Below are 57,671 nucleotides of genomic sequence, written 5' to 3'. Positions count from 1 at the left end.
GATATGGCGGTTGAAACGGGTGGTAACGTTGAAGGTTCTAAAGAAGGCGAAACTGTTGTAACTGAAAATGGTGTGAAAATTTTGGGTATTCCAAATATTCCTGGCACTGTTGCAACTGAAGCATCTGCATTGTATGCACGTAACGTATTTAACTTCCTTGAAACATTGTTCGATAAAGATAAAAACTTTGCGATCAATCAAGAAGATGAAATCCAAAAAGCGTTACTTGTGACACATGGCGGTCAAGTACTGCTCAAGCGTGGTTAAGGAGATTTCTCATGGTTGAAACGATTACAATTTTCGTCCTTGCCATCTTCGTAGGTTATTACGTTGTTTGGGGCGTAACGCCTGCGTTACATACACCACTGATGGCTGTAACGAATGCTTTGTCTTCAATTATTGTTGTTGGTGCAATGATTCAAACAGTTGGCTTGCCTTTCCTTGGTGTTGAAGGTTCTGTACATTTTCAGACGATTAACCCGATTAGCATTTTAGGCGCAATCGCTGTATTCCTTGCAAGCATTAACATTTTTGGTGGTTTTGCTGTAACAGCTCGTATGCTGGAAATGTTTAAACCAAAGCAAAAGAAAAAAGAGGGCTAAGCGATGGAATTTATTCGAGATTATGCGGATTGGTTCTACCTAGTAGGTGCTGTCCTCTTTATCCTAACTTTACGTGGTTTATCTGGGCCTAAGACTGCAATTGCTGGTAGTCGTTACGGTATGATTGCGATGGCAATTGCTGTATTGACCACATTCTTCGTTGCTGAAGGTCCGGTAGTATGGATGATCGGTGTTGCAATGGCTGCTGGTGCAGTAATTGGTATCGCTAAAGCGCGTGCAGTTCCTATGACGCAAATGCCTGAAATGGTTGCATTAATGCACTCATTGGTTGGTTTGTCTGCGGTATTGATTGCGATCGCAACTGTATTAAAAGCTGCGCATTTTGATCAGTACGATGCAGGTCAACTTGCATTAGTGAATGATGCAATGTTAGCGCAAGGTTATTCTGCATTTGTTGGCTTTAGTAGTACCTATCGCTTTGAATTATTTGTAGGTTGTTTTATTGGTGCAATTACTTTTACTGCATCAGTATTTGCTTACGGTAAATTGGCTGCGAAAAAATGGGCTAAAACAATCTCTGGCGCATGGGTAAAACCTGTTCAAGCTGCATTATTTCTTGCAATGCTTGTATTTGGTGGTATCTACTTCGCGACTGATAGCTTAACTGCGTTCTACGTGATGACACTATTTGCACTTGCATTTGGTTGGATGTGGATTGCACCAGTAGGTGGTGGTGATATGCCGGTTGTGGTATCACTCTTGAACTCATTCTCTGGTTGGGCTGCAGCAGGTATTGGTTTCACACTTGAAAACAACATGTTGATCGTTGCGGGTTCACTTGTAGGTTCTTCTGGTGCGATTCTGTCTTACATTATGTGTAAAGCAATGAACCGTTCGATCATCAACGTATTGTTTGGTGGTGCGATGGGCGGTGCTGCAGTTGCTGCTGATAAAGGTGAGCAAGTTCAACGTAACTATCGTTCAGGTTCTGCGGATGATGCTGGCTTCTTGATGTCAAATGCTGATAGCGTTGTGATTGTACCGGGTTACGGTATGGCGCAAGGCCGTGCACAAAATGCGGTAAAAGAGCTGTGTGAAATCTTAAAAGAGCAAGGTGTGAAAGTACGTTTTGCGATTCACCCAGTTGCTGGTCGTATGCCTGGTCACATGAACGTATTGTTAGCTGAAGCTGATGTTGCATATGAAGACATTTTAGAAATGGATGAAATCAACTCTGACTTCCCAGCAACTGACGTTGTACTTGTAATCGGTGCAAATGACGTTGTAAACCCGGCTGCGAAAGATGATCCAAGCTCACCAATTTATGGTATGCCGATCCTTGAAGCACACAAAGCTCGTACGATCATGGTGATCAAGCGTTCTATGGCAACAGGTTATGCTGGTCTAGACAACGACTTGTTCTACAATGAAAAAACTATGATGGTTTTTGGTGATGCGAAAAAAGTGGTTGAAGATATGACAAAAGCAATCAATGGTGGTGGTCACTAATCTGACCTCATCAGGATTGTAAAAGCCACCTTCGGGTGGCTTTTTTGATTGAGTAGAAATGTTTGCTGAGTTATCTTTAACGCTATAACTTATAAGTTGTTTGAGTATTAAATGAATTCGGAACAATTACAGCTATTTATTAATCAGCTTTATTGGTGCGATGGATATCAACGTGAAGCAGCTTTAAGGCGATTGAATGGTTGTTTTGAATCAACTTTATTTCCTCACTTATTACGAAAATTAAGTGATTATGTACCAATTAACCGAAAGCTTGCAGCTCAGCATTTGTTGATATGGGTTGAACGGCCAGAAGGTGTTGATTTATGTATCGAATATTTTTTGGATGTGTATGCAATCCAAAAAAGGATTCGCATTGTGGGGGAGGTTGAGGATGTATTGGTTGATAAGGTTGCACAGAATTTAGATAAAGTAAAATCTATTTTGCTATTTAAGCAGGGAAAATTAAGCCGAGCATTATTTGATTATGCGAAGAAGAATCAGTTATTCACGGATATAGAATTACTTGAAATCTCTAAATTAGCTCATGATCAGCGGATTCGATTAAATTGGATTAACTCCATAGTTCAGCAAGAAGCATCTTGTCTTAAACAAGAGTTTATACAAACCAGATATTTTGATGTCAAGAAAGTGATTTTGTATAAATTGTTTGAGATGGGAGAGTTAGATATCAAGCTATTGCTGGCTGCCTTTAATAGTTCATGTTTATCAATTATGGATTTTTCTATTTTTGCATTAAAAAAACAAAATTTTGATTTTTATAATTATTTCTATGAAATGAGACTTTTAGTACTTCCAAATGAAAAAGTTAAATCTTGTTTATTGCAAATGGTTTTGTTGAAATGGGATAAGCGGGATTTTAATTTTTTTATAGATAAACTGGGAGATGAATCTAGCCTATTTATGATTTTATATAAAGCATTAAAATCAGGTTATTTACTATCAAGTGAAGTTGTTGATTTACTTTATCGAAAACAAGTTAAGTTACCATTTTATTTATTAGGAAAGTTTGTTGGACTGGGGGGATTCCAACCTCAAGAAGTTGATGAACTCTATCATTTGAGTAACGACCCAATTAGTTTAACTCAGCGTTTGAATATATATGGAAGTTTATCTTTTTGGGATAAATTAGAATATTTAACAATCCTTTGGAGATATTGTTCTATACAGGAAGAAAAGGATACTTTAAAAGAGAGAGTTGAAGATTTGCTAAATTTAGTAAAGTATCAATACTATGCACCTGTTTGGACAAAAGATAATAAGGATAAAGGGGTAATATTATTCGAGGCTATGGGTAATGAATACAAATTGATGCCTCATTATCATGAGGAATATCAGCAACTGAAAAGATTAATTTTTAAATAGTTTCAGAAAATTTGTTGACGCTGATTTTAGGTGTAACATAGAAGCCACCGTTAGGTGGCTTTTTATTTTGCTTATTTTAGATGCTTTTCTACAAGATCCATAGATTGGGCATAAAGGTCACGGGCAAGTTGCTGATTTTTAGCATGCGGTGATTTCCAGTCTGGCATGTGTGCGCTGACATATTCGCCATTACGGTCGGTCCAGCTATCTCCAATCGCCATTTGAGTAATCAGCTTTGCGGGTACAGAGGTTGGTACTAAACCGATTTTCATAACTTCATAAACAGGTTTCGGCAGTTCTCTATAGATATCAGATGCAACACCGCCAGGGTGCAATGCATTATTGGTAATGCTAGTGCCGGCCATTTGCTCAGCTAGTGCATTGCTGAATAGGAGATTGGCAAGTTTAGATTGACCATAATAAAACAAAGGATTGTAAAAACCTTCAGCGCGAAATTTATTAGGCTTAATTGACCCTGCCCAATGCGCAATGGATGCGAGATGGATAATTCGTGCTTGGGGTGCTTGTTTTAGTACAGGGAGTAGTTTTTGGGTAAATAGAAAATGTCCGAGGTAGTTCACCCCAAATTGCTGTTCAAAGCCATCGTGAGTGAGCTGTTTGGTTTTGGAAAAAAGCCCAGCATTATTGATTAATATATCTAGATTGCCGTAACGATCTGCAATTTCATCTGCTGCTTTACGTGTATTTTCGAGGCTATTTAAATCAAGTGATACTACGTCAACTTGACCTTGGTTTAACGCACGTAATCTGTCTTGTGCTTCTTTAGCCTTTTGCGGGTTGCGACAAGCTAAAATGATATGTTGATCTTGTTTAATCAGTTGTTTAGCGGTCGCAAAACCGATCCCTGTGTTAGCACCAGTAATTAGAATTTTCACTTCGTTTACTCCAGTTATGACTTTTTATCGATTGAGTTTAAAGCGATTCTATAATGTCTTAAATATGACAATTTGTCATGTCAAATTTAAGTCTGGCATTTGGCGGTAACTAAAAGATGAAAGAACTTCTTTATTGAGGTTACACCAAGTTAGTCAAAGTAAGTATTCTGAGGTAATTCTCGCTTCAATTCAAAAAAATGGTGAATTTGTGCTTCGGTGACGCGAGCTGTGGAAATTGGTGGTAATTCATCTCTACCAAAGAAACCTACTTCAGAGGTTTCAATACTTGGCTTGGCTTTGCCGCCTATTAGCTCGCACCAAAAAAAAGCTTTATAGACGTGTAGAAACATTGTTGGGTGGGGGTGTTTTCTACGATCAGTTAGCGCGAGCAATTTGACCGCTCTTACTTCCAATCCTGTTTCTTCAAGAACCTCTTTTTCAGCACTCTCTGCTGCGGAGTATCCAACGTCTGCCCAACCTCCGGGAACGGACCATAAGCCATCCTGCGTTTCTCTTGCTAATAAAAGTTTGTTGTCTTTAAAGACAACAGCCCGCACATCAATTTTTGGCGTTGCATAGCCAATATCTTGGAGTACATTTGGAATGAAGTGTGTGGTATCAATTTCTTTTAAATTAATTAGTGTGCGAACGTGGTTAAGGAGTTGTTGGTAGCGTTCTTTATCATAAATGTCTTTACTATAGTATAGACCTGACTGAGCTAGGCAAGTAATCTTGTTGAGTGTCTCAATCCATTCTGCTGAATCTTTCATCTTATTTTAAGCGTAATTCATCATAATTAAATACTAGCATTTTTACTGTATTTTACAATGCGTGGTAGATAAGTCCAAACTACATCAACTTGTTAAACTTGAATTTTGAAAAAATATTGTAAGTAACATGCATCATAAAAAAAGCGATCTTTAATAGATCGCTTTTTTGTGTATCAGGGATTAGGCAACAGATTCAGGTGTACGCCATAAACTTTCAAGGTCATAAAACTTACGAGCAGTAGGTAACATGACGTGAACTACAACGTGACCTAAGTCAATTAAGATCCATTCGGCATCTCGCTCACCTTCGACACCAATCGGACGAAAACCTGCTTTACGTGCTTCATCAGCAACATTGTCAGCAAGGGCTTTGACATGACGAGTTGAAGTACCGCTAGCAATTACGATTGCATCAGCGACATTGCTAATAGAACTTACATCAAGTTCTAAAATATCTTTGGCTTTTACATCAGTGAGGGCTTCATGTACCACTTTTAAGCAAGCGTGTACATCTTTGTTTGATGTTGTGATTTTTAGGTCGTGAGAATTAGAAGCGCTGGGCGATGGTTCTAAATTCATAGAGGGTATATTTTCCTGACAATTGCTCATCTTCAAATATACCGTTTTTAACAAAAAAACTCAAATTTTAGCCGTAACAGTTTATGTATTCACATCATTGGAAAAATACTTCTGTTTCCATGCAAATGATTGATCTGAATGCTCTTTTGGTCTGTATTCAGCCGCAATTATTCCTTGATAATCACTTTGTAATAACCAGTCAAAGATTTGTTTATAGGGGATATTTCCAGTATCAGGCTCATGACGACTCGGACAATCCGCAAATTGGATGTGTCCAATTTGATGAATATTTTCTTGTAACCCCGCCAACACATCTTCGCCCATCATTGCCATGTGGTAACAATCATATTGCATTTTCAACGCTGGGTGATTCACTGCTTCTAGCATTTCTTGACCTTGAGCAATGTTCTGAATTAAAAAACGTGGCATATCTGTGCCATTAATCATTTCAAAGACAGGCTCAATATGATGTTCAGTCAACATATGACAAGCCAGTTTTAAGTTGCTGGCAAGTGTATTTAAGCATGGCAATAAATCTGCATCCAAAGGTTGTTTGCCAGCCAAGATATTGATACGCGGAACATTTAATGCGGTTGCATAACTGATTGCAAGCTCAAGCGCTTGGTGAAATGTGGTTTCTAAACCAGGCACACCTGCTAAGCCATTACCCCCTTGCATTAGATCACCTGCAGGTGCATTGATCAGGCAAAGTGATAGGTTGTATTGGTTAAGTTGTGCTTGTATATCAAATATTTCAAGTTCATAAGGGAATTGGATTTCGACATGTTGAAATCCGTGTGCGTGTGCCAATGCAAAACGTTCGATGAGTGGCACTTCTGTAAAAATCATCGATAAATTGACTGCAAGATGGCTCATATCAAACTCCATGAAGCATTAATTATTATTCTATAAGTTTGATGATAGTGGCTAAATCCTTCTCAGCAAAGCCATTTTGTTGGTGCGCTTGTAACTGTGCTAAGGCTTTTTGTGCAACAGGTATCTTTAGGTTAAAACTTTGCGCGAGTTGTAACGCATTGTTTAAGTCTTTAGATAATGTTTGGACTTTCCATTGCACAGGTTCAAACACATGGGTTGCCATACGCGGTGCAAGAATCTGAAAGGGTTTGGAGTCTGCAAAACCACCTGCAAGCGCAGGGGCGAGCAAACGGGTATCTACACCTGCTTGCTCTGCAAGTGCAACTGCTTCCGCAATCAGCGTACTGTTGGCGGCAACAATCAACTGATTGCAAATCTTCGTTGCTTGTCCTGTACCAGATTCGCCCATTCGGGTAACACGCTGGGAGAGTACTGAGTAGATTGGTTCGAGCTGCTGAATTGTTTCGGCATCGCCACCTGCAAAAATTACTAAAGTACCTTGCTCTGCACCTGTGGTTCCACCAGATACTGGGGAGTCAATCCATGTAACGTGTTGTTGTTGTGCTGTAGTTGCAAGTTGGTGTGTTGCTTCAACAGATAAACTCGAAAAGTCGACAATGATTTGTTGAGCTTTTAGGTGAGGCTGGAGCTGGTTAAAAACACTTTGAACGGCTTGATCATCCGCTAAACAGGTTAGAATGACAGGATATTTGCCAATTTGTTCTAAAGTTAAGGCGGTTGCACCTTGTTGAATCAATGCTTCACATGCAAGTGGGCTACGATTCCAAACAGCAACTGCGTAGCCTGCTTGAAGCAGTCGGGCTGCCATACGTGTGCCCATTAAACCCATACCTAAGAAAGCGATGGGAGTTCTTTGATCAAGTATCATGTTTATAGCCTGTGCTGTTTTTGAGTATATTTGCGGGAGCGTGCTGAATGCCCCCACTCATAAGCTTCTCAACGTCTATTTATATTGTCTTGGTAAAAACTCAATTTCAGGGTTCTTATCTTTCTTACGAGCAAGTGCACTGTTCTTGCCTAATAGTAGTTTGAGTTGCCAAAGTTTTTCTAAACGCAGAGCCTTTTCTGGTTGATGCTCCATCGCGTCTAAAACACGTTTTGCTGCCATCAATGCATCTGGTGAGCGTTGCAACATCTCTTGAGCGATGACATTGGCTTTGGCGAGAGGATCTGTATCCAAGTGTGTCACTAAGCCGATTTCTTTGGCATATTCTGCATCAAAAATGCGCGCAGTGAGAGTAAGTTCTTTGGCTAGATCAACCCCAATAAGCCCTTTGAGTGAACGTGTTAAGCCCATGTCTGGAACAAGTCCCCAACGACTTTCCATAATCGACATTTGTGTTTTGGGTGCTGCGATCCGGATGTCTGCCGCAAGCGCAAGTTGCATGCCTGCACCGAAGCAATATCCTTCAATCGCTGCAATAACCGGGATAGGTAGGTTTTGCCAAATCAGAAAAGCTTTTTGGAATAGGCTTTGTCCTGGTTTGATCAGCTCCCATGCCGCAAATGCGGTGTTTTTAGGGTTGTTTAGGTCGGATAAGTCGATACCAGCACTGAATACTTGTGCTTCACCCGTCAAAATGACACAGCGGATAGAGCGATCCTTTTCAATTTTTTTAGCTGTTGAGACCAACTCTTTGAGTAAGGCAAAACTCATCGCATTGCGTTTGTCTGGACGATTTAATGAGACTGTTGCGATTCCATTGTTTTTTTCAACGCGTAAAAGTGCCATTGGTCATACTCTTATTGTGTTTGATGCTTGGCAGCATAGCATGAGTTGTCACCGTGAAGCATGACACGACAGTCATCTTAGCTGTCGTGTCCGTTCAAAACTAAATTTGCTGCATGTCTGACTTGTTCAATTGCGGCATTAAGCTCATTGAAGCGATGATTAGTTTCCCGAATAAACACATCATCCGCCTTGCGTCGTTCTTTGCGTAGAGTAGAAATAAATTGTTCAAACTCACCTGCAACACGTTGCAATGTTGGCGTGCCTACATAACGCGTCGCGCCATAGAGACGATGTAAAACATGCTCGAGTTGTGGGAAGTCTTCCATTTCAATAAGTTGCTGCATTTCATTTAGTTCGGTATCAAAGCTATCTACCAACATACCTAGCAAATCTTGCGCTAAATCTTCTTTGTTGGCAGCGAGTTGAATGCTTTGTTGCCAATTTAAAATTTGTGGATCAATTGACTCAATTGGACGTTTAGTCTCCGTGTTGGTTGGCTGTGAACTAAAATTATTTTTAGTCCACTGGGTTAGGATCTGAATGATTTGCTCCATTTGAATTGGCTTGGTTACATAATCATTCATACCCACTTTGAGCAACTTTTGTTTTTCATCTGCTAAAGCATGTGCAGTCAATGCAATAATTGGAAGTTGCATGCCTGTATCGAGTGTTGATTCGAGTGAGCGAATGGCACGCGTGGTATCAATACCAGACATTACAGGCATTTGAATATCCATAAATACCAGATCAAATGGTGGTAATTTCTGTTCAATTCGCTCCTGAATCAGATCAATCGCTTTTTGTCCACTTAATGCTTTGGTGGTGGTTACATTGAGTTCACCCAGTAATGCTTCTAAGACAATCAGATTCGGTAAATGATCATCGACAGCCAATACATGCAGCCCTTGGCCATTAAAGTCTTCAGGCTCTTGTTCGAAAATTGGCTGATTCGCTAAGAGTTGGATGAGTTCACGGCGACTTAATGGTTGATAGATTGGGCGAGCACGATATTCGTTGAGCATATTTGGATCAAGGCTCATTTGATAACCATACACCGCTAAATTGCCATGATAACGTTGGCGAATTTCTTTTAATAAGGCTTCAGTATCACCACTATGGTCCACAATCAACCACGTATTTTCTTGTTGATTTAAATGGTTGAGGCGGCTAAATAAATCTAAAATTGACTGTGTTTCAATATGTGCAACATGATAGTTTTCGAGATAGAGGCGCAATACACTTGCTGTTGCTGGATGCGCTAAATAAGACACCACTTGCAGATGATCAAAACGAGGATGTTCAACAAAAGCATCTTCTTCTTCAACTTTGAATGCAGCAGTAAACCAGAAGGTTGAACCTTTTTCGGTAGGCGCACGTTCTTGATTATCTTCAAAGCCGATTTGACCACGCATTAGATGTACTAATTGTTTGGAGATCGCTAAACCAAGTCCAGTGCCACCAAATTGACGCGTAACAGAAGCATCGCCTTGTGAGAAAGATTCAAATAATTTCTTGCGATCTGTACCACTTAAGCCAATTCCACTGTCTTGTACGCTGAAATGTAATAAACACTGACCGATGTCATCATCTTCCATGCGAACACGCACAATAATTTCACCATCAGGGGTGAACTTGATTGCGTTGGAAATGAGATTGGTCAGGATTTGTTTAAAGCGTAATGCATCACCCACCACATGCTGCGGGATATTTTCTGCATAGTAAAATGCCATGTTAATGTGTTTTTGAGCTGCCAAAGGTGACAACATATCCATCACATCAAAAATGGCTTCTTCGAGATCAAAGGGGGCAGTTTCGAGCTCAAGCTTACCAGCATCAATTTTAGAAAAGTCGAGTACATCATTAATTAATGCCAATAAATGAGCAGAGGACTTTCGAATCGTTTGCAGATAGAGGTTTTGTTCGTTGCTTAAATTTTGTTGGCGCAATAATAAATGGATAAAACCATCGATACTGTTGAGCGGCGTACGTAATTCATGGCTGATATTGGCCAAGAAAACAGATTTAGATTGGTTGGATGAGATAGCTTGGTCGCGTGCTTGGCGATAAGTAATATTTTGAACTTCTAAGGTATCTAAGGTGCGACGTAGATCTTCTTCAGTTTGTTCAGTATGTTCTTTAAGCTCTAAAAAGCTAAAATGAAGTCGTTTAACGACATTGGCAATATCGCGTTGTAGTAAGCGTAATTCACCTGTGCTGTTAACCACAATATGTTGATCTAAGGTGTCTGCATTCAAACGTTGCATTTGCATACGAATTTCATACAGTGGGGCCAACCAGCGACGAGAAAAAACATTCAAACAAAACAAAAGTATAAGTAAGGTAATTAAGCCTGTTGCGACCAGTGATAGTAAGATTTTATAGCGAGCAAGTTCGAGTGGATGATTATTCAACTCGATCATCAGCCATACTGAATTTGGATTTTCACTGTCCAGTTTTGAACCGTAAATACTATTACTATTGTGAGAAATAGGACCAAAAAAATCACTGTTTTTTGGGAAGTTGGGCCAGTAACGTGTGTTTTGATAACCAATGGTTAAATAAGTCTGTCCTTTATTGTCAATTAAAACTGCACGTTGTAGATTTTTCTCGTCAAACATTTTTTGAAAGAGATTTTGTGCACGATCATATTGATCTGGCTGTTCTTCGACTAAGTGGAGTAATTCATTTGCTGTTTGATGATAACGAGCCAAAATCGCTGATGCTTCTGCATTTTGTTGTTGTTTTGCGGCATTGGTTGTTTCGGATAAAACCCATAAAATGCCTACACCTGTCAGCACTGCAATGGGAACGAGAATTAAAGCAATGAGCTGCCCATACGCATGATTGAGCCGTAAACGTTTAGAGATAGTTTTGTTGAGATTTGACATAGTTGGGTCAGACTTATCATTCTGCAAAATATCTTAGCATGCTTTAAACAGGCTAGCATTTATCTACTAAGAAAAAGCCGAGTGAAAAGATGCAGTCTTGTGTTTTTTTTCATACAATAGATGCCACCTTGATATCGGTGTCGATCATGACCAATACGCAACCAGATTTTTTAGCAGATGAATTTTTACTAGATGAATATGTGGGTAAAACACCTTTAGTGCGTTTACAGCGTTTAGCAAGTCATACTCAAGCTACGATATTGGCAAAGTTGGAGGGTAATAATCCCGCGGGTTCAGTAAAAGATCGTCCTGCTTATAACATGATTGTTCAAGCAGAAAAGCGTGGTCAGATTAAACCAGGTGATACTTTAATTGAAGCAACCAGTGGCAATACAGGGATTGCTTTGGCAATGGTTTCGGCAATGCGTGGTTATAAAATGAAGCTGATCATGCCGAACAATATGAGCCAAGAGCGTAAAGATGCAATGTCTGCCTATGGTGCTGAGCTAATTGAAGTTACCCAGCAACAAGGTATGGAAGGAGCTAGAGACTTGGCTTTACAAATGCAGGCTGAAGGTCAGGGGTATGTTCTGAATCAGTTTGGCAACCCAGATAACGTTGAAGCACATTATCTCACTACAGGACCTGAAATCTGGAAGAAAACGGGTGGGAAAATTACCCATTTTGTTAGTGCGATGGGGACCACAGGCACGATTATGGGCGTGTCAAAATATTTGAAAGAACAAAATCCAGATATTCAAATCGTAGGTTTACAGCCTTCTGATGGTTCAAGTATTGCAGGAATTCGTCGTTGGCCAGAAGCATATTTACCAACAATTTTTGATCGAAGCCGAGTGGATCGTATTATTGATATCCCACAGATTGAGGCAGAGCGTACCATGCGTAAATTGGCGCGTACGGAAGGGATTAGTGCGGGAACATCTTCAGGAGGAGCGGTTTGGGCTTCAATTAAAATCGCTGAAGAAAATCCAGGTGCTGTAATCGTCTGTATCATCTGTGATCGTGGAGATCGTTACTTATCAACCGGTCTATTCTCAGTACAAGATTAAAATCTCCTTCAGCCACCTCTTGTGAAAATGAGGTTGGGAGGGATTTAGGGAGATTTCAAGATTAGCTTACGTTTTCCAATTTTGGTTTTTGATATTGAGACCCTGACCGATTTAAAGGCAGGTGCTCATCTTTATCACTTGGATTTGCCTGAAGCAGATGTCGAACAGGCGTTGACCAAGATTCGTCGTCAAGAATCGGGGATCGATTTTCAACGATTACCTTTGCACGAAATTGTATGCATTTCTGGTTTGTGGATCGATGAAAAAGGCATTCGTTTATTTTCATTTAGCCAAGAACAAAATACAGAAGCTGAAATGTTGTCAAAATTTTTATCAATTTTTGATAAAAAGCAGCCAACCCTTGTGAGCTGGAATGGCTCTCAGTTTGATTTACCTGTCATTTTATTTCGTGCGATGTATCATGGGCTGTCTGCACCGAGTTTGTTTGATCAAGGTGAAATTGATAACCAAAAACGATTTAATAACTATCAAAACCGATATCATCATCGACATGTTGACTTGATGGATGTGATGGCCATGTTTAATGGTCGAAATTTCCAGAAATTGGACGATATTGCTTGCTTACTCGGTTTCCCAGGAAAACGTGGTGAGTCAGGTTATCATGTACCAGAATATGTGCGGACTAAACAATGGCTAAAATTAACCAGCTATTGTGAAGGAGATGTATTGAATACGTGGTTAGTGTATTTACGGTGGTTATTGCTGAAAGGTCAATTAAATCAGCAAGATCACCAACAGTTAATTCAGTCAACTATTGATTATTTACAAACGCAAACGCAACAATCAGATTTTATGCGGGTATGGCAACAAACATCGCAATATACTGTATTTACCGCACCAACGTTTGCATCAAAAAATTAGGTTTATCTTTTGAAACATAAAGCGAAACAGCGTCCAGCCCAGCAACCAATTTATACCTTTAAAGTGGAAGCATTTTCACATGAAGGGCGTGGCATTGCGCACTATGGAACTCATCCTGACCATCCAAAGGAGAAGCAGGGTAAAAAAGTGTTTATTCGTAATGCTTTGGTTGGAGAAACGGTTCGAGCGAAGATCACGCATCAAACGACTCGCTTGGAAGAAGCAGAAATGTTGACGCTGGAAAGCGAAGCAGCTATAGGGCGTGTAGACCCCATTTGTCCGCATTTTGGGGTATGCGGTGGTTGTAGTTTGCAACATATTCATCCTGATGAACAAATCGCGCTAAAGCAAAATGTGCTGCAGTCACATCTACAGCATTTCGCAGGGTTACAACCTGAACAATGGTTAACTCCAATTCGCTCTAGCAAAGTAGATTATCGTCGTCGTGCTCGCATAGGTGTGCGTTATATTCCGCGACAGGATCGTTTGGTGATGGGTTTTAGAGAGCATCATAGTAATCATTTAACAACCATCCAACAGTGTAAGGTATTGGATCAAACTTTATCTGATGCATTGCCTGCACTGCGAAAGTGTCTTGAAACTTTGAGTGCCAAAGCGCAGATTGGTCATGTTGAGTTGGCGATGGGAGACACTGAAGTTGCATTATTAATTCGCCATTTAGCTGAATTAAATGAGTCGGATGTCAACCATTTGCGTCAATTTGCGTTACAAAGACAGTGGCAATTGTATTTACAGCCGAAAGGTGCTGATAGTGTACATCGTGTCGATGATACACAGGCACCGATGCGATTACATTACCATCTAAAGCATTTTGATATTCAATTTGCATTTTCCCCATTGGACTTTACACAAGTCAATGGTGATGTGAACGCGCAGATGATTCAGTTGGCATGTGAATTGCTTCAGTTGGAGGAGGGGGAGCGTGTGCTTGATCTATTTTGTGGACTAGGCAACTTTTCTCTACCTTTAGCGCGATGTGTAGGAGATACTGGTCAAGTGGTGGGTGTTGAAGCGAGTGAAGAAATGGTGCGGCGCGCAACAGAAAATGCAAAAGCAAACTCATTGAGTCAAGCGATCTTCTTTTCACAAGATTTAACAAAAGACTTTTCGCATCATCCTTGGGCGAAACAAGGATTTGATGCATTATTAATTGATCCTCCTAGATCAGGTGCTTTTGAGGTGATGCAATATGTACCGAACTTCGGAGCAAATAGAATCGTTTATGTTTCATGTAATCCTTCAACACTGGCAAGGGATGCAGGTGTGTTGGCACAACATGGCTATCAGCTTAAGAAAGCTGCAGTGATGGATATGTTTACCCATACTGAGCATGTTGAATCTATTGCCTTATTTGAAAAAAATGAGTTTGATAAAATTTAAGAGATAAACGATTAGAATATGAGTTACATATCCAGAGGAGAATGGTATGGTCACAGTACGTGAACAGTTACCTGGGCGACTCCAAGAGTTGTCTGAGGAAGCGACTGTAGAACATGCCGCTGAAGCACAAAGCAGTCTAGTATCTTGGCTAGAGCGAGTGCGTGATATCTTGGATGGGGCTGAGCTGAAGCAGCTACAACGCGTTGCGGAGCTTACCTTAGCAAAAGAGTTAGAGAGCACGGTTAATCATCATACCAATACCTTTGGAATAGGTATTGGTATGGCGGATATTTTAGCGCACTTACATGTAGATGAAGATACGTTGTCAGCGGCAGTATTATATCGAAGTGTACGTGAAGGACTGATCACCTTAGAGGATATTCAGCGAGAGTTTGGCGAGCAAGTTTTGAGTCTTGTAAAAGGCACACTTGCTATGGGTAAACTGTCTGAATTGATAGAAAAAAATAAGCGTTTAGAAGATCATTTTAACAACAACCAGCGTGAGCATCTAAATGGCATTTATAAAATGCTGATTTCTGTGACGGAAGATGTTCGCGTGGTGCTAATTAAACTGGCCGAGCGGACTTATGCTTTACGTGAGTTGGCGACGGCCAGCAAAGAGCGTCAAGAGCGTGTTGCACGTGAGATTCTAACAATTTATTCACCACTTGCTCATCGGTTAGGGATTGCACAATTAAAGTGGGAGTTAGAGGATTTAGCCTTTCGCTATTTAGCACCAGAACGATATAAAGAAATTGCTTCTTTGCTCAATGAGAAACGTTTAGAGCGTGAGCAATATATTCAGTTCGTGATTGATAAACTTAAAACTGAATTGGATGCATACAATATACAAGCTGAAATCACGGGACGAGTAAAACACATTTATTCGATTTATCGAAAAATGAAAAGTAAAAATCTCAGCTTTGATCAGCTTTATGATATTCGTGCGGTACGAGTACTGTTGAAAACAGTGCCTGATTGTTACCATGCATTGGGTATTGTGCATCAGATTTGGCGCCATATCCCCAATCAGTTTGATGATTATATTACCAATCCAAAAGCCAATGGTTATCGATCTTTGCATACGGCGGTGATTGCTGAGAATAAATCACTTGAAGTTCAAATTCGTACTTTTGAGATGCATGAAGAAGCTGAGTTAGGTGTGTGTTCTCACTTCAACTATAAAGAAGGCGCGAAAAATACGGATCATTCTTTTAATGATCGATTGCATTCACTCCGCGCTGTACTTGAGCATTATCAGGAACGTACTGAAACTACGCCACATGCTGAAGATGATGAGTCGAATGGTATTGATCAAATTCAAGATTTTGAAAATTTTGAAAAGATTTATGTGTTCAGCCGTGATGGGGATATTAAAGAGTTACCACGTGGTTCGACTGTGCTTGACTTTGCTTATCACGTACATACTGAAGTTGGAAACAAATGCTATGCCGCACGTGTAAACCAACGTTATGTACCACTGACTTATACCTTAAAAACAGGTGAGCAAGTTGAGATCTTAACCAAAAAAGATCGTGAACCTAATCGCGATTGGTTGGTTAACTCTTTAGGCTATATTAAAACGGCTCGTGCACGGGATAAATTGCGTCATTGGTTTAGACAGCAAGATCGTAGCAAGAACGTGGAAGTGGGGCGTGAGTTGCTCAATAAAGAGCTTGCTCGTCTAGCGATTCATCCAAAAAGTATTGATTTAAATGATTATTCATCTCATTTTAATCTGAAGTCAGGTGATGATATTTTAGTTGCACTGGTGAGTGGTGATATCAGTCTGCATGCGTTGATGAATCAAGTAAATCGTCAAATGCATTTGGATCAAGATGAGCCAGAGTTGGTATTAAAACCAGCATTAAATCCTCGTGCAAGCCATACTTTATCGGCACATGGTATCTTGATTGATGGTTTGGATAATGTGGAATTGCATATTGCGCAGTGTTGTCAGCCTGTGCATGGTGAATCGATTGGTGGCTATATCACTTTAAATCGAGGGGTGAGTATCCATAAAGTAGCTTGTCCAGATTATATACGTATGACAACACAAGAGCCTGAACGTGCTGTCGAAGCAGATTGGGAAATGCAACCAACACGTGGGCAAAGTGTCCAGATTGTGGTGGAAGCTTATGATCGTCGTGGTTTACTCAAAGATCTCACGCAAGTGATTTTCTCAGATCAAATTAATATTCGTCAGGTCAATACGATTTCTGAGGCAGATGGGATTGCCAATATGAAGTTGTTGATTGAAGTGAAAGGTTTGGCACAACTGTCTCGTTTGCTGGCTCGTTTAGAACAACAACCTGGCATTATTAGTGCGAGACGTTTAGTACAAGGTAGTTAATTACATTTAGAATAAAACCCGCTTTTTGAACTGGCTACTTTCATGGGGGATAGTTCAATAGGCGGGTTTTATTGTTTTAATTACAAGGCATCATCATAAAACTAAAATGGATTTAACTGTAATTTTTAGATTTTGCACTTTTTGCTTTTTTGGAATGTTGCAATATTCTCGATATTTGCTTGGGCTTTCGCTTTAAGAGACTCTTGAACAGTCAAATTATTCGTATCAGATGTATCTTCTTCGCCCGCAAGATTATTTGCGATTTGGCTCGCTTTAGCTGTTTTTTCAGAGTTACCACCGAAAGCAGTTAATGCGCCACTTGCAAGACCAGCCCATTTGCTTACTGCCTTGTTTGGGGATTGAGCATTTGCATTGATATTTGCGATATTTTTCTCAGCACTTGCTAACTCACGTTTTGCATTTGATTGTTCAACAGCAAGTGTTGCACAATCCATCGCTTTTAATTCAGCAGTTGAAAATGGTTTACCCTCGGTTGCTGCAAAAGTAGAGAAAGAAAACGTTGCAGCAGCAGTTAAAACTAATAATTTTTTCATATTATAAACACTTTAAAAGATTTTGGATTTAAGTTGCTATTTTTTGTAGCAGGCGGATTCTATTTAAAATGAGTTTTAAAGTCACTATTTTTTTTAATATTTTAAAGACTTGTCTGTCTATTGTTTTTGTGGTATTTGGTTGGGTTTTATTTTTAATCTTATTTTATTTTTAATTTGTTGATTTATAATTGTTTTTTATTTTTGATTTTATTGTTTTGTGCGCTATTTTTGATTTTTTGTTGATTAATGTGATGGTTTTATTTTTGATGGTTTTTATATTTACGTGAAAAGTGAATTAATATGTGAATATTTTTTTGGGCTTTATATTATTTAAAATATAAAGCGCTTTTCTTTTTTACGCTTGTTTGGATAATAATATATTAGTGATTCGATTTAAAAACTGTGGGCTAATACGTGATAATTGATACATTAGTTTGGTTTTAATGCCAATAGGAGTGTGGGTAGGAATAAGGAAGTGATTTCTTTGTTGTGTTAAAGCTAAAACCTGTTGTGCAACATCTGCTGGGGTTAGATCTACACCGATATTTTGAATACTCCCAGCATCCATATTTTTTACCATACTGGTTTGTACAAATAATGGCATAACATCGAGCACACGAATATTATATTTTTGCCATTCCACATCCAGAGCTTCAGTTAAACCACGCACGGCAAACTTACTGGCAGAGTATGAGGCTAGATCGGCTTGTCCATAAATAGCCGAAGCAGAAGAGAGGTTGATGACCCGGGCAAAACTTGCTTTTTGTAAATAATTTAAAGCCGCGTGGCAACCATTAAGAACACCTTTTACATTGATATCAATTGTGCGGTGATGAGAGAGGATGGTTGTATTTTCAAAAGCACCAGAATATAAGATTCCAGCATTGTTAATTAGAATATTGAGTTCGCCTGCCCAGTTTTGAAATTCCTGTAATGCGATTTGCCATTGTGGATAATCGCTAACATCTAAATAACCAGCTTTCGTATTTGCCCCCAGTTCCGTAGCTAAAGCTTGCGCTAGTTCTAAGTTGATATCGTAGATGCCTACTTTATAGCCTTTTTGATGAAAAAGGCGGGCAATTTCGGCACCTATGCCTTGAGCTGCACCACTAATAAAAACACTATGTTGCATTGCTTTTCCTTACTTTATATTGATACTTTTTGGACCAGCGTATATTAGACAGAAGCTGGTTAAAACTGCAACAGCGTAAGGGGTGAGGAGATAATCATGGAAAAGCTATTAGAAATCATGCGGGAGCTAAGACAAAAATGTCCATGGGATCAACAACAAACACCTGAGAGCTTAACTCGTTATGCGATTGAAGAGGCTTATGAGGTTGAAGCTGCGATTCGAATCGGTGATTTGGATGAAATTCGTCAAGAGCTTGGAGATCTACTGTTGCAAGTGGTTTTTCAATCACAAATGTTCAGTGAGCAAGGTGCTTTTGATTTTCATGATGTGGTTGATGCAATTAGTGAGAAACTGATTCGACGTCATCCGCATGTATTTCAAGCTGAGCAATATCAAAATCTAAATCCTGAACAGGTAAGCGAGCTATGGAAACAAATTAAACAGCAAGAGAAACAGGGTAAACCAAGATCTCGATTAGATGAGGTAAAGCATGCACCTGCTTTAGTTCAAGCGAATGAAATCCAAAAAAAAGCAGCACAGCTCGGTTTTGATTTTGAAACTGTAGACGATGCTTATGGAAAATTAGAAGAAGAGTTACTCGAATTACAACAGGCAATAGCAGCAGAAAAAACCGATGAAATAAAAGAAGAATTTGGAGATTGTCTATTTTCTTTGATCAATGTAGGTCGTAAACTTGGGCTGTCGAGTGAAACGGCATTACTGGCGACAATTCATAAATTTAGAAGTCGCTTTGCCTATATCGAACAACAAGCACATCGACAACAGAAAGACTTGCAAGAAATGAGCTTGGTAGAAATGGACCAGCTATGGGAGCAAGCAAAAAGAGATTTAAAACTTGAGGGGACATCTGATGAATTTGCCGCAACTCAGCAGCAAAACTAACTTTTTATTGTTGCTTACTTTATGGTTTGGGTTAGTTTCATCTTTAAATGCAAAACAATTTGATCAGTCTTATGCGCAGTGGAAAATACAGCAACAGAAATACGATCAACAGTTGGCAAAACAAGACGATCAATATTATCTATCTAGACCAACGCAACAACAAAGTTTTAAACAGGTTTCATCTTCTGTAAATATTTCAAGCGATAAAATTAGCTTAAATCATGCGAACTTGCAGCAGTTGCAAAGTTTGAGTGGTGTAGGAGAGAAAAAGGCTCAAGCGATTATTGAATATCGACAAAAAAATGGTGCATTTAAAGCATTAGATGAGTTGGTAAATGTTAAAGGAATTGGGCCGAAACTCCTTGAAAAGAATAGAGCAAGGCTTGTTTTATAAGTTGAAGAGCATGTCCGTGATGCAAAAAATGAACATTGATCTATTGAAACTTCAGCAGAATAAATTGCCCTTTGTGTGTGTTAGAGCTATGATTAGCGACAAATTGTTATTTACGTCCTGACGTAGGAGACAGTGTCTTTTGCAAACTTTGCGTGCGTCAAAATGTGGTTTGTCCACAACTCAACTCCCTTCCTCAATATTAGATGTGATTGATAGTCTGACTAAAGCAGGCTATGAAGCGTATATTGTAGGTGGTGGTGTTCGCGATATGATGTTAGGTCTTAATCCAAAGGATTTTGACGCGGTGACTAATGCTACCCCAGCCCAAGTGAAAGAGGTGTTTGGACGACGTTGTCGTATTATTGGACGACGTTTTGAGTTAGCTCATGTGTATTCTGGTCGTGAACTGATCGAAGTTGCGACTTTTCGTGCTCCTCCGAAAAAAGCAGTCACCAGTGCTTCTGGTATGATTCTTCGTGACAATAATTGGGGAACAATCGAGCAGGATTTTGCTCGCCGAGACTTTTCGATTAATACTTTGTATTATCAACCCCGTAAAGGTGTCGTGTTAGATTTCTGCCATGCGGTTGAGGATATTAAAACTCGCACTCTGCGGTTTTTAGGTGAACCAGCTCAACGCTTTGAGGAAGATCCTGTACGCATGTTGCGTGCATTACGCTTTGCAGCGAAACTAAATTTTCAAATCGATCAATCCATTCTTGATGTCTTTGATGTTGAGATGACGCAGTTGTTGCGCGATGTTTCTCCACATCGTCTTTATGATGAGTCACAAAAGCTCTTTACGATGGGGCATCTCACTCGCGTGTTGCCCATGTTGATCGAGTTTGGTGTTTGGAAACAGTTGTTTGCGGAAATTCCTCCAAATATTACACCGTTTATTGAACGCGCTGCGCGAAATACTGATCAACGAATTCAAATTGGTAAAACGATTAACCCAGCATTTTTTTATGCCGTGCTGTTATGGAAGCCTTTTTTAGAGCGTTGTGATTTTTATCTTAATAAAGGTGTGGTGCCAGCAGAAGCTCGAGCTCAAGCAGGTTTAGATGTGCTTAAACGTCAAGCAACTCGTACGATTATTCCTCGTTTTGCAGAGACTTTTATTCGTGAAGTATGGGAGATGCAAAGTCGTTTGCTCAATCCAAAACCACAACAAATAGAAGCTTTGGCAGGGCATGCACGTTTCCGTGCAGGATTTGATTTCTTGTTACTGCGTGAGAAATCTGGAGATACGAGCACTGAAGGTATGGGCATTTGGTGGGAAAATTACCAAGAAATGACCACCGACCAAAAAGAAGTGGCGATTCGTCAATATAATCGTCAACGTAGTAAGACACGTCGTAAAGTTACCGATGTGGATGAACAGAAGCTCACTGAGATTGAGCCGTTGGTCGATGTTCCAGAACCAAGAAATCGCCGTGCAAAGAAAGAGCGCTTTAGAGCCGATGATTCGGCAAATCGTTTTCTCGAAAAGGCGACCATTGATTCAGGTCAAATTAGTGCTGATCATCCGATTCATAAGCGTAAGCGGGTACAACGTGATTTAAGCCAAGTGGTTTTTGGGCCTACACAATGACAATTCGCGCTTTTATTGGACTTGGTAGTAACTTAGGGGATTCTCAGCAAATTCTAACTGAGGCGGTTGCGAAACTTTCTACTTTAGGGGCTATTCAAGTTTCTCGACTTTATCAAAGCCCACCAATGGGTCCTCAAGATCAACCCAACTTTTTAAATGCTGTAGTCCAATTGGATACAGTGCTTGAACCTTTAGTCTTGTTAGATTATTTACAACAATTTGAACAAGAGGCAGGGCGAGTGCGCTTGCGACGTTGGGGAGAAAGAACATTAGATCTTGATTTACTTCTGTATGGTCAAGAACAGATCAAAAATGAGCGTTTAACTGTACCGCATATTGGTATTTTGGAGCGTGATTTTGTGGTTATTCCCTTATTAGATTTAGATGCTCATTTACAGTTAAATGGTCATTCGTTAAAAAATTTAGAACTAGTGCAGCAAGCAAACTTGACTGTAATAGCAGACCAGTCTTGGGCAAATGCTTAAGACTGTTTCGTTCTGGAAATGCCTGTAGAGGACATCATCATGATTAGTCTAAGTGACTTAAGAAAGTTTAAAGCCGAAGGACGCAAGTTTTCATGTCTAACTTGCTATGATGCAAGTATGGCGAAAGCGATGGAATTGGCTGAAATTGATACGATTTTAATCGGTGATTCTCTAGGAATGGCGATTCAAGGTAGGGACTCAACGCTTCCTGTTACGGTTGAAGACATGGCCTATCATACTGCGGCAGTCCGTCGTGGAAACGCGCATGCCCTCATTATGACTGATTTACCATTTATGAGTTATGCAACGCTTGAAGATGGTTTAAAAAGTGCGAGAACTGTTATGCAGGTTGGTGCACAGATGGTCAAAATCGAAGGTGGAGCTTGGCTCAGTGACTTGGTTACCGTACTCACTCGTAATGGTATTCCTGTATGTGTTCATTTGGGTTTAACACCGCAGTCGGTACACGTGTTTGGTGGTTATAAATTACAAGCAAGAACACGTGAAGCTGCCGATCAATTAATTGCAGATTGTCAAGCTGTGGTTGATGCGGGGGCGGCAGTGTTATTGTTAGAATGCGTTCCTGCTCAGTTGGGTAAAGAAATCGCAGAATTGTTCCCAAATACGCCAGTGATTGGAATCGGTGCGGGTAATGAAACTGATGGGCAAGTATTGGTTGCCCAAGATATGCTAGGACTCACTTTTGGTCGAGTTGCGCGTTTTGTACGCAACTTTATGAAAGAGCAGTCTGGTGAAACAGCAATTTTAGATGCATTTAAAGCATATCACGCTGCTGTTCAGGATCAATCTTTCCCAGCCAAAGAACATACTTTCCAAGTTGAGCTTTAATTCATGAAAACTGAAACAACAATACAAGGCTTGACCGCATCACTTGCATCAGCACGTAGCAGTAAAAAAATGATTGGCTTTGTGCCGACGATGGGGAATTTGCATGAAGGTCATTTGACCTTGGTTCGTGCTGCAAAAAAGATTTGTGACGTCGTGGTGGTAAGTATTTTTGTCAATCCAATTCAGTTTGGTGTTGGTGAAGATTTTGATAGCTACCCACGTACATTAGAACAAGATAGTCGTTTGCTGGCTGAAGTAGGTTGCGATATTATTTTTGCACCTTCTGTTGAACAAATGTATGGAACGCAACCACGCTTGACCAATATTAGTGTGGGACAGATTACGGATGACTTATGTGGAAAGTCACGTCCTGGCCATTTTGATGGTGTTGCAGTTGTTGTTACTAAATTATTTAACATTGTGCAACCTGACTATGCCTTTTTTGGTCAAAAGGATTATCAACAATTGGCGGTGATCCGTCAGTTGGTACAAGATTTAAATATTCCACTAGAAGTGATTGGTGTGCCGATTGTTCGAGCTGAAGATGGATTAGCTTTAAGTTCTCGAAATGGTTATTTAACACCTGAGCAGCGTGCAATCGCACCTAAAATCTACCAATTGTTAAAGCAAGCGGAACAACAATTGCGTCAAGGTGAAATGCTAGAACAAGTGTTAGCAAATATCTCAACAGAATTGACACAAGCTGGCTTTGTTGTGGATTATGTGGAGGCTCGTCAAACCAATTTACAACCGATTGCGCAGTTTGATCAAGATTTGGTTCTGTTTGTTGCTGCAAAATTGGGTTCTACACGTTTGATTGATAATTTACAAATAAACTTTAAAACTTAGAAATTCAAAATAAAAAGGGCAACATGCCATGAAGCGTATTCTTATCGTCACGGGACAGTCTGGTTCAGGAAAATCCTCGGCTTTACAAGTGCTTGAGGATTTAGGCTACTATTGTATAGATAACTTACCCTTGGCGTTGTTGCCTGAAATTGTAGCGAAACTTGATCATGAAAATAATCTTGAGCAATTAGCTTTAGGAGTCGATATTCGAAGCACTCGTGCTGATATGCAAGAGTTTGATCATGTGTTTGAGCAATTAAAAAGACATGGTTCGGTGGATGTTATTTATTTAACCACGCAAGACCAAGATCTAGTGGCACGTTTTAGTGCATCTAGACGGCCGCATCCCTTGGCAAGTCGTTTTAATAGCTTGTTGCAGTGTATACAGGAAGAAAAGCAATTGCTTATTCCGATACAGTTTCGCTCCACAGTTCATATTGATACGACAGATAAAAGTGTTCATGATTTGAAGCATATTTTATTGTCTAAACTAGGACAGTCAGATAACTTAATCGTGATTTTACAATCCTTTGGTTATAAGCATGGCATTCCATTGGATGCTGATTATGTATTTGATGTACGTCATTTGCCAAATCCGCATTGGGATTTGGAGTTGCGTCGTTTTTCGGGTTTAGATGAACCCGTACGTCAGTTCTTAGAAAGCAGTCAGCAAACCAATGAAATGTTTGCTGATATCTATGCTTTTTTGGAAAAATGGCTCCCTGCTTTTGCAGAAGGGCATCGTCATTATATGACCATTTCTGTGGGGTGTACTGGCGGACAACATCGTTCAGTTTATATTGTGGATAGACTCAAGCAAGCCCTTGAGGCAAAATGGGCTGTCCAAATCTTACATAGAGAAATGAAGCACTGGTCATGATAGACACAACAATTGATGTAATTAATAAACTTGGCTTACATGCACGCGCATCAGGTAAACTGATAGAGGTGACGACCAAATTCCGCTCTTCAATCCAGATTGGAAAAGGCGATAAGTTGGTTGATGCAAAAAATATTATGTCATTGTTGATGTTGGGTGCAGGTAAGGGCACGACATTAAGGTTAGTGATTGATGGTGCTGATGAAGATAAAGCACTGGAAGAAATTCAAACGCTGTTCGCAGCAAAATTTTATGAGGCAGAGTAATAGTGGCACGTGGTACTCAACGTTATACTGATGAGGATTTTGAATCATTAGATGGACGTGCAAGTAGAACTGAGCAAAAGAAGGCAGTACAGCGTATGGCTGCTTTGGGTGAACAGTTGGCTCAATTAAGCCTTAAACAGATTCAAAAGCTTCCTGTGGATGAGCGCTTAATAGATGCTCTGCTTGAAGTACAGAAAATTAGCTCATTTGAGGCACGCCGTCGTCAGTTTCAGCGTATTGGTAAACTGTTACGTAATGAAGATGAAAGTACGATTCTCTCTTATCTAACTCCGCAACAAGGCGCTAAAAAGCAGATGCAATTGATGCGTTGGGTTGATCGTATGATTGAGCAAGGTGATCCGATTATTAATGAGTTCAGCAAAGTGTTTAATGCATCAGAGCGTCATACTTTACGCCAGCATGTTCTTCGTATTCATCGTGACATCAAACAACAGGTGAGTGAGGAAGAGCTCGAAGCTTCTAAACGTAAGTTTGTAAACTACGTACAACAAGTCGCGCTGTTATCTGATCAAGGCTAAATGTAAAAAAGAAGTTTCCAATGAAACTTCTTTTTTACATTTAGGCAATTAATTTCCAAACTCACTCGTAGCTCGTTCTTTTGCCCATTCTCTTAAAATAAATTTTTGTAATTTCCCTGTTGATGTTTTAGGGATCTCAGTAATTACCACATCTTTAGGAACTTTAAAACGTGCAAGTTCTTTTTGACAGTGCAGAATAATTTCTTCTGGTGAGGTTGTGCTGCCTTGTTTTAATTCAATAAAAGCACACGGTACCTCTTGCCAACGCGGATCAGGCTTTGCGACTACGGCTGCTGTCATGACTGCTGGGTGTCGATATAAAACATCTTCGACTTCTAATGAAGAAATATTTTCCCCACCTGAAATAATAATGTCTTTGGAGCGGTCCGTGATTTTGGCATAGCCATCGGGATGGCATACGGCTAAATCCCCGGTATGGAACCATCCCCCTTTAAATGCTTCTTCAGTGGCCTGTGGGTTTTTGAGATAGCCTTTCATGACGATATTGCCACGGAACATGATTTCGCCCATGGTTTCGCCATCATTTGGCACAGGTTGCATGGTTTCAGGATCAAGTACTCGCATACTGTCTTGTAGAGGGTATGGAACGCCTTGACGTGAATGCAATTGAGCTTGTTCTTGGATAGATAATTCACTCCAACCTGCTTGTGAGGCACATAGCGCTGAAGGACCGTAGGTTTCGGTTAAACCATAGACGTGATTGACATTGATGCCGATATTACGCATCCCTTCAATAATGGCAACTGGCGGTGCAGCACCAGCAACCATGACTTCGACATGATGGTCAAATGCGGTTCTTTGTTCCTGAGGCGTATTGATCAGCATCGATAAAACAATCGGTGCGCCACAGAAATAATCTACTTTGTGTTCGGCAATATATTGAAAGATCAGTGCTGGATCGACGCGACGTAAACAAATATTGGTTCCGCCACTGGCGGCAATAGACCATGCAAAACACCAGCCATTGCAATGAAACAGGGGTAAGGTCCAAAGATACACAGCACGAGGTTTCATGCCACATGCCAAAATATTACTTGCTGCATTGAGGTAAGCACCACGATGATGATAAACCACACCTTTTGGATTTCCTGTTGTTCCCGAGGTGTAATTCAGGCTGATTGCATCCCATTCATCTTGTGGAAGTAACCATTCAAACTCAGGATCGCCTTGAGCTATCCAAGACTCATATTCATATTGACCAAGGGGCCGTTGTTCACCTTCATACTCATTATCAAAAACGTCAATTACAATAATATCTTGATGAATATATGTGAGTGCTTCTTCTGCAATCGGTCTAAATTCTGGGTCAACTAAAAGCACTTTTGCTTCAGCATGTTCTAGCATAAAGGCAATGGTTTTGGCATCTAGGCGCGTATTTAGCGTATTTAGAACGGCACCTGCCATGGGAACGGCAAAATGGGCTTCAATCATCGCTGGAACATTCGGTAAAAGTACAGAAACGGTATCGTTCCTTTGAATACCTAAACGTGTGAGTTGGTGTGCAAATTGACGACAGCGTTGATAGCTTTGTTGCCATGTAATCTGACGTTTACCATGAATAATTGCGGCCTGATTCGGGTAAATATAAGCTGCACGCTCTAAATAGCGTAATGGTGATAACGCAACAAAATTCGCAGGGTTTTTGGGTAATTCGTCGTATGCACTAACCATGTGTATTGCTCCATGTTTATTTTATGAGGAAATTTGCTGGGGTGTTAAAAATGACCGCAGTCCCCATATATCTATATCACCTTAGTACGCTGCTGACACGAAATCACTAAGGCTTTAGTCTGAGATATATTTTTGACTTGGGTTTTTCTCCAATCAAAGGTTTCTTCCTTGTCTAAACCTGTGTAAAATCTCGGGTACTTTTTTATCCGCCGTTTTTTATTTTTTGAGGTCCGCCTCAATACATAATCTCGCGGTGATATGCTCCATTGTGCGGGGCATCACTCCTTAAGGATTTTATTATGCCAATCATTACTTTACCAAATGGTGATCAAAAGCAATTTGATCAACCGATTTCCGTGATGGAACTTGCTCAGAGCATTGGTCCGGGCCTAGCGAAAAATACCGTTGCTGGTCGTATCAATGATCGTTTGGTGGATGCTTGTGATTTAATCACAGAAGATGCAACAGTTCAGATTATTACCCCGAAAGATGAAGAAGGTTTAGAAATCATTCGTCACTCATGTGCGCACTTGGTCGGACATGCGGTTAAGCAATTGTTCCCTGAAGCGAAAATGGTAATCGGTCCAGTGATCGAAGAGGGTTTCTATTACGACATCTGGATGCCACGTCCATTTACTTTGGATGATATGGCTGCGATTGAAGAGCGTATGAAAAAGCTCATTGATCAAGATTATGACGTTATTAAAAAGATGACACCGCGTGAAGATGTAATTGCAGAATTCACAGCACGTGGCGAAGAATATAAATTACGCTTGATTGCAGACATGCCAGAAGAAACTCAAATGGGCTTGTACTACCATCAAGATTATTTGGATATGTGCCGTGGTCCGCACGTACCTAATACTAAATTCTTAAAATCATTCAAGCTCACTAAAATCTCTGGTGCTTACTGGCGTGGTGATGCCAAGAATGAACAGTTACAGCGTATTTATGGTACAGCGTGGGCAGACAAGAAACAGTTGGCTGCGTATATTAAACGTATTGAAGAAGCTGAAAAACGTGACCATCGTAAAATTGGTAAAGCTTTAGACTTATTCCACATGCAAGAAGAAGCACCAGGTATGGTGTTCTGGCATGCCAATGGTTGGACGATTTACCAAGTGCTTGAACAATACATGCGTAAAGTTCAGCAGGATAATGGTTACCAAGAAATTAAAACACCACAAATTGTTGATTTCACTTTGTGGGAAAAATCTGGACATGCGGCAAACTATGCTGAAAACATGTTTACGACTCATTCAGAAAGTCGTAATTATGCAGTAAAGCCAATGAACTGCCCTTGTCACGTGCAAGTGTTCAACCAAGGTTTAAAATCGTACCGTGATTTACCAATCCGTTTAGCGGAGTTCGGTTCTTGTCATCGTAACGAACCATCAGGTTCTTTACACGGGATTATGCGTGTTCGTGGCTTTACCCAAGATGATGCACATATTTTCTGTACCAAAGAGCAAATTGGTCAAGAAGTTGCAGACTTTATTAAACTGACTTTAGATGTTTATAAAGACTTCGGTTTTGAAGAAGTACAAATGAAGCTTTCAACACGTCCTGAAAAGCGTGTGGGTGACGATGCACTTTGGGATATTGCTGAAAAATCTTTGGCTGATGCTTTAGATGACGCGGGCTTAGCATGGGATCTACAACCTGGTGAAGGTGCATTCTATGGTCCAAAGATTGAATTTTCATTGAAAGACTGCTTAGGTCGTGTATGGCAGTGCGGTACAATCCAGTGTGACTTCAACTTACCAATCCGTTTAGATGCTTCGTATGTGACTGAAGACAATGAACGTGATCAACCTGTTATGTTGCATCGTGCAATTCTTGGCAGTTTTGAGCGTTTTATTGGTATACTAATTGAACATTACGCTGGTTTCATGCCACCTTGGCTTGCACCAATCCAAGCTTGTGTGATGAATATTACCGATTCACAAGCAGATGCGTGTGAGCAAGTGGTTGCAAAACTCAAAGAAAATGGTTTTCGTGCTATTTCTGACTTGAGAAATGAAAAAATCGGATTTAAGATTCGTGAGCGTACCCTAGAGCGTATTCCTTATCTTTTGGTTCTCGGTGATCGAGAAGTTGAAGAGGGCACCGTAAATGTGCGTACACGCTCAGGAAAAAATTTAGGTACTATGTCAATTGATGCATTCATTGATTTAGTGAAATCTGCCGTTGCCGAACGCGGCCGGTACATTGTGGAGTAATAAAGATTAAACAGCCTGATCGTAACCAACAACAAGGTGCTAAAAGTAACCGTCCAGCCATTAATGATGAGATTCGTGCAAAAGAAGTACGTCTCGTTGCTGCTGATGGGGAACAGAAAGGTGTCGTTTCATTAAATGAAGCATTACGTGCTGCTGAAGAAGCTGATCTTGACCTTGTTGAGATCGTTGCTAATGCAGAACCTCCTGTTTGTAAAATCATGGACTACAACAAGCACTTATTTGACTTAAAGCAAAAGCAAAAAGATGCGAAGAAAAAACAGCATCAAGTGCAAGTGAAAGAAATCAAGTTACGCCCAGCGACGGACGTAGGTGATTACCAAGTAAAATTGCGTGCAATTTTACGTTTCCTTGAAGAAGGAAATAAGGTGAAAATTACTTTACGTTTCCGTGGTCGTGAAATGGCACACCAACAGCTTGGTCTTGCTCAATTACAAAAAATTGAAGCTGATGTAGCTGAGTTTGGCGTTGTTGAGCAACCTCCAAAAATGGAAGGTCGCCAAATGGGTATGCTGCTTGGTCCGAAAAAGAAAAAGTAATTTTTTCTTGATAAAAAAAACACCGCTATTGCGGTGTTTTTTTTGTTTATACAAATGTGGAAACAAGGCTTAATTTTTGAGCAGATTTATGTTAATTTTAGTTGAAAAGTAAAGTATATAACCATTGGAGAATCAAAAGATGACTATCGTTAATGGTACACATGAGTTGTCTGAAATAAATCAAAAAGTGGTGCAAGAAGGTGAGGTATTACCACAAGTTCGTTTAAAAGATGGTAGTAAAGTACAAACGGGTACCGTGGCGACTATGTTGCACAATATTAATTTATATAATGCAGGTGTACGTGGTGAAGTTGAGACTGAGTTAGAGTGTGCTATCCCAACCTTAGTGAAAGTAGGTTTGTTTGATTTATTCTCGGTTGAAGAATGGATTAATGGAAATAATTTAGGTCGTCGATTTGTTGGTGAAAAGGCGAAAGAGTTTTTAGCGAATCGATAGACTGGATAAACTCCCTAATATCCTCTTTGTAAACATAATTTTATTGTTTCTTTTTCGTGCTACGGTGCTGATCAAATTCTGAAAAATGTGATATAACGCAACAATAATCAAGATAAAGATGAATAGGATAACTAAATGATTGACTTATATTATTGGGGTACCCCCAATGGCCATAAAATAACGATTGCTTTAGAAGAAATGGGGCTTGAATATCAAATCTTCCCGATTAATATTTTAGAAAATGATCAGTTCCAGCCTGACTTTTTAAGGATTTCTCCAAACAATAAAATTCCTGCAATTGTTGACCAAAATGGTCCACGTGGTGAACCAATTTCTGTATTCGAATCTGGTGCAATCTTGCAATATTTAGGTCGAAAAACAGGATTGTACTATCCAATTGACGAGCAAGAGCGAGTTGAGGTAGAGCAATGGTTGATGTGGCAAATGGGTGGTTTTGGTCCGATGCTTGGACAGAATCATCATTTTAACAAGTTTGCACCTGAACGGATTCCTTATGCGATTGACCGTTATATCAATGAAACCAAGCGGCTTTATGGTGTTTTGAATAAACAGCTGGTTGGTCAGAAGTTTGTAGCTGGTGAATACTCGATCGCAGATATGGCAATTTTGCCTTGGGCATTACGCTATGAGTGGCAAGGTATTCAACTCGAAGATTATCCTTATGTAAAAGATTATATTGAGCGCTTAACTGCTCGTCCTGCGATCCAAAAAGCATTGTCGATTAAAGTTTAACGGTTTTGAAAAATAAGGGGCGGCAGATCTATTTAAAGCATTGGGCAATAGCAATGGGATTGCTCTTCATCACAGCAATCCTTTGCGCTCAGCTGCAAAAGCTATATTCAGAGGCTCATTTAGCGATCTTAGTTTTTGCTTTGATTGGTGTTTTAGGGCTTTTATTTTCTACGTTATTTGCTTGGCTGCAGGTGGAAACTAGAAACTCATATTATAGCACTTTGCTTTTCGTGAGCTTTTTAAGCCTGTCGTTATTGTTAAACACTTATCTTTATCATATGGTATCCATTGACTGGGCGGCAGTTTCAGATAGTGGTATCCAACTTAGTTTATATCAACGAGTTGTAACGTCAGACCTTACATTTTGGGTCGCATTTGCTTTTCCATTCATTTTTTCCATCGTAAATTTTTCTGTGCGATCTAAAGTCGCCAAAATGAAGAAATAATCTGTGTTAAAACCATGCATTTAGCCCTATCAGCGTGACTATTTTATAGTTGTGTAATTTTTAGACTTAAAGCTCGATGATCGGTATAGGATAATGTAATTTTAAAACAAGTATAAAGCGTTATGAACTCTACAATCGCGACAGACTATTTAAAAAAACTTGATTTTCAAGGGCACTGTTTACCTACGCTAGAGAACTTAAAGACTCTGCTAAGTTTCCATGTTGAGCACATTCCTTTTGGTAATCTATCCTCTTTTCTTGGAGAGGAAGTCTCATTAGTACCCGAACAACTTGCTCAAAAACTATTATATGAAAATCGGGAGGGGTATTGCTTAGAGCACAGCACCCTGAGCAGAATTGCATTAACTGAGTTGGGATATGACGCTTATAACGTATTAGGTCGTGTCTATTATCAAAGTGCACATACCACAGCACCTATCCGTACTCATTTAGTCACGTTGGTGCAAATCGATCAGCAATTATTTCTATATGATCCCGGCTTTGGGGGGATGACACCAACAACAATTCTATCTTTAGATTGTATCGGAGAGGCGCAGTCAACACCTTTGGAACAGTTTCGATTTGTGGATGTTGCACAGTGTGGATTGGACATGGCTGTGCTGACAGATGTGAAGTATATGCTTCAGGTTTTTTTACATAATGAATGGGTCAATGTGTATGCAATTAATCCTGATCAACAGATCGCGATGGCGGATGCGGAAATTGCCAATTGGTATATATCAACGTCACCTGAATCATTATTTACTCAACATTTAATGTTGTTCACAGCGACCACTGAAGCCAGAATGACCTTGAAAGATCAAGTATTGAGAATTCATGGTAAAGAAAAATCTGATAAAAAGGTTTTATCAACCCCGCATGAGTTTGAGGAAATAATACAAGCGGTTTTTAAGATACAGATGAACTCACAGAAACTTAGACAAGCATGGGATAAACTTACTTTGATTGAATCAGTTTAAGTGATATTGTCTGGGCATTGCTTTGATTTTTATGTAAGTGTTGCCACACCCTGATGTCCTATTTTCTATTATTTCTCTCTGCTTTTGGTGCTGCAACTTTATTGCCTTTACAGTCTGAAGCTGTGCTGATGACTTTATTGGTGCAAGGAGTGTCCAATCCATTTTATTTATTGCTCGTTGCGACAGTTGGAAATGTTTTCGGTTCCTGTGTTAATTGGTGGTTGGGATTAAAAATAGAGCATTATAAAAATAAAAAGTGGTTTCCTGTCTCAGAACTGCGTTTGCAGCAAGCACAGCAAATCTATCATAAATACGGTTTTTACTCATTGTTATTGAGTTGGGTGCCGATTATTGGTGATCCAATTACGTTGATTGCTGGATTGATGAAAGAGCGTTTTGGACGGTTTTTATTGATTGTCACGATTGCTAAAGCAGGACGCTATTTATTTATGTATGGCTTATATCTCGGATTATTCTCTTAATTTATTTTCTGTTTATGTTGTAGATTCTCGTTAGCTCCAAGTATGTTCGACATTGTTGTTATGGTTTAACTCAATTGGTTTTGACCAGAAATTTTGCTTTAAATTTAAACGAAGATGCTATATGATACTGCCTTCCTTACCTGCAGGTCGATTTGCAATAGTGCAAACGAGCCGAACAGGTGACTAAAAGAGGTTACTATGGCTAAGTTAAAAACTCGCCGTGGTGCAGCTAAACGCTTTAAAGCGACTGCAAACGGTTTCAAGCGCAAACAAGCATTCAAGCGCCACATTTTGACCAAAAAATCTGCTAAGCGTATCCGTCAATTGCGCGGTTGTGTAATGGTTCACGTAAGTGACGTTGCATCAGTTCGTGCTATGTGCCCATACATCTAAGGAGATTATAAATGGCTCGTGTAAAACGTGGTGTAGTGGCTCATCGCCGTCACAAAAAAATTCTTGCTCGCGCTAAAGGTTACTATGGTGCTCGTTCACGTGTTTATCGCGTAGCGTTCCAAGCGGTAATCAAAGCTGGTCAATACGCTTACCGTGACCGCCGTCAAAAGAAACGTCAATTCCGTGCTTTATGGATTGCGCGTATCAATGCTGGTGCTCGTCAAAACGGTTTGTCATACAGCCGTATGATTGCTGGCTTGAAAAAAGCTCAAGTAATTATCGATCGTCGCGTATTAGCTGACATCGCTATGCATGATGCGGTTGCATTTGCTGCTTTAGCTGAAAAAGCTAAAGGTGCATTAGCTGCATAAGCTTAGAGATTCAAAGAAGGCCGCTTTTTAGCGGTCTTTTTTATGTTTATAACTTTTCACTTCTATCAATCATTAGAAACAGGAGTTCGCTTCTATTTCTCCTATAGGCGTTTGAGGGGGGGGATAGAAGTTTAATAATCTAGGAGCTACTATTATGGGCTTCTCTGTCAGCTAAGTTTTTAAGTAGTTTATATATTGCATAAAACAGTGCAAGAATTAGGATAAAAAGATTGCCCCAATGAACTGCAAAATAAGCTAATGTCCATAAAGCACAATAACACCATAACATTGACCATAAAAATTTCACGATCCCTAACCAGCGAAAGTGTGGTTGAGGTTCGATAGGTGAGGTCGTTTCATGTTCGGCTAATGGAGCTGTGATAGGGGAGAAATCGGCTGAGTTTTGGGTTTTTGGAGTGAATTTAAAAGAAGTGTGTTGTTCTTGATGATTATTGATGTTGGAGCTTTGATATTGATTGGCAGCGTATTTTAGGATAAGTACATGGAATTCGTCGAGTATATTACGCACAGTGTCAAATTCTAATCTTTCATTTTCAGTCATTTGCCAGTAATCGCCATTATCATTTTTAATATGGGATTCATTATCCAACTGTTTTTTTAAACGAGCAGCATTGAGCATGAGAATACTGGCATAATTTTTTTTGAGGTTATAAGGCAAAACTGGAAACTGTTCTTCTAATCTATACATGTCACCTTCATAACAATTATTATCAGTTAATGGAATAGGATAGTTACCAAAGCGTTGGGCTACAGCAAAATGATAAATTTTTTCTTGATATTCATTGAAAAAGCTTTGCCAAGAGATCGGTTTTAAGTCTTCAGTAATATAAGATACAACCTCTACAGGAAGATCTTTCAATACATAATTTTCAACACTATCGTGATAATTATTATAGTCTGAATACAAGGGATATCCATCGTTGTCATAGCTTTGCCAAAATGGTTTTTCTTCACAAGGTAGGAGCACTTTCAATTCTTGCTGGGAAAAATGGCAAATAATGCAAAACTCATCCTCAGCTTGAAAGAAATTAAAAAGTTCTGATTCTCCGAGATAATTCGCAATTATTGAGGTTGAATGTAAACTGATTTTCTCTAGGCCTAGTCGTTTAAGATAACTCAAAAAATGTGAAGCAGAGCCTGCGAGTAAATTACCCTGATCAATATTTCTTAAAATAGGAAAGTGAGTAAAGAGTAAGGGGTGACGGTCTAAAAGTTCGGAATCTACACCTCCTGTTAAAAATTCGTTTCCATAACTGACTAACGCGATTTGACGGTATATTCTTGGTAAATACATCTACGCTGTTCTTCCTATTATAATCGTTTTAAATAATAGATAGATTGAACAAAAACGCATGAGAAAACAATATCACTTTAGGCAAGTGAGAGAAGATACTTATATTTGGGATGTTCATCGTTTAGTGAAGCTAACCCAAAATTTCATGGTCAAGAAAGTTATGCTTACTGATATTCAAGAACTCAACGAAGCTTATTGGTTTCCAGATGAATATCCAACAACGCAGCAAATCATTGAGCATATTCAATTGATTCAGGATGCAGACCTCAATTACCCCATTATTCTCTGTGCGCAGGGTCGAGTGATGGATGGTATGCATCGTGTAGCAAAGGCAAGTTTACTCAAGCATTCCGATATACTCGCAGTACAATTTGAGCAAACACCTGATCCTGATTTTATAAATATTGATGAAGATGAGCTTGATTATACGGAGATTTATAATCCGAAATAATAAGCCAATCCACAAATGATGATCGTGATAAATACTAATTTCATCACACTGATATGATTCATTTTATGTTGGGGTGCCTCAGTCGGGGTTTTCGCTACATCCATGGTTCGGTCATAGGGTTCCATCGGCATTTCAAAATCAATATTTTTATAATGGTTGGCTATTTTCGAAATCAGTTTTGCAAATAAGTCATCTGTTTTTTGTCCGAAGTTGCGTAAGACAATTTGTTGTTCAGGACTTAACATTTCTCCATCGGTGTTATAAGGATGGCGACGTTGATTCTCGATAAAATCTGTCAATGCTGACATGCGATACATGAGTTGGTGAGCTGAATCTGCTTGATAGGTGGTTGGAATGATAGCTAAATCAGCATTATCTAAATGGCTGTGTTCTAGTTCATAACCGTAAAAAGGTAGCTCCACTTGCTCTGGTTCTAAGAAGTTTTCTGCGCATTTATGGCTAAAAAGCTCTTGGTTAATAAACTTTTCAATTTCATGCCAGTCATTATTTTTTAACTCTTGAGTCACTTTTTTAGCAATTGAGTCTGGAAGTTGATAACGCCAAAACATGTTCTGGCTGAGAGATATTTGCTGTGAAGCGGGCGCTTCGAAAGGACTATCATGTTGATACCACTCTGCAAGTTCATGTCCACAAATCCATGCAGTTTTGTTTTTCCCTTCATGACTAACGATGAAGTGAGCATAGGGAAGTAATTCAACATTGGCGTTAGGGTTTTTGTGATCTTGTAAGAGCTGTGAATTATGCAAGCTTAATCGATCAACGCCTTGTCGTTTTAATCCTTCCAACCAAACTTGAAAGTGTTGTGCTAAAAGATGTTGTGACTGGAGGTCACGGAATTCGAAATGATGTTGAGTAAAAATGGGGTGATCAACCCAGACATTAAAGGGAAGATTTTGTTGTAAAAACTCATTGCCATAGCTGACAAGCGTCAATTGAACTTTCCAAATTTGATCGAGCGCCATTGTTTTTACTCTTTGACTTTTAGCGATAAGAAAGATTTTAGCAAATTGTTGCGACATATGTTTTTTCAATGGGCTTAATCTTCAAAAAATAGGTAAAAAGCTGATAAACTATAGCGTTTTATTATATTTCTATAATTTGTTGCTTTGAGAGTTACTATGTCACTGGAAGCCCTGACCACTGAAGCGCTTGCTGCCATTGCAGCGGCTCAAGACCTTGCTGCACTCGATCAAGTACGTGTGCAATTTACAGGGAAAAAAAGCCAGCTTGCAGAGCAATCGAAAGCACTTGGAAAAATGGATCCTGAAGAGCGAAAAGTACAAGGTGCTGCTATTCATGCTGTTCGTGAAGCGATCAATGCTGCATTGACTGAGCGTCAACAAACATTACAACAAGCCGAGCTTGCTAAAAAATTAGCGAGTGAGACCATTGATATTACTTTACCTGGCCGCGGTCAACGTATGGGAAGTATCCACCCGGTGACCCAAGTTCAAGAGCGTATTTGTCAGTTCTTTACCAAAGCAGGTTTCCAAGTGGCACATGGTCCAGAAGTTGAAGATGATTATCACAACTTTGAGGCATTGAACATTCCAGGGCATCACCCAGCACGTGCAATGCACGATACTTTCTATTTTGATGCAACTCATTTGCTACGCACTCATACATCGGGCGTGCAAATCCGTACGATGGAAACCAATCAGCCGCCAATCCGTATTGTGTGTCCTGGTCGTGTTTATCGTTGTGACTCAGATCAAACCCACTCACCAATGTTTCATCAGATCGAAGGTTTGTACGTTGCTGAAAACACCAGTTTTGCAGAATTAAAAGGTCTGTTGATTAATTTGCTCACTGAATTTTTTGAAAAAGATTTAAAAGTACGTTTCCGTCCATCCTATTTCCCATTCACTGAGCCAAGTGCTGAAGTGGACATTATGGATGAGCGTGGTCGTTGGTTAGAAGTTTTAGGTTGTGGCATGGTACATCCAAATGTATTACGTGCTGCAGGTATTGATCCTGATAAATACAAAGGCTTTGCTTTTGGTTTAGGGGTAGAGCGTTTTGCAATGTTACGTTATGGCATTAATGACTTACGTATGTTCTACCAAAATGATGTGCGTTTCTTACGCCAGTTTGCCTAAACAGTTTTTCAGGATTAAATAAGGTTTATACACATGAAAATTAGTGAAAATTGGTTGCGCACGTGGGTTAATCCAGCAATTGACAGCGATACATTGTCTGATCAATTGACCATGCTTGGCTTAGAAGTTGATGAATTAGCGCCTGTGGCGAAACCATTTACTGGTGTGGTTGTTGGTGAAGTCCTCACAGTTGAACAGCATCCAGATGCGGATCGTTTACGTGTCACGACGGTGAATATTGGTTCAGGCGAGCCATTACAAATCGTTTGTGGGGCGCCAAATGTTCGTGTGGGGATGAAAGCACCTGTTGCCACCATTGGTGCAGTGTTACCAGGCGATTTCAAAATTAAAAAAGGCAAGCTTCGTGGTATTGAATCACAAGGCATGCTATGTGGTGCTTCTGAAATTGATTTAGAAGACAAGATTGATGGCTTGTTAGAGCTTCCTGCTGATGCACCTGTTGGCATGAATATCCGTGAATATTTAAAACTTGATGATAATGTGATTGACATCAGTATCACGCCAAACCGTGGTGACTGTTTTAGTATTCGTGGTATTGCACGAGAAATCGCAGTAATCAATCAGTTGAAGATGAATGAACCTGATATTCAACCTGTTCCTGCAACCATCACTGACGAAAAAGCAGTCACCATCACGACTGAAGGTGCGCCGCGTTATTTAGGTCGTATTATCAAAAATGTGAATGTGAAAGCTCCTACACCAGAGTGGATGGAACAAGCTCTAGCTCACTCAGGTATTCGTACCCATAGTATTTTGGTTGATATTACCAACTATGTGTTACTTGAGTTGGGTCAACCAATGCATGCTTTTGATTTGGCGAAGATAGAAGGTTCGATTCAAGTCCGTCAAGCCCAACCAAAAGAAAAATTGATACTGCTGAATGATCAAGAAGTTGAGCTGCAAGATGACATCATGGTTATTGCAGATGATCAAAAAGCATTGGCAATTGCTGGCATCATGGGCGGCTTGGACTCTTCTGTTACGGATGAAACACAAGATATTTTCTTAGAAAGTGCATTTTTTGCACCTTTAGCAATAGCTGGTCGTGCGCGCCGTTTTGGTCTACATACTGATTCATCACAGCGTTATGAGCGAGGTGTTGATTTTGAATTGCCAATGATTGCGATGCATCGTGCATGTGAGTTGATCCAAACATTTGCTGGTGGTGATTTTGGTCCAATTACTGTTGCTGAACAAGCGGCTCTATTGCCAATACGTGAAGCGATTCAGTTAAAGCAAGCCCAAGTGGATCAACTACTGGGGTATGAAGTCGCTGGTGATTTTATTGCAGATGCGTTGACGCGTTTAGGTTGTGTGGTTGAAACGATAGCACAAGGTGAGTGGAATGTGATTCCTCCATCCCATCGTTATGATATGGCAATTTATCAGGATCTGGTTGAAGAAGTTGCACGTATTCATGGTTATGACAACATCCAAATTAGTTTGCCAAAGATTGATGTTAAGTTAGAGAAGTATCAAGATCGTTTTGAAGTTACTCAACTGCGTCAAACTGTTGCAACTTTAGGTTACCAAGAGGCGATTAGTTTTAGTTTTGCTGATGCAAAATTGGAAAAGCAACTGAATCCAAATGTACAGCCATTGATGCTGGCTAATCCGATTTCAAGTGATTTGGCTGCGATGCGTAGTACACTACTTTCTAGCTTGATTCCTTGTGTGCAATATAACTTGAATCGTCAACAACATCGTGTCCGCTTTTTTGAGTTAGGCTTACGTTTTGACTATCAAGGTGCAAAAGATATTCATGATCTTAAGCAGATTCCAACGCTGGCATTGATTGCTGTGGGTTCACTTGCACCTGAATCATGGCATGTGAAACCTCAAGCAATGGATTTCTTTGATTTTAAAGGCGAAATTGAAGAGATTTTGGTAGCAGGTCGAGTTAAAGCAGAGTTTACTCGTAGCCAGAGAGCATGGCTACACCCAGGACAATCAGCTGAAATTGTGGTAAATGGACAGTCAATTGGTTACTTAGGGCGTTTACATCCTTCTTTAGAGGATGATTTAGATTTGGGCACGACTTGGGTTGCTGAGCTCGATCAGCAAGCAGTTTTGCAATCTTATGTATCTAATTTTACAGAATTATCACGTTTTCCATCGGTTAGACGTGATATTGCGCTTTTAATCTCTGATAATATTGAAGTGAAAGATATTCAGCGCATGATTGAACAAACAGGTGGTGAGTTACTTGATTCCACATGGTTGTTCGATGTGTATACGGGGCAAGGGGTTGAACAAGGCAAGCGCTCTTTAGCTTTTGCATTGTTGTGGCAACATCCGGCTCGTACGCTTGAAGATGCTGAAATCAAATCTGGTATGGATAACATTATTCAAGTGTTGGAAGACACTTATCAAGCGACATTGAGGGCCTCATGACAGCATTAACAAAAGCAGATATGGCGGACCATTTAAGTGAGCTAACGAGTTTAAATCGCCGTGAAGCAAAACAAATGGTCGAGTTGTTTTTTGACGAAATTAGTCAGGCATTAATTTCTGGCGAGCAAGTCAAACTTTCTGGGTTCGGTAATTTTGAACTACGCGATAAACGTGAACGTCCTGGACGTAATCCTAAAACGGGTGAGGAGATTCCAATTTCTGCACGCCGTGTAGTAACGTTCAGAGCGGGTCAAAAATTTAGACAGCGTGTGGGAAATGAGCAGGTCGATTGATCTGCTTTTTTTCAGCTAAATTTTTTATTTTAAGAAAGTATCAGCATAAAAAAAGAGAACCAAAGGTTCTCTTTTTTATAATCTATAAATAGATTATTGAGCAGCAGAAGCTGGAGCAGCAACTTCAGAAGCAGCAGCAACTTCAGAAGCAGCAGCAGCAACTTCAGTTTGAGCTTCAGAAGCAGCAGCTACAGCTTCAGAAGCAGCAGCAGTTGCATCAGTAGCAGGTGCTTCTTCTTTCTTAGAGCAACCAACGAAAGCTAAAGTAGTTGCAACAGCAGCAATAACAGCGAATTTTTTGAATAACATGGCATCACTCTCATAAAATTGTGAGATTAAAAAAAACCTGAGTTAGTCTGTTTGTGCTTTTATTTTCCCTAAAAATTTAGGAAATAACGCAGGGAGCAGCCTAACTAGTCAGTTGCTATCCTATCAAAGCAGATCATGAATTACTACTATTCTGTCTGGCAAAACGACAAAAATGGACAAAAATTGGTTATTTTTTGATAGAAAATAACTATAAATTAGTGTTTATAAATCGGAGATTTTGTATAAATCGCTGTTAATTAGCTATTTATTCATTTTTTTATCAATAAGATAGAGGATCTTGAGTAAATTTGGTTAAATTGTAACTATTGTGTAACCTTGTCAACCAAATAACAACAGCCACCATAAAGGTGGCTGTTGTTTTATGTAACGGTACCAATCAATTTGCTGCTTTTCGTTTCATCTGATCAAAAAAGTCATCATTGGTTTTGGTTTCTTTCATTCGATCCAATAAGAACTCCATCGCTGCTAACTCATCCATTGGGTGGAGTAGTTTGCGGAGAATCCATACTTTACGAAGGTTGTCTTCATCCATAAGGCGCTCTTCACGACGTGTTCCTGATTTCTTGATATTCATTGCAGGGAATACGCGTTTTTCAGCAATACGGCGATCAAGTGTAATTTCTTGGTTACCTGTACCTTTGAACTCTTCGTAGATTACATCATCCATCTTACTGCCAGTTTCAATCAAAGCAGTAGAGATAATGGTGAGTGAACCGCCTTCTTCGATATTACGGGCCGCACCAAAGAAACGTTTTGGTCGCTCTAATGCATGTGCATCCACACCACCCGTTAAGACTTTGCCAGAAGAAGGGATAACAGTGTTATATGCACGTGCTAGACGGGTAATTGAGTCAAGAAGAATAACAACATCCTTTTTATGCTCAACTAAGCGTTTTGCTTTTTCGATGACCATCTCTGCAACTTGAACGTGACGTGCAGGTGATTCATCAAATGTAGATGCAACGACTTCACCACGAACAGTACGTTCCATTTCCGTCACTTCTTCAGGGCGTTCGTCGATTAAAAGAACGATAAGGAAAACTTCTGGATTATTACGTACAATTGATTGCGCGATGTTCTGTAATAACATTGTTTTACCCGCTTTAGGCGGTGCGACAATGATTGAACGTTGACCTTTACCGATTGGTGCAACTAAATCGACAACACGTGCTGTTAAATCTTCAGTTGTACCATTCCCTAATTCCATTACAAGTTGTTCAGTTGGAAATAGAGGGGTTAAGTTTTCGAATAAAATTTTATTACGAGAGTTTTCGGGAGTGTCGTAATTAATTTGGTTGACTTTTAATAAGGCGAAATAGCGCTCACCTTCTTTAGGTGGGCGAATTGTGCCTGTGATTGTGTCACCAGTACGTAAGTTAAAACGGCGAATTTGGGATGGGCTGACATAAATGTCATCTGGTCCAGCTAAATATGAACCAGCAGCGGAGCGTAAAAAACCAAAACCATCAGATAGGATTTCGAGAACGCCATCACCAAAAATTTCTTCGCCATTCATTGCATGGCGTTTCAAAATAGCAAAAATAATATCTTGTTTGCGGTTACGTGCCATGCCTTCAAGGCCCATAAACTCCGCAATTTTAATGAGTTCGCCAATGGGTTTTTTCTTGAGTTCAGTTAAGTTCATAAGTGGTCAGACAGAATGGAATAAGTGGAGGACTACGTTAAGGGAAGAATAAAAATCGACCGCGTACATACATGCTGAGGTAATTGTATTTAAACAACCACGATTCAGTAGTCTGGTTCATTGTTTCAGAGAGAAATGTGAAAACAATTGTTATTGCCGAGCGGCGATCTTATGTTTTGTGTCTTGTAAGAAGCGCAATGAAGTAGATTCCATTCAAAGCTTCTTGATCGAGAAATATAGACCTAATTGGCTGTGTTGTCAATGTTTACTGCGGACTACGCTGTTCAATAAAACGTAGTTCCGCAGATAGACATAAAACCATCTATAAATTAGATGTTTTGATCGATAAATGCTGCAAGTTTAGAGCGTGGAGCTGCACCTACTTGTTGAGCAACAACCTCACCGTTTTTAAACATAAGTAATGCTGGGATATTACGAATGTTATATTTCACAGCTGTTTCTTCGCAAGCCGTAACATCGACTTTCACGATTTTCACTTTGCCTTCGTACTCATTTGATAAATCTTCAAGAACAGGTGCGATGGCTTTACAAGGTGCGCACCAGCCAGCCCAGAAATCAACAAGAACGGGAGTTTCAGCATCGAGAACATCTGTTTGGAAGTTTTCATCAGATGTATTAACAATAGTCGCAGACATGGGATTGCTCCAAATTTTTTAAAAAAAGTATCAATTCAATTTCAGAGTGAATATTACATTGCTACTTTATTCAATGTAAGGGTTGATTACGATTATTCAAGTTTCGAAGTAAAAAGTCTAATGGTTGCTCACGATGCAGATCATCGACTTATACAATGATTTATTCATCAAAAGTGAAATACATGGCTTTTATTGATGAAAATGACTTTAAAATTCTAAGCGTGTGAATTACTCTAATGCGTGAATTGAGCATGGGTTTATATAAATAATGTCTGATTTTCTGATTGATGAGGAATTACTTGCTGCGATTGATATGGGATCAAATAGTTTCCATCTCGCAATAGCTCGTGTTGATCACGGTGAAGTGAAAAAAGTTGCTTCAATGTCAGAAAAAGTACAGTTAGCTGCTGGACTCGATGAAAATAAAAATTTAACTGAAGCTGCACAGCAAAGAGGCCTAGCTTGTTTAGCACGGTTTGTCGGGCGTTTGAGTTCAGTTCAGCCGAATCGTTTGAGGATCGTAGCAACGAATGCACTCAGACAAGCAAAAAATGGGCATGAATTTATTCAAAAGGCTGCTGAAATTTTACCTAAACCCATTGAAATCATTGCTGGTCGTGAAGAAGCACGTCTGATTTATTTGGGTGTTTCTCATACGATGGCAAATGGTGGGCGTCGTTTAGTGGTGGATATTGGCGGCGGCTCAACAGAATTTATTATTGGTGAGGAGTTTGAGCCTCTTCATACCGAGTCATTACAAATGGGCTGTGTGGCATATAGTAAGGCCTATTTTTCTGATGGTGAGATTTCGGCTAAAGCTTTTGATAAAGCTGTTGTTGCTGCTCGTAAAGAAATGTCTGGTATCGCTAATACATATAAATCAGTTGGTTGGGATACTGTGGTCGGTTCGAGTGGTACCATTAAAGCTTGCCGTCAGATTTTGGTGAATCTCGGATTAAGTGATGAACAAGAAAATCTCACACGAGAAGGGCTTTATAAATTAAAAGATCGTTTACTTAAGTTTAAGTGTACATCGGAAATTGATTTTGAAGGTCTACGTGAAGATCGTCGAGCAGTTTTGCCAGCTGGGGTGGCGATTTTATATGCGATTTTTGATGTGTTAAATATTGATAAGCTTGCTTATTCTGATGGTGCATTACGCGAAGGTGTCATGTATGACTTATTGGGGCGTTTCCAGCATGAGGATATTCGTGACCGTAGTGTGCAAGCATTGATGGGACGTTATAATGCTGATCCTAAACAAGCAGAACGTGTCGTTAAAACTGCGCAACATTTGTTTGATCGTGTTGCTGATGCTTTAAATTTAACAACAGAAGACAGTGACTTACTGCGTCGTGCAGCTTATTTGCATGAAATTGGTTTAGCAATTAGTCATGGCGGATATCATCGTCATGGGGCTTATTTATTGCAACATTCGGATATTCCTGGCTTCTCACAAATTGATCAAAATCATCTTTCACATCTCGTTTCGCATCATCGACGTAAGTTACGCGTCGATGCAAAAAATGATGTATTTAAGGTTGGTGGCAAGCATTTAGTCTATCTTTGTCTATTACTTCGCCTAGCAGTTTTACTTAACCATAGTCGTAGTGATCAGATGCTTCCTGCCATTGAACTGAGTGTGGTAAATGATCAACAATGGCAGTTGAGCGTATCTGGCGATGCTAAACAATGGCCTTTATTGGTTGCCGATTTGCATGACGAACAAGTGCAATTTAAACATTGGGACATTGAGTTAAATATTCAGTCAGACAAATTTGTTGATTAACATAAGGATTGTTGACCTGAGAGTTGATTGTAAGCAGCTTAAAACAGTGTCGACATACCTTATATCCTTGTTAGGGATTTTCTACGACGTATGAAAAATAAAGCGACTCAGTCCAAGGCTTGGACTACGGTTCAAATTGCACGCCATCCTGAGCGTCCGCAATTTCTCGATTATGTAAGTGAAATTTTTACCGAGTTTGATGCACTACATGGTGATCGTTTGTTTGGTGATGACGGTGCCATGATTGGTGGGTTAGCACGTTTTGATGGTCAGCCGGTCATGGTGGTCGGTCAACATCGTGGACGTAGTACTCGTGAAAAGTTACAACACAACTTCGGTATGTGTAATCCTGAAGGGTACCGTAAATCGCAACGTTTACTGGATATGGCTGAACGGTTTAATTTACCAGTATTTACCTTTGTTGACACCATGGGGGCATATCCTGGAGTGGGTGCAGAGGAGCGTGGTCAAGCAGAAGCGATCGCGACCAGTTTGGCACAACTTTCTAGTTTAAAAGTTCCTGTGATTGCCACTGTATTGGGTGAAGGTGGTTCTGGTGGTGCGCTTGGTATTGGTGTTGCTGATCGTGTGATTATGTTGTCACATAGTATTTATTCAGTGATTTCTCCTGAAGGTTGCGCATCTATTTTATGGAAGACAGCTGAAAAAGCAGCCCAAGCAAGTGAAGCATTGGCATTGACGGCTGATAAACTGCAAGCTTTAGGGATTGTTGAATACGTTGTGGATGAAGGTGATGGTGCACATTTAAATCCAGAAAAAGTCATGCATGACCTAAAAGATGTGTTAAAACAAGCTCTAGATGAATTGCAACCAATGGATGCACAAGCACGATGCGAAGCACGTTATCAGCGTTTAATGAAGTTTGGCAGCAGCAATTTAGGCATCGCGTCTTAACACAAGCACAGAATTTTACAGAACAAACTCGATTCTTAATTGGGTGTAGCGGCGGCATGGATTCCATGCTGTTGCTGTATCTGATGTCTGAACTTTTCCCCACGCAAACCCGTACAATTTATATTGATCATCAGTTACAGCAGGTGAGTACTGAATGGGGAGAGCTTGTCCAAAAATATGCAGAAGCTTTGAATATTCCATGTGTTATTCAAAAGGTATCTATTGAAATAGGCAATTTAGAGCAACAAGCACGGCATGCCCGTTATCAAGCGTATCAACAACATTTAGATTGTAATGAAATTCTTGTGCTGGCACATCATCAACAGGATCAAGCTGAAACTTTATTACTTCGGTTATTTTCTGGGGCTGGTGTCAATGGGTTGGCTGCAATGCAGCAAATTGACAAACGGAAAGATTTTACCATTTGGCGCCCTTTTTTGAATTTAAGCCGAGAGCAAATTGAACAATGGTCAAATCAACTCGGCTTTGAGTATGTAATTGATCCGACTAATTCGGATATCCATTATGATCGGGCGTGGTGCAGAGAAGAGTTATGGAACGTCTTAGAAAAGCGCTTCCCTAAAATGCAGTCGGCTGTAGCACGGACAAGTTATTTGATGCAGGATGCTGCTGAAATCTTGGGGGATGTGTTAAAGGCGGATTATCAGCAATGTGTTATCGATAATCAGCTTGATTTGATTAAATTAGATCAGCTTTCCGCTGCACGACAACGTCAATTACTTTCAGCTTGGATTAAAGGTAAAGATCAGTATCGCCCAAGTTATGAGATGGTAAAACGTCTTCGAGATGAGGTGATTTTTGCAAAACCTGATGCACAAGCAACTTTACATATTAATGCTTATTATTATGTGCGTTACCAGAAAAAATTATACCGCCTTACATATGATCAGTTGTACGCTGAAAAAGTTTTAAAACTCCCTAATATTACCTCACACTGTTTCTTTTGGGGGAAATCTATACAGGTTGCAGCTGGAAAATTTGAAATTATTTCTCAAACCGTAGGACTTGCTTCAGAATTACTTGGGCGAGAATTAAAGCTGATCAAGCGACAAGGTGGGGAAAAAATTCATCTTTATGGTCGAGTTGGGCATTGGCCGCTCAAGAAAGCGATACAAGAAGCACAGATTTTGCCTTGGTTGCGTCATACAATTCAAATATTAATCGTAGATAATGTTATGCTTGGGGTTTTTAGCCCAAAGGGTTTTTGGTTGGCACAATCTGAGTATGTGGTACAGGGCGGTTGGCAACCAAGTTTAATTTCTGACTGTAATGATTTTTCTGATCAGTCTTTTTCACATGACGAGTAGGACATGGCGACTTCATTGAATCAAAATATCTGTTTTATTGGCGGCGGTAACATGGCGCAAGCCTTGATTGGTGGGCTACTTTCACGCGGTTTACCTGTAACCCGCATTACAGTTTCAGATCCTGTTGAGCAGATTCGTCAAATATTAGAAGAAAAAGGAATTCAAACAACTACAGATAATGGCGAAGCAATTAAAAATGCTGATGTGGTTGTTCTTGCAGTTAAACCACAAGTGTTGGCAACGGTATTACAACCATTAAAAGGGCTGTTGTCAGATAAACTTGTGATCTCCATTATTGCTGGAGCTGAGATTCAAACTATTTCAGACTTAATTGGTGGAAGCCAGCGTATTGTTCGTGTGATGCCAAATACACCAGCATTGGTTCAAACTGGCGCGCATGGGATTTATGCATCAGCTGCAGTGGGGACGCAAGATCGTGAATTAACCAGTCAAATTTTAGCGGCGACTGGTTTGACGATTTGGGTGGATAATGAGGCTCAAATAGATGCGGTGACAGCAGTATCAGGTTCTGGCCCAGCTTACTTTTTCTATTTAATGGAAAGTATGATTCGTGCTGGTAAAAATCTTGGTCTGGATGAAAAAGTCGCTACAGCATTGACTTTACAGACTGCGTTAGGCGCTGCGCAAATGGCAATTACCAGTTCTAATTCTCCCGCAGAATTACGTAAAAATGTGACTTCTCCAAATGGTACGACACAGGCAGCTTTAGAGGTGTTTGATCGTGCACAGATTTCACAGAATATTCAAGCAGCACTTGCAGCAGCTCAAAAGCGTAGCCAAGAGCTAGCGCAAGAGTTAAGTGACAAGACTAAATCGGTTTAAGTAGGATAAGACAATTATGGGTGCAAGTTCTGCGCTAATTTTTGGTGTTTTGATCAATGTTGCAATTTTATTGGTCTTTTTCCGTTTTTTAATGCAATTGGCGGCAGTCAGTCCTTATAATCCTGTGGTGCTTTCCACTGCGAAAGCAACGAAGATTGTAGATATATTTGGTCGTATTTTCCCAACCGTTGGCAAAGGGCGAGTAAATTTAGCAGCATTAATTTTGGTGGTTTTGCTTTATTTCTTGAAAATGTGGGGAGAAAAGCATTTATCGGGTATTGGCACAGGAAGTACCATTTACTTTATCGTTTCAACGATCAAAGAAATGTTATTGTCTTTGGTGACTTTACTTAAATATATGATTTTTGCTTTTATTATTTGCAGTTGGATTATGATGCTTTCACAATTCAGATCGCCATATATTGAAGTTATTCAGGAACTGGTTGAACCAATTCTTGCACCATTCCGTAAAGTAATGCCGAATATGGGGATGATTGATTTATCACCGATTCTTGCATTTTTGGTATTGTTTGTTGCTGAAACTATGCTTAGAGCGATTATCTAAGCTTGGTTTTAGAATAATGAGTCAATAAAAAAAGAGATGCTAAGCATCTCTTTTTTATTTCAGCGGGTTAGTGTGCAGCATCCCAGTTTTGACCTTGTCCCACTTCAACTACAAAAGGAACCGAGATATCTAAGACAGATTGCATCACCTCTGCAATTTGTTTTGACAGTTCATCTGCCACGGCCACATCTGCTTCAAATACCAATTCATCATGTACTTGAAGTAAAAGTTTCGCTTGGTCTTTTGGTAGAACTTTATCAACTGCAATCATGGCAAGTTTAATGATATCGGCAGCACTGCCTTGCAGTGGTGCATTAATCGCAGCACGTTCAGCAGCTTGTTTGATCATTTTATTGTTTGCCAAAATATCAGGTGTATACAGACGACGACCTAGAATGGTTTCTACAAAACCTTGTTCGCGAGCAATTTGGCGGGTACGTTCCATATAATCCAAGACACCTGGATAACGCTGGAAATAACGCGCGATATAGCTACGAGATTCTTCCCGTGTAAACCCTAATTGACGAGTTAAACCAAATTCAGACATCCCATAAAGTAAACCGAAATTGACGGCTTTTGCTTGGCGACGTTGGTCATTGGTGACATCTTCAATATCAATACCAAGTACTTCAGCAGCAGTACGACGATGCACATCCTGACCTTGTTGGAACGCATGGACCAGCGCATCATCTTGAGAAAAATGCGCCATAAGACGAAGTTCAATTTGTGAATAATCGGCAGCCAACAAGACACGACCTTCAGGCGCAATAAAAGCTCTGCGGATTTGACGACCAATTGGTGTACGAATTGGAATATTTTGTAGGTTTGGATCGGTTGAAGATAAGCGTCCAGTTGCTGTCAAAGCTTGATGATAGCTCGTGTGTACGCGGTGTGTAGAATCATGTGATTGTTCAACCAAGCGATCTGTATAAGTATTTTTAAGTTTAGCTAAACCACGATGCTCTAAAATTACTTCTGCTAAAGGATGCTCGATTTTTTCTAGAATACTTTCACTGGTGCTGTATTGACCAGTAGCTGTTTTTTTACCACCTTTGAGGCCTAAACGATCAAATAGCACCTCACCAACTTGTTTTGGAGAGGCGATGTTAAATGCTTCGCCTGCTAATTCGGTGGCTTGATTCTCTAGAGTTTGCATAGTTTCAGAGAATTCAACGCTGAGTTGATCTAGGAAAGCGTGGTCAAGCTTAATCCCATCTTCTTCCATACCTGTCAGTACACGTGCAACTGGCATTTCGATGTTATGTAGAATATTGACAAGTTCAGGATGATGCTTAAGTTTAGCGGATAACACTTCATATAGACGGTAGGTTACATGAGCATCTTCAGCAGCATAGTGTGCAGCAACTTCGAGTTCAATTTGGTTAAAGGATTTTTGTTTCGCACCTTTGCCTGCAATTTGCTCGAAAGTGGTTGTTAAATGGCTGAGATAAACGCGTGCTACATCATCCATACCATGTCGTGTCGCTGCTGCATTCAATACATAAGAAGCGAGCATGGTGTCGAAGTACCAACCTTGGATCGTAATACCATGATTGGCAAAGATATGAGCATCATATTTTAAATGGTGTCCGATTTTCTTTACTTGTTCATTTTCGAGAATCGGTTTGATCTGTTCCAGAACATGTTCACGATTGAGTTGTTCAGGTGCTCCTTCATAATCATGAGCAACAGGAACATAATAGGCATCATGTGCATCAAATGCGACTGAGAAACCAACAAGTTCAGCAATACGATAATCTAAATTGGTTGTTTCTGTATCAATCGCAAAATGATCTGCTTGTTGCATGCGTTGCAACAATGTCGCCCAATCTGCTTGCGTGAGCACCGTATGATAAGTTGCATCACCTAATTGATCATCTTGACTAGAGAGATTGGCATGATCCTCGGCGATGACTTGCTCAGTTTTCTGTTCTGATTTAACAATACTTTGCGAGGTCTGTTGATATGCAGGCGTATTTGGGTTGTTAGGATGATCCAAAGACTGTAATTGATTACGAAATTCTAATTCAGTATAGAGATCACGTAATTGATTAATATTCGGATTGCTGAGTTTAAGATCATGCCAATCTAAGGCTAAATCAAGATCACAGACTATACTCGCAAGCTGATGGTCAATTTTAATATTGTCCAAATTATCTTTGATATTCTGGCTAATTTTGCCTTTGAGTTGATCTACATTGGCTATGATATTGTCGAGTGAGCCATATTCGGTGAGTAGCTTTGCTGCTGTTTTAGCACCTACGCCAGGAACTCCCATGATGCCATCAGAGGCGTCGCCCATCAACGTAAGATAATCAATAATTTGATGAGGATGTACCCCAAACTTTTCTAAAACACCTGCTTCATCAAGAACACGCTCTTTGAAACTATCCTCTAGCTTTACATGTGGATTGACAAGTTGCGCCATATCTTTATCTCCTGTTGAGATGAGGACATGATGACCTTCTTGTACAGCACGTTTAGCAAGTGTTCCTATGATATCGTCGGCTTCAGCACCAGGAAGGCTGTAGAGGGGGATACCTAGTGCTTTGATCAGTGCATGTAAATAAGGAATTTGCTGTGACAACTCCTCAGGCATACTTGGACGATCGCCTTTGTAAATTGGTGATAATTTATGTCGAAAGGTAGGTTCTGGTGTGTCAAAAATTACCGCCATATGCGTCGGTTGAGTACGACGCATAAGTTTTTGAATCGCAGAAATTGCACCACGTATTGCATTAGTATGTAAGCCAGTAGATGTGGTTAATGGTGGTAAAGCGTGAAAAGCACGAAATAAAAAATAAGACCCGTCAACCAAGACAAAAGGTGGCATTATGCAAATCCTTATTATGAACTGACGGCTATTTTACGTGAAAAAGTCTGGATTGTCCCTGTTGTGATGTCGTCATGCGGCGGGTAGTGTCGTTTAAAAATTGCAGAATTTTGTATGTAAAAATAGCTGCTTACCCAGTGATCCAGTAAGATAGATTTAATAAATTTGTTATTATTGATCTAAGCCTATGTATAAAAAAGATAAACAGGGAATTATAATTGTTCTAATTGCTTTGACTGTTTTGTTGGGTTGCGCTGTTGCTTTTCAGTGGCAAGCAACAATTGTTGCAGCATCAATTGGTTTAACTGTCGTTATTGTGCACATTCTTTCTGAGATTCATCAGCGTTTACGCCAATTGGAACAGGCTGCACCCAGTTATTTTGCACAAACGGCGAGTATTACTGTTCAACGAATCGTTATATATAGTACTTCACTGATTGCACTTTTTGCTTATGCAAATACGTGGATGTGGTTGGCTGGTGGGGCGCTATTGGTACTCATCCTGTGTCTGATTCAAACCATAAGTGCATTTCAAACGCGACTTTTACATTTAGAACAATATCATCAGGATCTGTCTAAAACTGACAATCTTACGAAGGTGTCCCCACAACTCCAAAATCAAGACTCCTTGACTCAAGCCCCATTACCACAATCGCCATTATCCGCTTCCAGGCCACAATCAGAGCAGCCTGCATGGATGCGTGCTGATCAACCACCTGTCCATGATCAAACCACACAATCTTCTATAGATGAGATGAGTTCAAAACAAATCGAACAACCAAAGTGGTGGCGACCTGCTGTTGATTGGATGATGCATGGCAATCCTATTTTGCGTGTTGCCGTGGCTGTACTCATGGTTGGGGTTGTTTTATTGCTCCGATTTGCAAGTGAACATTGGCAGTTAAGTTTGGGTGCCAAGCTTGGCTTTATTGCCACTGCTGGAGGTATAACGACATTTGTAGGATATATATTACAAAAGAAAAATCAGTTATTTGCAGTTGCTTTACAAGGTCTAGGATTGGCAGTCGTTTTTCTGACATTGATCTTCTCACATCATTTTAGTGTGATTGCAAGTCTAAAGAGTGCAAGCATTTTATTCGTGATTTTGCTCTCGCTGACTGTTTATCTCAGTTTAAAGCAACAAGCCCTGTATTTGGCATTGTTGGCATTGACCATGGCTTATCTTGCGCCGTTGGTGATTCCGCAACACCATCCAGATGTAATTTTTCTGTTTTCTTATTACTTCCTTATTAACCTTGCTGTTGCTGTTGTTAATTTTATTCAGCCTTGGAAAATTCTGCATCAAATTGCTTTTTTTGCCACGATGTTAATCGGTGGTGCTGTGATTGGCATTTATGCTGATCGTCAACAGTTTAATACGCTGGATATCATCCTTTGGTTGCATATTGCATTATTCATTTGGTTGAGTGTTCGCTATAGCCAGTTGATGTTACGTGCTCAAAAGCAGCATGATGATGTGAAACCAGATATGCCTCGTTTGCAGCCGATTTTAGATATCGGATTGATTTTTAGTGTGCCGGTATTAGGTTTTTCTTTGCATGCTTATCTGATGCATAACTCGACTCAAGCATTGACTTGGGGTGCTGTTGCGCTTGCCTTGATTTATTTAGGTTTAAACATCTGGATTAAGCGTCAATATCCACAGCTTTCGATTTTGGCAAAAAGCTTTTTTATTCTTGCCGTAGTATTTTTGGCACTGATTTTTCCATTGGCCAAAGGTGCACATTGGACTTCAACGGGGTGGGTAATTCAAGGAACTGCTTTAATTGTTTGGGGGGTAACGGAACGTTATCGTCTTAGCCGTTATATTGGGGTTGCTTTGGTGTTGTTAAGCTCAGTGGCATTGATTTTTCAAGTATGGTCAACTGAGCAGTTTCCAATTTTGAGTACTGTGATTTATGCATTGGCTCAATTTATTTCAGCATTTTATTTACTACATTATCAGGAAGTGGAGAAATACTTCAGTGCACGTATGCTGAGTGGCATATTTGTCATTTTGGGCATGTATGCAGGAGCGATTGCGGGTGTAGAGTTCATGCAATGGCAACAACATGGTTTAAGTTCATATTTAGCTATTGCAACAGGGTTACTTGTACTTTATAGCTTACTTGTTGATTATAAAGATCAAGTACGCTGGGATAGTATTCAGTTGATTTTATTGGCAGGCTTGTTGTTTTTACTTTATGTAGCAAGTTTTGCAGCCAATGTATATGCAGTATGGCATTGGCCAAGTACGTTAAGTCAGATTACTTTTGCGGTGGCGGCTGTGCTTCTCAGTCTGATGCTACTTCGTCTCAAGTTTTCTGATTCCAAAGTATTTACAGATATTTGGTCAACCTTGTTGTGGTTAAGTCTAGCGATTATTGGTTTAGCTCTATTTCCAGCGATGCCAATTGTCGCGCTTGCAATTGTTCCACTTCTCTATGGGCTGTGGTCGTTCAGCTCAAAACGAATGCAGTTACTTCACCAATTACCTATTTGGTGCTTAACCTTGTTTTGGTTGTTGTTGATTAATTTAGATCCTTATTCTGCAGAGAAATATTACTTTCTCCCGCTGTTAAATTTTACCGATATTTTCTCATTGTTGATGTTTTCTGGTCTGATTTGGATTATTTATCATCATGATTTCAGCATCGAACATTCAATTGAATGGAGCTTTAAAGTCTCGACGATTTTGATGGGATTATTGGTTTTGAGCAGTGTGGTAGTACGAGCAATGCATCATTATTTCAGCACCCCATTATGGAGTATGGCGATTTGGTCGAATGGTGATGTGCAATTAAGTTTAACGTTGCTTTGGGTTATTCTGGCATTTATTCTGATGACTTTTTCTAGCCGCCGTCATATTCGCCAGATTTGGTTTGTTGGGGCGGCATTGTTAGGAATTGTGGTCGCCAAACTATTATTATTGGATCTATCCCAAAGTGGTACGTTAACACGAGTCATTTCATTTATTGGTTCTGGGGCAATTATGTTGGTGATTGCTTATTTAGCGCCGTTACCGCCTGCACTTGAGCAAACTCGAAAAGAGAGCTGATTAGCTCTCTTTCGGTTCTTTTTTGAGTGCTTTCTGATTTGCATATTGATCGATTTCATCATTTTCTAATGGTAGCGGTCGGTCAATTAAGCCCATTTTAGGCACTGGAATCTCGATTGAATTTTCTAAAAAGCCATTGCGAACACGTTCTTGCATTTCATCGCGTACTTTTAGTGCATTTTCTTGGCGACACCATACTGAAAATAAAAGTTCGATGGTGGATTCTCTAAATGCAGTGACAGCGACTGCGGGTTTGGGGTCATCCATAACTAGTGGATATTTTGCAGCAACCTCTAACAAGACTTGTCTGACTTTAATGATATCTTCATGGAAATTAATTGCCAGTGTGATAGGAATCCTTCGTATCGGATACTTGGATAAATTCATTACTGGAGTTCGAATCAGTTGTTCATTGGGAAGTCGAATATAGACATTATCCAGAGTCAGAAGTTTTACAGATAAGAGGTCAATTGAGATCACTTCACCTTCAATAGTTTGACCGCGAATCAGTGTGATTTGAATGGTATCTCCCACTTCAAATGAGCCTTCACCAATCAAAAATAGACCGCTAATCAGGTTGGTGGCAGAGGTTTGCGAGGCAAAACCAAGGGCTACGGTTAAAATACCCGCTGCACCTAAGAAAACACTGAGTTTAAATCCTGCTTCTCTCAAACTGGTCATAATGAATAACAGGAAAATGAAGTAAAAAATACCCCGACGCCATAGTAAGCGTTGGTGTGCATTGAAACGGCTGCCAATCGTACGTATAAACGCATTGGATATTAAGCGGGCAATCACAAAACCAATTAAGCACAAGATAATGGCTACTGCGATTTCACTAAGCCGTTCAAAATTAATATTAGTAAAAATATTGGTTAGGTTGCTAGCAACATCTTTTGGAATATTAGTTTCTGGCATAGCAACCTCTTAAAAGAATGAGTCAAACATATTTAAAAAAGTACTATTAGGTGAGCGTGGTGGATGAATATAAGTGACTTCACCTGCCTGATGTGGTGTTCGATTTTCAATTCGAATGCGCACTAACTCTGCACCATCATAATAAACTTTAATTTTCGAGGTCCATAGTCGTCCCGTACCTTCACTATAAAATAGTGGTAGAGCTGGAACTGGGACATTCATACGATCAAAACGTAGCTGATGATGACTGGTGTTGTGAAATTCAATCGGTGTAACGGCTCGAAAGGCACGGGGTGGTAATAAGTTGAGATCAGTTCGACCATCAACAGAAGTGGCGTAACAAACTTCACCTTGTTGAGGACTTTTACCAAACCAAGTGTCTTTAGGTTGAATGACAGGAATGTCGAATAACGGTTCGCTTAAGCCATCCACTAAGCCTGCAATCCATAACGGTGTGCTGATATAGAGCGTACCACGTTGACCTGCGGGGATATAAATCGGATCGACGGGTTTAATTACCACGGATCGATCCGCTAAGCGAGGCATTAAATGAAAGCTATCATTGGTTTTATGAAACATATAGCGTTCAATTTTTGCAGGGTGTGGCATTGCAAACTCTGTATCCAGCAATACTTGCCATTGCTGTTCATAGTCATGCTGAGATTGAGGGCGATGATATTCTAAACGCCATTCTTTGATTCCACGAGTAAGGCGGAATAGCAATGAACCGAATTGCCAAGCTTTGGCTTGTTGAATATCGAATTTTTGTTCGCCCCACCACTTCAAATTGTTTGAATGTGGAGTTTCGTATTGATTATTTTGAGACAAGATGCAAAATTCCTTTGTGAGTATGCTAAACAGACTTCACGCTGTAATCTGCTTAGAGTACACTCAATACTTTCTCTTATCATTATTTGTGTGATGCAAATACTTAAACAAATACAAATTCCTTATAGTTTTGCCAAACGTCATGGTGTTTTATTCCGTTACGAAGGTGATCAAGTTTTTATTGTGCGTCGCAAGGATACTGCGCGAATTGCTTTGCAGGAAGCACGACGAATTTTGGGGAAGTCGGGACATGATCAATTGTGTACCGATCAAGAATTTCATGCTCTATTAAGCTCGAGTTATGCAGGAGATACAGGTGAGTCGCAGCAAGTTGCGGCGGGCTTGGAAGATCATCCGGATTTGTTGAGTCTTGCTGATCAAGTACCTGAGGCTGAAGATTTAATGGATCAAGAAGATGATGCGCCAATCGTCAGGTTGATCAATGCCTTATTGTCTGAAGCGATTCGAGTAAGCGCATCTGATATTCATATCGAAGCTTTCGAGAAAAAACTTTCAGTACGTTTACGAGTGGATGGTCAGCTTCGAGAAATCGTACAACCACGTCGTGAATTAGCACCATTATTGGTTTCACGTATCAAAGTCATGGCAAAGTTGGATATTGCTGAAAAGCGTATCCCTCAGGATGGTCGTATTTCATTACGTCTTGCTGGACGTGAAGTCGATGTGCGTGTTTCAACATTGCCATCATCGCATGGTGAGCGTGTGGTGATGCGTTTGTTGGATAAGCAAGCTGGGCGTTTAAATATGACCCATTTAGGTTTAATGCAAAATGATTATGATCGTTTGACTCAGTTGGTGCATCGTCCTCATGGCATTATCTTGGTAACTGGACCAACAGGTTCGGGTAAAACCACCACTTTATATGCAGCCCTCTCAGATCTGAATGACAATACGCGCAATATTCTGACGGCTGAAGACCCAATCGAATATCAGTTGGAAGGCATTGGGCAAACGCAAGTGAATACCAAAGTGGATATGACCTTTGCGCGTGCGCTTAAAGCCATGTTGCGTCAAGATCCTGATGTGGTGATGGTAGGGGAGATCCGTGATTTAGAAACTGCGGAAATTGCAGTACAAGCCTCTTTAACGGGTCACTTGGTGCTATCAACACTGCATACCAATACTGCAATTGGTGCGGTAACACGGTTAAAAGATATGGGGATTGAACCCTTCTTGCTGGCAAGCTCATTGATTGGTGTAATTGCACAGCGTCTTGTGCGTACCTTATGTCCACATTGTGTGACTTGGCGTAAAGCAGATGCTTTTGAGCGGCAAGTATTTCAACATCTAAAAGTAGATGAGCATATGGAGCTGCCAGAACCTCATGGTTGCGATAAATGCTCACATGTAGGTTTTAGTGGACGAACTGCGATTTATGAAATTGTTCCTGTCGATGAGTCAATGCGCCGTTTGATTCATGGTAATGCTGCTGAATACGAGTTGGAAAATCATGCACGTCGTCAAGCTGCGTCTATTCGTGATGATGGCTTATTAAAGGTATTGGCAGGTAAGACCACTTTAGAGGAAGTCTTACGAGTTACCAATGAAGCTGCTGAAGAGTAAGCTTTAATTAAGATTATAAAAAAACAGCATGCGAATCGCATGCTGTTTTTTTTATTCATGTAGT

56 protein-coding genes (2 of these 56 only partly in view) are annotated in these 57,671 nt (G+C 40.0%); 37 read left to right on the top strand and 19 right to left on the bottom strand.

Features of this window, described 5'->3' with window-relative positions; translation table 11 throughout:
- The 4 genes from F2A31_RS12795 to F2A31_RS12780 all read left to right on the top strand — a co-directional run.
- Nucleotides 1-267 carry the 3' end of a Re/Si-specific NAD(P)(+) transhydrogenase subunit alpha gene (locus F2A31_RS12795; protein ID WP_150026711.1) on the top strand. The gene continues 861 nt to the left of window position 1, outside the view, so the window shows 267 of its 1,128 coding nt (coding positions 862-1,128); the start codon falls outside the window, past its left edge; its stop codon occupies nucleotides 265-267.
- An 11-nt stretch (nucleotides 268-278) separates the two neighbouring features.
- Complete coding sequence (locus tag F2A31_RS12790) at nucleotides 279-602, top strand: proton-translocating transhydrogenase family protein (RefSeq protein ID WP_004637935.1); 324 nt, start codon at nucleotides 279-281, stop codon at nucleotides 600-602.
- Between the two features lie 3 nt (nucleotides 603-605).
- Nucleotides 606-2,072, top strand: coding sequence for an NAD(P)(+) transhydrogenase (Re/Si-specific) subunit beta (locus F2A31_RS12785; RefSeq protein WP_150026709.1), 1,467 nt, complete (start codon nucleotides 606-608; stop codon nucleotides 2,070-2,072).
- A 111-nt stretch (nucleotides 2,073-2,183) separates the two neighbouring features.
- Nucleotides 2,184-3,455 (top strand): hypothetical protein, encoded by a 1,272-nt coding sequence (locus F2A31_RS12780; protein ID WP_150026707.1) that lies wholly within the window; start codon nucleotides 2,184-2,186, stop codon nucleotides 3,453-3,455.
- Between the two features lie 71 nt (nucleotides 3,456-3,526).
- Here F2A31_RS12780 and F2A31_RS12775 read toward each other — a convergent pair whose 3' ends face one another.
- From F2A31_RS12775 to F2A31_RS12745, 7 genes are all read right to left on the bottom strand, one after another.
- Nucleotides 3,527-4,351, bottom strand: coding sequence for an SDR family NAD(P)-dependent oxidoreductase (locus tag F2A31_RS12775; RefSeq protein ID WP_150026705.1), 825 nt, complete (start codon nucleotides 4,349-4,351; stop codon nucleotides 3,527-3,529).
- A gap of 149 nt (nucleotides 4,352-4,500) precedes the next feature.
- Nucleotides 4,501-5,121: an NUDIX hydrolase gene (locus F2A31_RS12770; protein ID WP_150026703.1), complete on the bottom strand. Its 621-nt coding sequence runs from the start codon at nucleotides 5,119-5,121 to the stop codon at nucleotides 4,501-4,503.
- A gap of 180 nt (nucleotides 5,122-5,301) precedes the next feature.
- Nucleotides 5,302-5,700, bottom strand: a complete 399-nt coding sequence (gene rsfS, locus F2A31_RS12765; RefSeq protein WP_004637939.1) for a ribosome silencing factor — start codon at nucleotides 5,698-5,700, stop codon at nucleotides 5,302-5,304.
- Between the two features lie 81 nt (nucleotides 5,701-5,781).
- Nucleotides 5,782-6,576, bottom strand: coding sequence for a hydroxypyruvate isomerase family protein (locus tag F2A31_RS12760; protein ID WP_005085320.1), 795 nt, complete (start codon nucleotides 6,574-6,576; stop codon nucleotides 5,782-5,784).
- 25 nt (nucleotides 6,577-6,601) lie between these two features.
- Nucleotides 6,602-7,465: an NAD(P)-dependent oxidoreductase gene (locus F2A31_RS12755; protein ID WP_150026701.1), complete on the bottom strand. Its 864-nt coding sequence runs from the start codon at nucleotides 7,463-7,465 to the stop codon at nucleotides 6,602-6,604.
- A gap of 75 nt (nucleotides 7,466-7,540) precedes the next feature.
- Nucleotides 7,541-8,329, bottom strand: a complete 789-nt coding sequence (locus tag F2A31_RS12750) for a crotonase/enoyl-CoA hydratase family protein (RefSeq protein WP_005092335.1) — start codon at nucleotides 8,327-8,329, stop codon at nucleotides 7,541-7,543.
- Between the two features lie 77 nt (nucleotides 8,330-8,406).
- The gene (locus F2A31_RS12745; protein ID WP_150026699.1) at nucleotides 8,407-11,217 is read right to left on the bottom strand and encodes a GacS-like sensor histidine kinase; all 2,811 of its coding nucleotides are present in this window, start codon (nucleotides 11,215-11,217) and stop codon (nucleotides 8,407-8,409) included.
- A gap of 146 nt (nucleotides 11,218-11,363) precedes the next feature.
- On the opposite strand from F2A31_RS12745, the gene cysM reads away from it, so the two are divergent.
- The 4 genes from cysM to F2A31_RS12725 are packed head-to-tail and all read left to right on the top strand — an operon-like array spanning nucleotide 11,364 to nucleotide 16,923.
- The gene (gene cysM, locus F2A31_RS12740) at nucleotides 11,364-12,287 is read left to right on the top strand and encodes a cysteine synthase CysM (RefSeq protein WP_215899256.1); all 924 of its coding nucleotides are present in this window, start codon (nucleotides 11,364-11,366) and stop codon (nucleotides 12,285-12,287) included.
- Between the two features lie 60 nt (nucleotides 12,288-12,347).
- Complete coding sequence (locus F2A31_RS12735; RefSeq protein WP_150026697.1) at nucleotides 12,348-13,169, top strand: 3'-5' exonuclease; 822 nt, start codon at nucleotides 12,348-12,350, stop codon at nucleotides 13,167-13,169.
- A 9-nt stretch (nucleotides 13,170-13,178) separates the two neighbouring features.
- A complete protein-coding gene (gene rlmD, locus F2A31_RS12730) occupies nucleotides 13,179-14,570 on the top strand; it encodes a 23S rRNA (uracil(1939)-C(5))-methyltransferase RlmD (RefSeq protein ID WP_150026695.1) in 1,392 nt (463 codons plus the stop codon).
- 46 nt (nucleotides 14,571-14,616) lie between these two features.
- Entirely contained in the window at nucleotides 14,617-16,923 is a 2,307-nt protein-coding gene (locus F2A31_RS12725) for a RelA/SpoT family protein (RefSeq protein ID WP_150026693.1), read from the top strand.
- A gap of 125 nt (nucleotides 16,924-17,048) precedes the next feature.
- Here the strand turns inward: F2A31_RS12725 and F2A31_RS12720 are convergent, their stop codons facing one another.
- Together F2A31_RS12720 and F2A31_RS12715 are read right to left on the bottom strand one after the other, a co-directional pair.
- Nucleotides 17,049-17,477 carry a hypothetical protein gene (locus F2A31_RS12720; protein ID WP_150026691.1) on the bottom strand — a complete coding sequence of 143 codons (429 nt, stop codon included), beginning with the start codon at nucleotides 17,475-17,477 and terminating at the stop codon, nucleotides 17,049-17,051.
- 355 nt (nucleotides 17,478-17,832) lie between these two features.
- Nucleotides 17,833-18,609 (bottom strand): SDR family oxidoreductase, encoded by a 777-nt coding sequence (locus tag F2A31_RS12715; protein ID WP_150026689.1) that lies wholly within the window; start codon nucleotides 18,607-18,609, stop codon nucleotides 17,833-17,835.
- A 96-nt stretch (nucleotides 18,610-18,705) separates the two neighbouring features.
- Here F2A31_RS12715 and mazG point away from each other — a divergent pair, with 96 nt between their 5' ends.
- The 9 genes from mazG (at nucleotide 18,706) to yjgA (ending at nucleotide 25,368) form a co-directional block, all read left to right on the top strand.
- Nucleotides 18,706-19,512, top strand: coding sequence for a nucleoside triphosphate pyrophosphohydrolase (mazG, locus tag F2A31_RS12710; protein ID WP_150026687.1), 807 nt, complete (start codon nucleotides 18,706-18,708; stop codon nucleotides 19,510-19,512).
- Nucleotides 19,481-19,906 carry a ComEA family DNA-binding protein gene (locus F2A31_RS12705; protein WP_150026685.1) on the top strand — a complete coding sequence of 142 codons (426 nt, stop codon included), beginning with the start codon at nucleotides 19,481-19,483 and terminating at the stop codon, nucleotides 19,904-19,906. Before mazG ends, F2A31_RS12705 begins: the two co-directional genes overlap by 32 nt.
- 139 nt (nucleotides 19,907-20,045) lie before the next feature.
- Nucleotides 20,046-21,500: a polynucleotide adenylyltransferase PcnB gene (pcnB, locus tag F2A31_RS12700; RefSeq protein WP_150026683.1), complete on the top strand. Its 1,455-nt coding sequence runs from the start codon at nucleotides 20,046-20,048 to the stop codon at nucleotides 21,498-21,500.
- A complete protein-coding gene (gene folK, locus F2A31_RS12695) occupies nucleotides 21,497-21,985 on the top strand; it encodes a 2-amino-4-hydroxy-6-hydroxymethyldihydropteridine diphosphokinase (protein ID WP_150026681.1) in 489 nt (162 codons plus the stop codon). Before pcnB ends, folK begins: the two co-directional genes overlap by 4 nt.
- A gap of 39 nt (nucleotides 21,986-22,024) precedes the next feature.
- A complete protein-coding gene (panB, locus tag F2A31_RS12690) occupies nucleotides 22,025-22,834 on the top strand; it encodes a 3-methyl-2-oxobutanoate hydroxymethyltransferase (protein ID WP_150026679.1) in 810 nt (269 codons plus the stop codon).
- Between the two features lie 3 nt (nucleotides 22,835-22,837).
- Entirely contained in the window at nucleotides 22,838-23,683 is an 846-nt protein-coding gene (gene panC / locus F2A31_RS12685) for a pantoate--beta-alanine ligase (RefSeq protein WP_150026677.1), read from the top strand.
- 28 nt (nucleotides 23,684-23,711) lie between these two features.
- Nucleotides 23,712-24,563, top strand: coding sequence for an RNase adapter RapZ (gene rapZ, locus F2A31_RS12680; RefSeq protein ID WP_150026675.1), 852 nt, complete (start codon nucleotides 23,712-23,714; stop codon nucleotides 24,561-24,563).
- Nucleotides 24,560-24,829 carry an HPr family phosphocarrier protein gene (locus F2A31_RS12675; RefSeq protein ID WP_004637957.1) on the top strand — a complete coding sequence of 90 codons (270 nt, stop codon included), beginning with the start codon at nucleotides 24,560-24,562 and terminating at the stop codon, nucleotides 24,827-24,829. Before rapZ ends, F2A31_RS12675 begins: the two co-directional genes overlap by 4 nt.
- A gap of 2 nt (nucleotides 24,830-24,831) precedes the next feature.
- Nucleotides 24,832-25,368: a ribosome biogenesis factor YjgA gene (yjgA, locus tag F2A31_RS12670; RefSeq protein WP_150026673.1), complete on the top strand. Its 537-nt coding sequence runs from the start codon at nucleotides 24,832-24,834 to the stop codon at nucleotides 25,366-25,368.
- A 48-nt stretch (nucleotides 25,369-25,416) separates the two neighbouring features.
- On the opposite strand, the gene F2A31_RS12665 is transcribed toward yjgA, so the two are convergent.
- A complete protein-coding gene (locus F2A31_RS12665) occupies nucleotides 25,417-27,060 on the bottom strand; it encodes an acyl-CoA synthetase (protein ID WP_150026671.1) in 1,644 nt (547 codons plus the stop codon).
- Between the two features lie 299 nt (nucleotides 27,061-27,359).
- Between F2A31_RS12665 and thrS the strand changes: the two genes are divergently transcribed.
- The 9 genes from thrS to rplT all read left to right on the top strand — a co-directional run bounded on the left by thrS (nucleotide 27,360) and on the right by rplT (nucleotide 33,721).
- The gene (gene thrS, locus F2A31_RS12660) at nucleotides 27,360-29,282 is read left to right on the top strand and encodes a threonine--tRNA ligase (protein ID WP_150026670.1); all 1,923 of its coding nucleotides are present in this window, start codon (nucleotides 27,360-27,362) and stop codon (nucleotides 29,280-29,282) included.
- A gap of 5 nt (nucleotides 29,283-29,287) precedes the next feature.
- Nucleotides 29,288-29,839: a translation initiation factor IF-3 gene (gene infC / locus F2A31_RS12655; protein ID WP_075316144.1), complete on the top strand. Its 552-nt coding sequence runs from the start codon at nucleotides 29,288-29,290 to the stop codon at nucleotides 29,837-29,839.
- Nucleotides 29,840-29,978: 139 nt separating this feature from the next.
- The gene (locus F2A31_RS12650; RefSeq protein WP_005092354.1) at nucleotides 29,979-30,296 is read left to right on the top strand and encodes a DUF7709 family protein; all 318 of its coding nucleotides are present in this window, start codon (nucleotides 29,979-29,981) and stop codon (nucleotides 30,294-30,296) included.
- Nucleotides 30,297-30,431: 135 nt separating this feature from the next.
- Complete coding sequence (locus tag F2A31_RS12645; protein WP_150026668.1) at nucleotides 30,432-31,049, top strand: glutathione S-transferase N-terminal domain-containing protein; 618 nt, start codon at nucleotides 30,432-30,434, stop codon at nucleotides 31,047-31,049.
- A 53-nt stretch (nucleotides 31,050-31,102) separates the two neighbouring features.
- Nucleotides 31,103-31,495: a hypothetical protein gene (locus F2A31_RS12640; protein WP_150027813.1), complete on the top strand. Its 393-nt coding sequence runs from the start codon at nucleotides 31,103-31,105 to the stop codon at nucleotides 31,493-31,495.
- A gap of 122 nt (nucleotides 31,496-31,617) precedes the next feature.
- Nucleotides 31,618-32,475: an arylamine N-acetyltransferase family protein gene (locus F2A31_RS12635; RefSeq protein ID WP_150026666.1), complete on the top strand. Its 858-nt coding sequence runs from the start codon at nucleotides 31,618-31,620 to the stop codon at nucleotides 32,473-32,475.
- A 53-nt stretch (nucleotides 32,476-32,528) separates the two neighbouring features.
- Nucleotides 32,529-32,957 (top strand): YqaA family protein, encoded by a 429-nt coding sequence (locus F2A31_RS12630; protein WP_150026664.1) that lies wholly within the window; start codon nucleotides 32,529-32,531, stop codon nucleotides 32,955-32,957.
- A gap of 198 nt (nucleotides 32,958-33,155) precedes the next feature.
- Nucleotides 33,156-33,350, top strand: coding sequence for a 50S ribosomal protein L35 (rpmI, locus tag F2A31_RS12625; protein WP_004637967.1), 195 nt, complete (start codon nucleotides 33,156-33,158; stop codon nucleotides 33,348-33,350).
- 11 nt (nucleotides 33,351-33,361) lie between these two features.
- Nucleotides 33,362-33,721, top strand: a complete 360-nt coding sequence (rplT, locus tag F2A31_RS12620) for a 50S ribosomal protein L20 (RefSeq protein ID WP_075316137.1) — start codon at nucleotides 33,362-33,364, stop codon at nucleotides 33,719-33,721.
- 139 nt (nucleotides 33,722-33,860) lie between these two features.
- On the opposite strand, the gene F2A31_RS12615 is transcribed toward rplT, so the two are convergent.
- Nucleotides 33,861-35,036, bottom strand: a complete 1,176-nt coding sequence (locus tag F2A31_RS12615) for a hypothetical protein (protein WP_150026662.1) — start codon at nucleotides 35,034-35,036, stop codon at nucleotides 33,861-33,863.
- 58 nt (nucleotides 35,037-35,094) lie between these two features.
- On the opposite strand from F2A31_RS12615, the gene F2A31_RS12610 reads away from it, so the two are divergent.
- Nucleotides 35,095-35,487, top strand: coding sequence for a hypothetical protein (locus F2A31_RS12610; protein ID WP_150026660.1), 393 nt, complete (start codon nucleotides 35,095-35,097; stop codon nucleotides 35,485-35,487).
- Here F2A31_RS12610 and F2A31_RS12605 read toward each other — a convergent pair.
- Nucleotides 35,472-36,470, bottom strand: coding sequence for a hypothetical protein (locus F2A31_RS12605; RefSeq protein WP_150026658.1), 999 nt, complete (start codon nucleotides 36,468-36,470; stop codon nucleotides 35,472-35,474). The genes F2A31_RS12610 and F2A31_RS12605 overlap by 16 nt on opposite strands.
- 156 nt (nucleotides 36,471-36,626) lie before the next feature.
- Between F2A31_RS12605 and pheS the strand changes: the two genes are divergently transcribed.
- Genes pheS through F2A31_RS12590 form a run of 3 tightly spaced genes read left to right on the top strand, consistent with a single transcriptional unit; the run spans nucleotide 36,627 to nucleotide 40,315 of the window.
- Nucleotides 36,627-37,607, top strand: a complete 981-nt coding sequence (pheS, locus tag F2A31_RS12600) for a phenylalanine--tRNA ligase subunit alpha (RefSeq protein ID WP_004637971.1) — start codon at nucleotides 36,627-36,629, stop codon at nucleotides 37,605-37,607.
- A gap of 33 nt (nucleotides 37,608-37,640) precedes the next feature.
- Nucleotides 37,641-40,022, top strand: coding sequence for a phenylalanine--tRNA ligase subunit beta (pheT, locus tag F2A31_RS12595; protein WP_150026656.1), 2,382 nt, complete (start codon nucleotides 37,641-37,643; stop codon nucleotides 40,020-40,022).
- Entirely contained in the window at nucleotides 40,019-40,315 is a 297-nt protein-coding gene (locus tag F2A31_RS12590; protein ID WP_004637973.1) for an integration host factor subunit alpha, read from the top strand. Before pheT ends, F2A31_RS12590 begins: the two co-directional genes overlap by 4 nt.
- Nucleotides 40,316-40,408: 93 nt before the next feature.
- On the opposite strand, the gene F2A31_RS12585 is transcribed toward F2A31_RS12590, so the two are convergent.
- From F2A31_RS12585 to trxA, 3 genes are all read right to left on the bottom strand, one after another.
- Nucleotides 40,409-40,624 (bottom strand): hypothetical protein, encoded by a 216-nt coding sequence (locus F2A31_RS12585; RefSeq protein ID WP_150026654.1) that lies wholly within the window; start codon nucleotides 40,622-40,624, stop codon nucleotides 40,409-40,411.
- A gap of 397 nt (nucleotides 40,625-41,021) precedes the next feature.
- Complete coding sequence (gene rho / locus F2A31_RS12580) at nucleotides 41,022-42,290, bottom strand: transcription termination factor Rho (RefSeq protein WP_150026652.1); 1,269 nt, start codon at nucleotides 42,288-42,290, stop codon at nucleotides 41,022-41,024.
- 329 nt (nucleotides 42,291-42,619) lie between these two features.
- The gene (gene trxA, locus F2A31_RS12575) at nucleotides 42,620-42,946 is read right to left on the bottom strand and encodes a thioredoxin (RefSeq protein WP_150026650.1); all 327 of its coding nucleotides are present in this window, start codon (nucleotides 42,944-42,946) and stop codon (nucleotides 42,620-42,622) included.
- A 268-nt stretch (nucleotides 42,947-43,214) separates the two neighbouring features.
- Here trxA and ppx point away from each other — a divergent pair, with 268 nt between their 5' ends.
- The 5 genes from ppx (at nucleotide 43,215) to F2A31_RS12550 (ending at nucleotide 48,386) form a co-directional block, all read left to right on the top strand.
- Nucleotides 43,215-44,735, top strand: coding sequence for an exopolyphosphatase (gene ppx / locus F2A31_RS12570; protein WP_150026648.1), 1,521 nt, complete (start codon nucleotides 43,215-43,217; stop codon nucleotides 44,733-44,735).
- 90 nt (nucleotides 44,736-44,825) lie between these two features.
- On the top strand, nucleotides 44,826-45,650 hold the full coding sequence (locus tag F2A31_RS12565; protein WP_150026646.1) for an acetyl-CoA carboxylase carboxyltransferase subunit alpha: 825 nt from the start codon (nucleotides 44,826-44,828) through the stop codon (nucleotides 45,648-45,650).
- A 56-nt stretch (nucleotides 45,651-45,706) separates the two neighbouring features.
- Nucleotides 45,707-46,978 carry a tRNA lysidine(34) synthetase TilS gene (tilS, locus tag F2A31_RS12560; protein ID WP_407643281.1) on the top strand — a complete coding sequence of 424 codons (1,272 nt, stop codon included), beginning with the start codon at nucleotides 45,707-45,709 and terminating at the stop codon, nucleotides 46,976-46,978.
- Between the two features lie 3 nt (nucleotides 46,979-46,981).
- Entirely contained in the window at nucleotides 46,982-47,821 is an 840-nt protein-coding gene (proC, locus tag F2A31_RS12555; RefSeq protein ID WP_150026644.1) for a pyrroline-5-carboxylate reductase, read from the top strand.
- A gap of 16 nt (nucleotides 47,822-47,837) precedes the next feature.
- Complete coding sequence (locus F2A31_RS12550) at nucleotides 47,838-48,386, top strand: YggT family protein (protein WP_004637981.1); 549 nt, start codon at nucleotides 47,838-47,840, stop codon at nucleotides 48,384-48,386.
- Nucleotides 48,387-48,453: 67 nt separating this feature from the next.
- On the opposite strand, the gene polA is transcribed toward F2A31_RS12550, so the two are convergent.
- A complete protein-coding gene (gene polA / locus F2A31_RS12545) occupies nucleotides 48,454-51,219 on the bottom strand; it encodes a DNA polymerase I (RefSeq protein ID WP_150026643.1) in 2,766 nt (921 codons plus the stop codon).
- 187 nt (nucleotides 51,220-51,406) lie between these two features.
- Here polA and F2A31_RS12540 point away from each other — a divergent pair, with 187 nt between their 5' ends.
- Entirely contained in the window at nucleotides 51,407-54,277 is a 2,871-nt protein-coding gene (locus F2A31_RS12540) for a DUF2339 domain-containing protein (RefSeq protein ID WP_150026642.1), read from the top strand.
- Here the strand turns inward: F2A31_RS12540 and F2A31_RS12535 are convergent, their stop codons facing one another.
- Together F2A31_RS12535 and F2A31_RS12530 are read right to left on the bottom strand one after the other, a co-directional pair.
- The gene (locus F2A31_RS12535) at nucleotides 54,278-55,195 is read right to left on the bottom strand and encodes a mechanosensitive ion channel family protein (protein WP_150026641.1); all 918 of its coding nucleotides are present in this window, start codon (nucleotides 55,193-55,195) and stop codon (nucleotides 54,278-54,280) included.
- Nucleotides 55,196-55,204: 9 nt separating this feature from the next.
- Nucleotides 55,205-56,023: a hypothetical protein gene (locus F2A31_RS12530; protein ID WP_150026640.1), complete on the bottom strand. Its 819-nt coding sequence runs from the start codon at nucleotides 56,021-56,023 to the stop codon at nucleotides 55,205-55,207.
- A gap of 93 nt (nucleotides 56,024-56,116) precedes the next feature.
- Between F2A31_RS12530 and gspE the strand changes: the two genes are divergently transcribed.
- Nucleotides 56,117-57,607: a type II secretion system ATPase GspE gene (gene gspE, locus F2A31_RS12525; RefSeq protein ID WP_005085264.1), complete on the top strand. Its 1,491-nt coding sequence runs from the start codon at nucleotides 56,117-56,119 to the stop codon at nucleotides 57,605-57,607.
- Between the two features lie 63 nt (nucleotides 57,608-57,670).
- On the opposite strand, the gene F2A31_RS12520 is transcribed toward gspE, so the two are convergent.
- Nucleotide 57,671, bottom strand: a 1-nt sliver of a protein-coding gene (locus F2A31_RS12520) for an organic hydroperoxide resistance protein (RefSeq protein ID WP_150026639.1). The gene runs 431 nt beyond the window's last position; just 1 of its 432 coding nucleotides falls inside the window; its start codon lies beyond the right edge, outside the window; only part of the stop codon is in view: it crosses the right edge, with 1 base visible at nucleotide 57,671.

Origin of the sequence: Acinetobacter suaedae, from assembly GCF_008630915.1 — a bacterium.
GTDB lineage: Bacteria > Pseudomonadota > Gammaproteobacteria > Pseudomonadales > Moraxellaceae > Acinetobacter > Acinetobacter suaedae.
Note: the sequence above shows the minus strand (reverse complement) of the source record. Positions and strands in the feature narration are given on the sequence as shown.

Excerpts from the sequence above, each read along its gene's own strand:
- F2A31_RS12790 (WP_004637935.1), top strand. The coding sequence starts at position 279 with ATGGTTGAAACGATTACAATTTTCGTCCTTGCCATCTTCGTAGGTTAT.
- F2A31_RS12785 (WP_150026709.1), top strand. The coding sequence starts at position 606 with ATGGAATTTATTCGAGATTATGCGGATTGGTTCTACCTAGTAGGTGCT.
- F2A31_RS12780 (WP_150026707.1), top strand. The coding sequence starts at position 2,184 with ATGAATTCGGAACAATTACAGCTATTTATTAATCAGCTTTATTGGTGC.
- F2A31_RS12770 (WP_150026703.1), bottom strand. The coding sequence starts at position 5,121 with ATGAAAGATTCAGCAGAATGGATTGAGACACTCAACAAGATTACTTGC.
- rsfS (WP_004637939.1), bottom strand. The coding sequence starts at position 5,700 with ATGAATTTAGAACCATCGCCCAGCGCTTCTAATTCTCACGACCTAAAA.
- F2A31_RS12760 (WP_005085320.1), bottom strand. The coding sequence starts at position 6,576 with ATGAGCCATCTTGCAGTCAATTTATCGATGATTTTTACAGAAGTGCCA.
- F2A31_RS12755 (WP_150026701.1), bottom strand. The coding sequence starts at position 7,465 with ATGATACTTGATCAAAGAACTCCCATCGCTTTCTTAGGTATGGGTTTA.
- F2A31_RS12750 (WP_005092335.1), bottom strand. The coding sequence starts at position 8,329 with ATGGCACTTTTACGCGTTGAAAAAAACAATGGAATCGCAACAGTCTCA.
- F2A31_RS12745 (WP_150026699.1), bottom strand. The coding sequence starts at position 11,217 with ATGTCAAATCTCAACAAAACTATCTCTAAACGTTTACGGCTCAATCAT.
- cysM (WP_215899256.1), top strand. The coding sequence starts at position 11,364 with ATGACCAATACGCAACCAGATTTTTTAGCAGATGAATTTTTACTAGAT.
- F2A31_RS12725 (WP_150026693.1), top strand. The coding sequence starts at position 14,617 with ATGGTCACAGTACGTGAACAGTTACCTGGGCGACTCCAAGAGTTGTCT.
- F2A31_RS12720 (WP_150026691.1), bottom strand. The coding sequence starts at position 17,477 with ATGAAAAAATTATTAGTTTTAACTGCTGCTGCAACGTTTTCTTTCTCT.
- F2A31_RS12715 (WP_150026689.1), bottom strand. The coding sequence starts at position 18,609 with ATGCAACATAGTGTTTTTATTAGTGGTGCAGCTCAAGGCATAGGTGCC.
- mazG (WP_150026687.1), top strand. The coding sequence starts at position 18,706 with ATGGAAAAGCTATTAGAAATCATGCGGGAGCTAAGACAAAAATGTCCA.
- F2A31_RS12705 (WP_150026685.1), top strand. The coding sequence starts at position 19,481 with ATGAATTTGCCGCAACTCAGCAGCAAAACTAACTTTTTATTGTTGCTT.
- folK (WP_150026681.1), top strand. The coding sequence starts at position 21,497 with ATGACAATTCGCGCTTTTATTGGACTTGGTAGTAACTTAGGGGATTCT.
- panB (WP_150026679.1), top strand. The coding sequence starts at position 22,025 with ATGATTAGTCTAAGTGACTTAAGAAAGTTTAAAGCCGAAGGACGCAAG.
- panC (WP_150026677.1), top strand. The coding sequence starts at position 22,838 with ATGAAAACTGAAACAACAATACAAGGCTTGACCGCATCACTTGCATCA.
- rapZ (WP_150026675.1), top strand. The coding sequence starts at position 23,712 with ATGAAGCGTATTCTTATCGTCACGGGACAGTCTGGTTCAGGAAAATCC.
- F2A31_RS12675 (WP_004637957.1), top strand. The coding sequence starts at position 24,560 with ATGATAGACACAACAATTGATGTAATTAATAAACTTGGCTTACATGCA.
- F2A31_RS12665 (WP_150026671.1), bottom strand. The coding sequence starts at position 27,060 with ATGGTTAGTGCATACGACGAATTACCCAAAAACCCTGCGAATTTTGTT.
- thrS (WP_150026670.1), top strand. The coding sequence starts at position 27,360 with ATGCCAATCATTACTTTACCAAATGGTGATCAAAAGCAATTTGATCAA.
- F2A31_RS12650 (WP_005092354.1), top strand. The coding sequence starts at position 29,979 with ATGACTATCGTTAATGGTACACATGAGTTGTCTGAAATAAATCAAAAA.
- F2A31_RS12645 (WP_150026668.1), top strand. The coding sequence starts at position 30,432 with ATGATTGACTTATATTATTGGGGTACCCCCAATGGCCATAAAATAACG.
- F2A31_RS12640 (WP_150027813.1), top strand. The coding sequence starts at position 31,103 with ATGGGATTGCTCTTCATCACAGCAATCCTTTGCGCTCAGCTGCAAAAG.
- F2A31_RS12635 (WP_150026666.1), top strand. The coding sequence starts at position 31,618 with ATGAACTCTACAATCGCGACAGACTATTTAAAAAAACTTGATTTTCAA.
- F2A31_RS12630 (WP_150026664.1), top strand. The coding sequence starts at position 32,529 with ATGTCCTATTTTCTATTATTTCTCTCTGCTTTTGGTGCTGCAACTTTA.
- rpmI (WP_004637967.1), top strand. The coding sequence starts at position 33,156 with ATGGCTAAGTTAAAAACTCGCCGTGGTGCAGCTAAACGCTTTAAAGCG.
- rplT (WP_075316137.1), top strand. The coding sequence starts at position 33,362 with ATGGCTCGTGTAAAACGTGGTGTAGTGGCTCATCGCCGTCACAAAAAA.
- F2A31_RS12615 (WP_150026662.1), bottom strand. The coding sequence starts at position 35,036 with ATGTATTTACCAAGAATATACCGTCAAATCGCGTTAGTCAGTTATGGA.
- F2A31_RS12610 (WP_150026660.1), top strand. The coding sequence starts at position 35,095 with ATGAGAAAACAATATCACTTTAGGCAAGTGAGAGAAGATACTTATATT.
- F2A31_RS12605 (WP_150026658.1), bottom strand. The coding sequence starts at position 36,470 with ATGGCGCTCGATCAAATTTGGAAAGTTCAATTGACGCTTGTCAGCTAT.
- pheS (WP_004637971.1), top strand. The coding sequence starts at position 36,627 with ATGTCACTGGAAGCCCTGACCACTGAAGCGCTTGCTGCCATTGCAGCG.
- pheT (WP_150026656.1), top strand. The coding sequence starts at position 37,641 with ATGAAAATTAGTGAAAATTGGTTGCGCACGTGGGTTAATCCAGCAATT.
- F2A31_RS12590 (WP_004637973.1), top strand. The coding sequence starts at position 40,019 with ATGACAGCATTAACAAAAGCAGATATGGCGGACCATTTAAGTGAGCTA.
- F2A31_RS12585 (WP_150026654.1), bottom strand. The coding sequence starts at position 40,624 with ATGTTATTCAAAAAATTCGCTGTTATTGCTGCTGTTGCAACTACTTTA.
- rho (WP_150026652.1), bottom strand. The coding sequence starts at position 42,290 with ATGAACTTAACTGAACTCAAGAAAAAACCCATTGGCGAACTCATTAAA.
- trxA (WP_150026650.1), bottom strand. The coding sequence starts at position 42,946 with ATGTCTGCGACTATTGTTAATACATCTGATGAAAACTTCCAAACAGAT.
- ppx (WP_150026648.1), top strand. The coding sequence starts at position 43,215 with ATGTCTGATTTTCTGATTGATGAGGAATTACTTGCTGCGATTGATATG.
- F2A31_RS12565 (WP_150026646.1), top strand. The coding sequence starts at position 44,826 with ATGAAAAATAAAGCGACTCAGTCCAAGGCTTGGACTACGGTTCAAATT.
- tilS (WP_407643281.1), top strand. The coding sequence starts at position 45,707 with ATGGATTCCATGCTGTTGCTGTATCTGATGTCTGAACTTTTCCCCACG.
- proC (WP_150026644.1), top strand. The coding sequence starts at position 46,982 with ATGGCGACTTCATTGAATCAAAATATCTGTTTTATTGGCGGCGGTAAC.
- F2A31_RS12550 (WP_004637981.1), top strand. The coding sequence starts at position 47,838 with ATGGGTGCAAGTTCTGCGCTAATTTTTGGTGTTTTGATCAATGTTGCA.
- polA (WP_150026643.1), bottom strand. The coding sequence starts at position 51,219 with ATGCCACCTTTTGTCTTGGTTGACGGGTCTTATTTTTTATTTCGTGCT.
- F2A31_RS12540 (WP_150026642.1), top strand. The coding sequence starts at position 51,407 with ATGTATAAAAAAGATAAACAGGGAATTATAATTGTTCTAATTGCTTTG.
- F2A31_RS12535 (WP_150026641.1), bottom strand. The coding sequence starts at position 55,195 with ATGCCAGAAACTAATATTCCAAAAGATGTTGCTAGCAACCTAACCAAT.
- gspE (WP_005085264.1), top strand. The coding sequence starts at position 56,117 with ATGCAAATACTTAAACAAATACAAATTCCTTATAGTTTTGCCAAACGT.